This is a genomic window from Nonomuraea guangzhouensis (assembly GCF_019396345.1).
In the GTDB taxonomy this organism is placed as follows: domain Bacteria; phylum Actinomycetota; class Actinomycetes; order Streptosporangiales; family Streptosporangiaceae; genus Nonomuraea; species Nonomuraea guangzhouensis.
Window position 1 is genome coordinate 111485 of record NZ_JAHKRM010000034.1, and the last position, 44476, is coordinate 155960.

Genomic DNA, 44476 nt, shown 5'->3' on the forward strand with positions numbered 1-44476 from the left:
TCGGCAACATCTTCCTCGGCGACGACGGCTTCGGCGTCGAGGTGGCGCGGCGGCTGTCGGCCGAGCCGCTGCCTCCCGGGGTGGACGTGGTGGACTTCGGGATCCGCGGCATGGACCTGGCCTACGCCCTGCAACGCGACTACGACCTGGTGATCTTCGTGGACGCCGCGCCCCGCGGCCACGCTCCCGGCACGCTGACCGTGCTCGAACCGGCGGAGCCGGAGGCGGGCGTGCCCATGGAGACCCACGGCATGGACCCGGTACGCGTGCTCCGGCTGGCCGCCGAGCTGGGCCGGATACCGCCACGGGTGCTCGTCGTCGCCTGCGAACCGGCGACGGTGATGACCGGGGCGCCGGACGAGGATGTGCGGGTCGAACTGAGCGAGCCGGTACGCGCGGCCCTCGGCCCGGCCCTGGAGACGGTCCGGTCCCTTGTCGAGACTTGATCGAAGTAATCGACGGATCGGGGTTCCGGAAAACCGAGGAGGTGGAAACGGATGAGGAAGAGGCCTCTGGTGGGGCTGGTGGTGCTGTGCGCGGTTGCCGCCGTGATCGCCGTGCAATGGCCGGAGATCAAGCGCTACCTGAACATGACAAGGATGTAGGGCAGTTCATGCATGAGATAGGAATGTGCGAGGGACTGGTCGACCTGGTCCGTCAGCACGCGGACGGCCGGCGGGTGGCCGGCGTGCGGGTTCGGATCGGTGTCCGCCACGCCGTCGTCGGTGAGGCGTTCGACCAGGCCTTCGCGTTCGCCGCCCTGGGCAGCGCGGCCGAGGGCGCCGCCCTCGACCTGGTCGTCACGCCCGTCACCGTGGACTGCGGCACCTGCGGCCACACCTCGGAGTCCACCGACGTGCTCGCCGTCTGCCCGCGGTGCGGCGACGACGACGTGGACGTGCACGGCGGCGACGAACTGGTCCTGGAATCGGTCCAGTTCGAGGGAGAAACCTTCGAGGGGGAAGCCGATGTGCCTCGGGATCCCCGGTGAGCTCGTGGGGATCGTCGAGGAGCACACCGATCTCGCCATGGTGGACGTCAGCGGGGTCCGCCGCCGCATCAACATGGGGCTGCTCGCCGACGACGACCTCAAGCCCGGCGACTGGGTGCTGGTCCACGTGGGATTCGCCCTGTCGAAGATCTCGGAGTCCGAGGCCAAGGCCGTGATGGACATGCTGCACGGGATCGGGCAGGCGTACACCGACGAGATCGACGCGCTCAAGGAATCGGACATCTCATGAGATTCGTCGATGAGTTCCGCGACGCCGACACAGCCAGGGCGCTGGCGGCGGGGATATCGGCCCGGTGCGAGCCGGGACGCCGGTACAAGTTCATGGAGGTGTGCGGCGGACACACGCACACCATCTACAAACACGGCATCGAGGACTACCTGCCGGAGGCCGTGACGCTCGTGCACGGGCCGGGCTGTCCCGTCTGCGTCATCCCCATGGGACGGGTGGACGACGCCATCCACATCGCGCGTCAGCCCGATGTGATCATGACGTCGTTCGGCGACATGATGCGGGTGCCCGGGGGCGAGTCCACGTTCCTCGACGCCAAGGCCGAGGGTGCGGACATCCGGATGGTCTACTCGCCGCTCGACGCCCTCAAGATCGCCCGGACGAATCCGGACCGGCGGGTCGTGTTCATGGCGATCGGCTTCGAGACCACGGCGCCGTCGACGGCGGTGACCGTGCTGCGGGCGGCCGAGGAAGGCATCGAGAACTTCTCCGTCTTCTGCAACCACGTCCTGATCATCCCGGCCATCAAGGCGATACTCGACTCGCCCGACCTGCGGCTGGACGGCTTCATCGGGCCCGGCCACGTCTCGACGATCATCGGCTGCCGGCCGTACGAGTTCATCGCGCGCGACTACGGACAGCCGTTCGTGGTCGCCGGGTTCGAGCCGCTCGACATCCTCCACTCGGTCCACATGCTCCTCGGCCAGCTCGCCGAGGGCCGCGGCGAGGTGGAGAACCAGTACGCGCGGGTGGTGCCGTGGGACGGCAACCGGATCGCCATGGAGGCGATCGGGACGGTGATGCGGGTACGACCGCACTTCGAATGGCGCGGGCTCGGTTTCATCTCCCACTCGGCGCTGGGCATGGCCGAGGAGTACGCCGCCTTCGACGCGGAGCGGATCTTCGACATCCCCGGTACGCGCATCGCCGACCCCAAGGCGTGCCAGTGCGGCGAAGTGCTCAAGGGTGTGCTCAAACCGTGGGAGTGCAAGGTGTTCGGCACCGCGTGCACCCCTGAGACGCCGATCGGGACCTGCATGGTCTCGTCGGAGGGGGCGTGCGCGGCGTACTACAACTTCGGCCGGTTCAGCCGGGAACGAGTGCGGGAGGCGACCCGGGCATGACCACGGAGAAGCAGGTTCTCGACCGGATCGAGCGCATCAGGCGCCGCCGCCCGGTGGTGCGGGAGGAACGGATCACGCTGGCGCACGGCTCCGGCGGCAAGGCGACCCGGAACCTGATCGACGCGATCTTCCTGGAGGCGTTCCGCAATCCGCTGCTCGCCCCGCTGGAGGACGGGGCCACGCTGGCGCTCGGCAGTTCGCGGGCGGTGTTCACCACGGACGCGTTCGTGGTCTCGCCGCTGTTCTTCCCCGGTGGCGACATCGGTGACCTGGCGGTCAACGGCACCGTCAACGACCTCGCGGTATGCGGCGCCCGTCCGCTGTACCTGTCCGCCGGGTTCATCCTCGAAGAGGGGTTCCCGATCGGCGACCTGCGGCGGATCGTCGCCTCGATGGCCGCCGCGGCCGAGATGGCGGGCGTCTCGATCGTCACCGGCGACACCAAGGTGGTCCAGCGGGGCAAGGCCGACGGTTGTTATGTCACCACCGCGGGGGTCGGCGTCGTCGACCGTCCGGCGACGTTGTCCATCTCCGCGGCCCAGCCCGGCGACGCGGTCATCGTGTCCGGTCCGATCGGTGAGCACGGCGTGGCCATCATGCTGGCCCGCGGCGAGCTCGGCATCGAGGCGGACACGCTCTCGGACACCGCCCCGCTGAACGGCCTGGTGGCCGACCTCCTGGACACCCTTCCCACCCAGGTGCGGACGTTGCGGGACGCCACCCGCGGCGGCGTGGCCACGGTGCTGAACGAGGTGGCGACCGCCTCGGGCGTGACCGTGGTGATGGACGAGGAGTCCGTACCGGTCCGGCCGGAGGTCACCGGGGTCTGCGAGCTACTCGGGATCGACCCGCTGTACGTCGCCTGCGAGGGCCGGCTGGTCGCCGTCGTCGACGGCGAGCACGCCGAGCGGGCGGTCGACATCATGCGGAGCCATCCGGCCGGCGCCGAAGCCGCGATCATCGGCTGGGTGGGGGAGGACCCGCCCGGCCTGGTGCTGCTGAGAACCGCCTTCGGCGGCACCCGCATCGTGGACATGCTGGTCGGCGACCCGCTGCCACGCATCTGCTGAAGCTTACGCTGATGCTCGGTCCCGAGCCCCCGCCACCGCGGCCTGCCCGAGACTGATACCGCCGTCGTTGCAGGGGACCCGCCGGTGCAGCAGGACGCGCAGGCCGTGCCGGCGCAGCCCGTCGACCACGGCGCCGAGCAGGAGGGTGTTGCAGAACACCCCGCCGGACAGCGCGGCCACCTCCAGACCGGTGGCGGCCGCGACCCGGGCCGCCGCCGTCACCACCGCCGCGGCCAGCCCGTGGTGGAACCTCGCCGCGATCGCCTCCGGCGCCTCGCCCCGGCGCAGGTCGCCGACGACCGCGCGGATCAGCTCGGTGGTGCGGACGACCGTTCCGGCGACGGTGACCGGATATCCGCCGCGGACACCCGGGTCCGCCCGCTGCTCCAGCTCCACCGCCGCCTGTCCGTCGTAGGTGACGGTGTCCCTGACCCCGAGGAGCGCGGCCACCGCGTCGAACAGCCGCCCCGCGCTCGACGTCACCGGCCCTGCCGGTCCGTTCACCAGGAGGGCCGCCACCGCCGGCCACCGGTCCTGGTTGCGGCGGACCACCCCGAGATCGTCGAAGGAGCCGGGCCCGAAGGCGCGGTGCAGGAAGGCTGCGGCCATCCGCCAGGGCTGCCGGATCGCCGTGACGCCGCCGGGCATCGGCACCGGCTCCAGATACCCGGCCCGCTCGAAGCCCGCCAGGTCGGCCACGAGCAGCTCGCCGCCCCAGATGGTGCCGTCCGTGCCGTAGCCCGTGCCGTCGAGGGCGATGCCGACGACCGGGCCGCTCTCGCCGTTGTCGGCCAGGCAGGACGCGATGTGGGCGTGGTGGTGCTGCACGCCGAGCGGCTGAAGGCCATCGAGGGTGAGGGCGTACTTGGTGGACAGGTATTCCGGGTGGAGGTCGTGGACCACCACCTCCGGCTCGATGCCGAACAGCCGCCGGAAGTGGACGACCCCGCCGGCGAACGCCTGCATCGTCGCGTAGTTCTCCAGGTCGCCCAGATGCTGGGAGACGACCGCGTGGCTGCCCTTGGCCAGGCAGAACGTGCTCTTGAGCTGCGCTCCGCAGGCGAGCACCGGCCGGGGGAACGCCCAGGGCAGCGCGATCGGCGCGGGCGCGTGCCCACGGGCTCGCCGTACCGGCACCTCCGTGTCGCGGAAGATCCGGACCACCGAGTCGTCGAGCCCCGTGTGGATCGGCCGATCGTGGGTGAGGAAGGCGTCGGCGGCCAGCCGCCGCGCGTCCTCGTCGCGGTGCGCGATCGGCTCGCCGGACAGGTTTCCGCTGGTCAGTACATAAGGGCGGCCCAGCTCCCTGGCCAGTAGATGGTGCAGCGGCGTGTACGGCAACAGCACGCCGAGGTCACGGTTGCCGGGCGCCACCGAGGCGGCGATGGGACAGCCGGGGCGCCGCGGCAGCAGCACGATCGGGCGGCGCGGGCCGGTGAGGGCGGCCACCACCCCGCTCGCCGCACCGTCCAGCTCACACAGCTCTCGTACGGCGGCCAGGTCCGGCGCCATCACGGCGAACGCCTTGTCCCCGCGGTGCTTGCGGGCCCGCAGGGCCGCGACCGCCTTCTCGTCGGCGGCGTCCACCGCGAGGTGGTGACCCCCGAGCCCTTTCACCGCGAGGACGGATCCGCTGCCGAGCAGCGCCGCCGCCTCGGCCACCGGATCGCCCGCGAGCACCGTGCCGTCGGACGTGTGCAGCGTGAGCTTGGGACCGCAGCCGGGGCAGCACACCGGCTGGGCGTGGAAGCGGCGATCACCGGGATCCCGGTATTCGGCCTCGCAGGCCGTACACATGGCGAAGGCCCGCATGGTGGTGGCGGCGCGGTCGTACGGCACCGACGTGATGATCGTGAACCTGGGGCCGCAGTTGGTGCAGTTGACGAAGGGGTACCGATAGCGGCGGTCGGCCGGATCGAACAGCTCGGCCAGGCAGTCGTCGCAGGTCGCCGCGTCCGGTGACACCTGCGCGCGGCGGGAGCCGCAGGTCACGCTCTGGACGATGCGGAAGTCGCCGGCGCCGGTGGGCGACACCGGTTCCACGCTCACCCGGTCCACGACCGCCAGCTCGGGCGGGTTGCGGCGGACCGCCTCGATCAGCGCGGTCACCGCCTCCGGAGGGCCTTCGACCTCGATGAACACCCCGGATCCGTCGTTGGCGACCGTGCCCGACAGGCCGTGCCGGATGGCCACGCCGTGGACGAACGGCCGGAACCCCACGCCCTGGACGATGCCCTCGACCCGGATCCGGGAGCGTACGATCCGGTCCAACGCTCAGGCCGTCTCGTCCAGCGCCCGCCGGACCGACTCCCACAGCACATGGCACACGGTGGCCTGCGCCTCCTGAATCCGATGGACGGACGGGGACGGGATGACCAGCAGGTGGTCGACGGCACCGCACTCGGCCATTTGACCGCCGCCCGAACCGGCGAGCCCGACCGTCACCATGCCGAGGCGCTTGGCCTCCTGGAGTCCGCGCACCACGTTCAGCGAGCCGCCGCTCGTCGAGATGCCCATCGCGATGTCCGCGGCGGTGCCCAGGGCGGCGAGCTGCCGGGCGAAGACCGCCTCGAAGCCGATGTCGTTGGTGAGCGCGGTCAGCAGCGCGACGTCGGCGGTCAGCGACATGGCCGGCAGCCCGTGCCGCCTGGCTCCCGGCCTGCGCGTCAGCCCGTGTCCTGGTCCGTGTTCCGGTCCGCGTTCCGGCGCGAAGAACAGATGGGCCACCGCCTGGGCGTCGGTGCTGCTGCCGCCGTTGCCGAAGGTGAACAGGCGGCCCCCGGCGGCGAACGCCTCGGCGAGGGCCGCACCGCACGCGACGATCCGCGGCCCGAGCAGGGTGAGCACCTCACGCCGCAGCGCGACGATCTCCCGGGCCTTCTCCACCGTGGACCGGGCCACCGTGGACAGCAGCGGCTCGGCGTCGCCGCTCTCGGCTGGGGACAGGAAGGGATAGAGCGCGTCGGTCACGGCCTTCTCTCCACTACCGCGATGGCTTCTTTCGCGTGCACCAGGACCACGTCGCCCGCTCGCGCGTCGACCAGGCGCACGCTGATCTCCTCTTCGCCGCCGGGCGTGTCGGCCAGCGCGAGGTGTCCGGGCCGCAGGGCGGTGATCCGGACGGGTACGGCCGCGTCCGAGCAGGTCACGCATACCTCGTCGTCGTGGCACTCCTCCGCCAGCCGGGGGTCGTTCAGGAACACGTGCACCAACTCCCAGAGGACGTGATATGTCGTCATATGGATCTCCCGGGCGACCCGCGGATCGCCGCTGCGCGCCACGAGAAGGTGATCGACCACCGGCAGCTCGACGCCGGGCTTCGTCAGCGCGAGCGTCATCATGCCCAGGTCGCGCGCCGCCGCGAGCCCCGCCGCCACCTCGCCGCAGGCCTCGTCGATCGTGATGCCCACCGCGATGTCCCCGGCCCGCCCGAGCAGCCGCAACTGGCTCGCGAAGACTCCCGCATGGGCGAGCCCGCTCAGCGCCGACGCGTCGTTGGCCAGCGAGACAGCCGGCAGCGCCCGCTTCCCCACGATCACCGGATGAACGAACTCCACCGCGAGATGCGCCGCGTCGGCCGCCGACTGGCCGGTGCCGAAACTCAGCAGCCTGCCTCCCCGCTGGAATCGCCGGGCCACGTCCTGGCACGCGCGGGCGATTCGCTCGGCATCCTCCGCCAGCGCGAGGCCCGCCGCGTCTCGTTCCTGGAGAGACGTGCCGAGAACGAGTGTCATGGACGGTCCTTTCCGCGCTCTCGAGCGCTCTGCCCGGGCCTAAATGCTGGCAATCCCATGGGACCGTTAACGAATAGCGAAGTCCTAAGCGGAGCCGACTCGGTGGCGGAAGACCCAGTAGGTCCAGCTCTGATAGAGCACCACCAGCGGCAGGAAGATCGCCGCGACCCCGGTCATGATGCCGAGCGTCTTCGGCGTCGCGGCCGCGTTCTCGACGGTCAGGCTGTAGGCCGGGTTGATCGTCGAGGGCAGGACATTGGGGTGGAGGACCACGAACAGGCTGATCACGCTCACCCCGATGGCGACCGCCGACAGCAGGAACGCCCACCCCTGACGGCCCCTGGCGATGGCGACCAGTGCGGAGGCGAAGGCGACGACGGCGAAGACGGCCAGGATCACCGTGCCGACCGCGCCGCCGTAGAGCTGCGTCCAAGCCAGGAAGACCACCGCGAGCACGGCCGCCACCACACCCGTCCTGAGCGCCACCCCGGCCGCGCGCCGGCTGATCTCCCCACGGGTCTTCAACGCCAGGAAGACGGCTCCGTGCGCGGCGAACAGGGTCAGCGTGGTCAGCCCGCCGAGCAGCGCGTAGGGGTTGAGCAGGTCCCAGAACGTACCGGCGTACTCGTGATCGGCGTCGAGTCGCACGCCCCGCACGATGTTCGCGAACGCGATCCCCCACAGCAGCGCGGGCACGAACGAGCCGGCGACGATGCCCGCGTCCCACCGCCGCCGCCAGGCCACGGAGTCCCGTTTGCCGCGATACTCGAAACCCACGCCGCGGACGATCAGCGCCACCAGGATCAGCAGCAGCGGCAGGTAGAACCCGCTGAACAGCGAGGCGTACCACTCGGGGAACGCGGCGAACGTGGCGCCTCCGGCGGTGATCAGCCACACCTCGTTGCCGTCCCAGACGGGGCCGATCGTGTCGATCATCACCCGGCGTTCCGTCTCGTTCCGGGCCACGACCGGCAGCAGCAGGCCGACGCCGAAGTCAAACCCCTCCAGGACGAAGTACCCGACCCACAGGACGGTGATCGCCACGAACCAGACCTCGGTGAGCGCCACTTGGCGAGCCTCCTTCGCTAGTAGGCGAACGACGGCTCGCCGCCGTCATGCGGCTCGGCGTCGTCGGCGGACGGTGGGGTCGCTCTGCCGTACTTGATCATGAGGCCGACCTCCACCAGGGCCAGCCCGCCGTACAGGAGGGTGAAGACGATCAGCGAGGTGAGCACCGTACCTGCGCCGACGCTGGGCGAGACGCCCTGGGCGGTCTTCATCTGGGTGAACACGATCCACGGTTGCCGGGCCATCTCGGTGAAGATCCACCCGAAGCTGTGCGCGAGGAAGGGCAGTACGACCGACCAGACGGCGACCCGCCAGACCCAGCCCGCGCCCCGGACCTGCCGCCCACGGGTCAGCCAGAGCAGGACGAGCGCCACCAGCGCGGACAGCATGCCGAACCCGATCATCAACCGGAAACCCCAGTAGGCGACCGGGATGTAGGGGCGGTAGTCGCCCGGCCCGAACTTCCGCTCGTACGCCGCCTGGAGGTCGTTGATGCCCTCGACCTTGCCGTCGAACGAGCCTGTGGCCAGCTGTGACAGCAGGTTCGGGATCTCCAGCTGGTAGATCGGCTTGGTGCCGTCCAGCGTCCCGATGGTGAACAGGGAGAACGGCGCGGGCTGCCGCGTCTCGTAGAGCGCCTCGGCGGCGGCCATCTTCATCGGCTGGGTCTGCGTCATGATCTTGCCAAGGATGTCGCCGGAGACAAGAGTGCCCAGAGCCCCCACCAGCACCGCGGCGATACCGAGCCGCAGCGACGGACGGAACACCTCCAGATCCCGCTTTCTAGCCAGATGCCAAGCGGAAACGGCCATCAGGATCACCCCACCGGCCAGCCAGCACCCGAAGATGGTGTGCGGAAAGGTGGCCAGCACCACCTTGTTGGTCAGCACGGCTCCGAAGTCGACCAGCTCGGCCCGCCCATTGATCTTGAAACCCACGGGCCACTGCATGAACGAGTTGGCGGCCAGAATGAAGTAGGCGGACACCATCGTCCCGAACGCGACGATCCAGATGCACGCGAGATGCACCTTTTTCGGCAGCCGCCCCCAGCCGAAGAGCCACAGCCCCAGAAACGTCGACTCCAGAAAGAACGCCAGCAACGCCTCCAACGCGAGCGGCGCGCCGAAGATATCGCCGACGAACCTGGAATAGGCGCTCCAGTTCATCCCGAACTGAAACTCCTGCACGATCCCCGTCACCACACCCATGGCAAAGTTGATCAGGAAGAGCGTGCCGAAGAACTTGGTGGCGCGTAGGTAGGCGACGTTGCCGGTGCGCACCCATGCTGTGTTCAGGATCGCCACCAACAGCGACATCCCTATCGTGACCGGCACAAACAGGAAGTGGTACACCGTAGTAACCCCGAACTGCCAGCGCGCAAGATCCAAGGCGTCCACGACTCTTACTGTAAGTGTCCGAGTATGCACGCCTTGTCATAACACGCTGGGCGCTGTCAGAAGATCGCTGCGGCCACGAGGAAGGCGAGTCCCGCGATGCCCGCGACCACCCGGACGATATGGAAGGACACCCAGCGATCACGGAGTCGCTGCCAGTCGTCCGGCAGGGTGCCGACGGTCCAGGTCGCGATCTGCTTCACGATGGGGACCTCGACCGCCACGGTCACGAGCAGCGCGACGACAAGCAAGGCGAGCGCCACCAAGGCCAGATAGAAGCCCTGCTTGCCGTACGACAGGAACAGCACCGGAACGATCGAGGCCAGCGCAAGGGGCATCAGAACGGTCATGGGGGTGGCCAGGTTCCGGTTCATCCGATGGGCGATAGCCAGGAACGCCGCCGCCTCGAAAGACGCCATGGATCTGCTCAGCGCCAGCCACGGCCCCCAGAAAACCCCGACGACCAGGGTGGAAAGCAGGACACTGACGAGCTCGAACATCTTCTGCATCATGTCGCCGGCGTGGTACGCGACTGCCCGCGGCGGTAGTCGGCGGCGGTCTCCCGGTACATCTGGTGTTCCGCCTCGTGGTCAGGGAAGTCGTCCGTGGCGAAGAACCCGTCGAGTCCGCCGTTGGCGGCGACGGCGTGCTGTCCCGAGCGGGGCAGCATGATGGCCTCGTATCGGGTGAGCGCCTCGTCGAGGGTGGCCTCCTCGGCGATGGCGTGGGCGAGCTCGGCTCCGTCGAGCATGGCGAGATTGACCCCGTACCCCCCGAGGGGCGCCATCAGGTGCGCCGCGTCGCCGAGCAGCGTCGCGCCGGGCGTACGCGCCCAGGTGAGCGGGGCGGGAAGGGCATAGATCGGGCGGTTGAGGTAGCCGCCGTCGGCGTCCGTGAGGAAGGGCAGCATCTCCTCGGCCCAGCCGCTGAACTCCTTGAGCAGGAACCGTCGTACGGCGTCCGGGTCGTCCAGGTCGACGCCGGCCTCGCCATGCCAGTCGAGGCTGGTCCGCATGGCCAGGTAGGCGCGGATCTGGCCGTTGCTGTTGCGCTGGCCGATGATGGCCCGGCCGTCGCCGTCCATGGCGAACATGTGGCCGTCCCCGACGAGTTTCGCGATCTGGGGATGACGCTCTTCCACGTCCTCGAACCGGACGTCGAGGAACGAGACGCCGGTATAGTCAGGCGTGGCGTCGCTCAGAAGCGGCCGGACCCGAGACCACGCGCCATCGGCGCCGATCACCAGATCCACCTCGGCGGTGACGCCGTTGCCGAACTCGAGGCAGTGCCCGCCGTCGCCGAGCGGGGTCGCGGTGACCAGCTTGTGCCCCCACCGCACGGTGCCGGGCCGTACGTGCTCGGCGAGCATGGCGCGGAGCTGCCCGCGATCGATCTCCGGGGCGGCTGTGTCGTCCTGGTCGGGGACGAACGCGTCGAGCACGGTGCCGTGCTGGTCGAGCCGGCTCTTGGCCTGCCCTTCGAGCCGGGCGAGCTTCATGAACTCCTCGAACAGGCCGGCGTCCTCCAGGGCGATCTGTCCGGTGTCGGCGTGCAGGTCCAGGGTGCCGCCGGCGTCGCGGGCTTCGACAGAGGCGTCGGCGTCGTACACGGTGACGTCGATGCCGTGTCCTTGCAGGACGCGGGCGCACATGAGGCCGCCGGGGCCGGCGCCGACGATGGCGATACGTACGGGCATGGTTTGAGCTCCTCGCTTAACGGGCGTTCGTTCAGCTAGCTCGACAGTAGCTGAACGGGCGTTCGTTGAGCAAGTAGAATGAGGTCATGTCGACGAACACGGGAAGCGACCGGCGTACGGGCTCCGAGACCCGCGCGGAGATCCTCCGCGTCGCGCTGCGGCTGTTCACGGAGAAGGGGTACGAGGGCACCTCGACCCGCGACATCTCCAGCGCGCTCGGGATGACGAAATCCTCGCTGTACTACCACTTCAAGAACAAAGAGGAGATCGTGGCGAGCCTCGTGGAAGCGCGCCGGCACGAGCTCGACGACTTCATCGAGTGGCTCGCCGCGCAGCCGCCTGCGCCTGATCGGCTGGAGAAGGCGGCGCTGCGCTGGGTGGGGGGCACCACGCCGGAAAACCTGCAGGTCATGCGTTTCGCGCAGGCCAACCAGCCGGTCATGAGGCGGCTGGCGGAAGGCGGCGGAGACATCCGTTCGGACTTCGACCGCGTCATCGACCTGCTCGTCGGCGAAGGGGCGAGCATGGAGGACCGCCTCTTCACGCGCATGGTCTTCGACACGGCCGGCGCCGCGCTCCTGTCGGCGCGGGGCACGGAGGCCGGCCCGGACGATGTCATCGCGGCCGCCCGGCGCGCGAGCACCGCACTCGCCCGCGCAACGCAGAAGTGAGCCGTGGAACGGGCGCTCCTGCCCAGGGGCACCCGTTCCGGTGAAGTGAATCGTGGGCGGTCAGTCCCAGGTCGGGAGGTACTCCGCGGGGTAGCGGGCGCCGAAGCCACCGGCCGGGAGGATGTCGGCGATGCGCTTCAGATCGGCGTCGTCGAGGGTGAGGCCGGCGGCGCCGACGTTCTCTTCCAGGCGCTTGGGGTCGCGGGTGCCGGGGATGGGGACGATGTCGTCGCCCTGGGCGAGGAGCCAGGCCAGGGCGAGCTGGGCGACGGTGGCGTCCTTGGTGGCGGCCAGGTCGGCGAGCAGGCGGGTGGCCGCCAGGTTCTTCTCGTAGTTGCCGGGCTGGAAGCGGGCGTCCCAGGAGCGCATGTCGGTGGGGTCGTACTCGGCGCCGGGCTTGGCCTGGTCGGTGAGGAAGCCCCGGCCGAGCGGCGAGTAGGGGACGAACCCGATCCCGAGCTCGCGCAGGACGGGGAAGAGGACCTCGACCTCCCGCTCGAACAGGCTGAACTCCGTCTGCAGGACCGACACGGGGTGTACGGCGTGCGCGCGGCGGATGGTGTTCTCGCCCGCCTCGCTCAGGCCGAAGTAGCGGACCTTGCCGGCGTCGACGAACTCCTTGACCGTCCCGGCCACGTCCTCGATCGGCACGGCGGGGTCGACGCGGTGCTGGTAGAGCACGTCGATGACGTCGACGCCGAGGTAGCGCAGGCTGTTGTCGACAACCTCGCGGATGTGCTCGGGACGGCTGTCGACACCGCCCTGCCGGGTGCCGGTGAAGTCGAACCCGAACTTGGTCGCGATGACCACCTCGTCCCGTACCGGTGCGAGCGCGGCCCCGACGATCCGCTCGTTCTCCCCCTGCCCGTACAGCTCGGCCGTGTCGAAGAACGTCACGCCGAGCTCGTGCGCCCGGCGGATCGTCGCGGCGCCCTCCTGCTTGCCCGAGGGCCCGTACGCCATGGAGATGCCCATCGCGCCGTATCCCAGCGCCGACGCGGTCAGGCCCTGCTGTCCGAGATTTCGCTGCTGCATGCTGTCCGACCTGCGCTTTCTCCGAATGTTAGAGTGTACTTACATGAAGTAAGAGTACTCTAACATCGAGAAAGGGGGAGAATCGTTCGCCGTGAGCAGTCCCACGACACCGCGACGCGGCTACCATCACGGCGACCTGCGTGCCGGGTTGATCCGCGAGGGCATCGCCCTCCTGGGCGAGACGGGCGTCGCGGGTTTCTCGGTGGCCAAGGTCGCCGTCCGCGCGGGCGTGTCCTCGGCCGCCCCGTACCGCCACTTTCCCGATCGCGAGGCTCTCCTGGCCGCCTGCGCGGCCGCCATCCTCGCCGAGATCACCGACCTGCTCGCCGCGGCGGCAGAGCAGGCGGGACCCGACCCGCTCGACCGGTTCGCCGCCACCGCGGGCGCCTACACGCGCTATGTCCTGGAGCATCGCGCCGGAATCGATCTCATCTACTCGTACGACTTCAGCGGCCCCCACCACCCGACCATCCAGGAGCAGAGCCGCCACCTCACGGGCACGCTCATGGACCTGGCCTCAGCCGTCCTGCCCGCCGACACGTCCTGGGCCGACACCGCCGACTTCGTGTACGTCCACCTGTCCACCACACACGGCTACGCCACCCTGCTCATGAAGGTCACCCGCCGCCCACCCGAGGACATCGACAGCCTCGCCGCCCGCGCCGTCACCGCCGCTCGCGACCACATCACCGGCTACCTCCAGCGCCTGCTCCGATGAGTGCTCACGGCGTCCGCAGATAGGTGTCGAGCGCGGCCGCGCCCGCCAGCATCGCCAGGCCCCGCGCCGTCAGCCGGTCGCGCCACTCCCGCATCGTCGCCTGCAGCGGCTCCGGTCCGCCCGCCGCCCGCACCCGCTCCAGAACCCGCGCGATCTGCTCCAGCCCGTGCCCGCCCCGCCGCAGCTGGTGGGCCAGCAGTACGTCGCGTTCGTCGGCGGAGGTGTAGACGCGGTAGCCGGTGCGCGGGTCGCGCCGGGGCACGATCAGTCCGGCCCGCTCCCATTTGCGCAACGTCGCCGGCCGGATGCCGAGCCTGCGCGCCAGCGGCCCGATGAACGTCACACCCGCTGCCGGCTCACGCTGTGGCGCCAGGTCGCGCGGCGATGTCCGCTCGCGCGACTCCGGCCCATGTGGCGATTCCGGCTCGCGCGGTGGTGCCAGGTCGCGTAGGGCCCGTTCCACGGCCTCCAGCGTGTGCCGGTCGCCGGCCAGTTGCGCGTGGCTCTCGTCGATCAGCCGCAGCGCCTCCTCGACCGCGCCGCCGTTCACGGCCCGCATGATCGCCCCCGCGGTCGCGTGGCCGTGCGCGGGGATCAACGCCAGGAACGCCCGCAACGCCACCGCATGGCGCGGCGCGTAGGCGCGGTAGCCGTGCGGCGACCGCTCGGCAGGCGGCAGGAACCCCGCCTCCTCGTAGTTGCGTACCGCCTGCGTGGACAGTCCGTGCTCGCGCGCCAGATCTATGGGTCGCATTTTGAAGGTACATCCTCGTCAACGGCCGGAAACACCGCCAAAGCTTACACAAAAGGTTCAACGATACCGTTGAAGGTATGACGACCTCGATCCAGGACGCCGCCCATCCCTTCACCCCCCGCGCCCTCACCGCGCTCCTTTCCCCCGCCACCCGCCTGCTCGGCCTCGGCGAGCCCACCCACGGCGTCGAAGCCTTCCCCGAACTGCGCAACGAGCTCTTCCGCCACCTCGTCGAACACGAGGGCTACCGCTCGATCACCCTGGAGAGCCACTGCCTGGCGGCCCTGACCGCCGACGCGTACGTCACCGACGGCATCGGGACCCTCGAGGACGCGATGGGCAACGGCTTCAGCCACGGTCTCGGCGCCTCACCCGCCAACCGCGAGCTCCTGCGCTGGATGCGGGCCCACAACGAGCAGCGTCCCCCGTACGAGCGGCTCCGCTTCTACGGCTTCGACGGTCCCCTGGAGATCACCGGCCCCGGCAGCCCGCGCCCGGCCCTGACCGCACTGCACGACTACCTCGCCGCCCACCTCGACCTGCCCTGGAACCGCGAGACCCTCGACGAACTGCTCGGCCCCGACGAGCGCTGGACCAACCCGGCCGCCACGACGGACCCCACCCAGTCCGTCGGCCGTACCCCTGAGGCCAACGAACTGCGCCTGATCGCCGACGACGTGCGCGCACTGCTCACCGCGCACGCCCCCCACCTGACGGCCGCCACTTCCCCCGACGACTGGTGGCGCGCCGACCTGCACGCCCGTTCCGCCGCTGGGCTCCTGCGCTACCACGCCGGCATGGCCGACACCACGCCCACCCGCGTCGGCACGCTCATGTGCCTGCGCGATGCGATGATGGCCGACAACCTCGACGCCATCGTCCGCCGCGAAGCCCGTCGCGGCCCGACCCTCGCCTTCGCCCACAACCGCCACCTGCAGAAAGACAAGAGCCGCTGGCTGCTGCCGGATGGCTGGGGCCCCCTGGCGGGCCGGACGCTGGAGTGGTGGAGCGCCGGCGCCATCATCGGCACCCACCTCGGCGACCAGTACGCCTTCGCCGCCACCACCTTCGGCACCCGCGGCTCCGACATCCCCCATCCCGACACCCTCGAAGGGCTCCTGTCGACCCTCCCCGCCGCCCGCGCCGTACTCGATCCCAGCTGCCTCGACCGGAAGCTGACGCCTCGCGTCCCGGCCGACCACACCTACTTCGCCCTCGACCCGGCCACCACCGACCAGATCGACGCCATCGTCTTTTTCAAGGAAATCTGAGTGGCGACGTAGACAACGGGGGCCACGCGCCGATGATCCAGGCCGGGGCTCTTGCCCGCGAGGGCGGGTCTCCAGGGTTGCGCGTCGTGGCCCTGCGTGGGCGGGTCTCCAGGGTCGCGCGTCGTGGCCCTGCGCGGAGCATGACGAAGACGACCTCGCCGCGTAGCCAACCGGGCGCTTTGCCTGGCATCTCGTGCGGGTGGCGATCATCTTGCTGGGACAAAACTGGTCATGTGCGACACTCAGGATGGCGGCCCTCCCGAGCCGCCCCGGACGCCGCCGTGGGTGGGAGGCATCAGGGTGAATGCGCAGCGTTCGCAGCCGTACCGGCACCTGGACGCGGCACTGATCCGCGCCACCGCGCACACGATCGAACCGGATCTCCCGCCGTGGCCCGAACCGCCCGCCGAGCCCGGCGCCAACCCGGGCGGCGAGACCGACGCCGACCCGGACAGTGGCTCCGGCGCCGAACCGGCCGCCGAGTCGGGCGCCGAACCCGACAGTGCGGCCGGTGCAGAACCGGACGGCGAGGTCGGCGCCGGACCGGACGGCGAGGTCGGCGCCGAACGATGGCGCGAGTGGCTCGTCCAGGTCTGGGCACGAGATTCCGTGGCGGCGGCCGTCTCCATGGCAAGTCCGGTCCTGGCGGCCCAGATCGAGGCGGTGTGCGCGGGCCGCCGCCCCCGCGCCGCCCGCCTCCGGCGCATGGCGCTGTCACTGGCCCGGTATCTGGTACGGATGCGCGGCCGTGCCACACCTTTCGGAACATTCGCCGGCGTGGCCCCACTCCGCTTCGACACAACACCAACGGGCTGGACCGACGTCCCACCCTCTGGCGCGGCGTCGGCGGGCCGGCCCGGGGCGCTGTGCACGAGGACGACGGCGGACGGCGTGTGGCTGGCCGCGGTGATCGCCCGGCTGGAATCGGCTCCGGAGCTGCGGCGTCGTCTCCCCGTCGTGGTGAACGATCTCGCGTTCGTACGCGGGGAACGGCTGGTGGTGCCCTGGCAGCCGCACGCCGGCGACCCGGCCCGCAGCGAGCTGTCGGAGGTGTCGGTCCGGCACGGCCCGGCCGTCCGGACGGTCATGGACCTGGCCCGGGCGCCCGTTCAGATCGGCGACCTGATCGACGGGCTGGCGGCCACGTTCCCCGGCGCCAGGGTCCCGGCGATCGAGGCGATGGTCGCGGAGCTGGTCACGTGCGGGGTGCTGATCACCACTCTGCGTCCCCCCTCGACCAGCGTCGACGGGCTCGCGTACGTACTGGACCAGCTGCGAGCCGTGGCAGCGGACGCGCTCGGCGAGGTCACCCCACTGGTCCAGGAGCTGTACGCGATCCACGAGGAGCTGCGAGCAACGGACCAGGCGACCGGCGAGGCCGCCCGGCGGGCCAGGCGAGCGGTCGCCGGTCGGATGCGGGCCGCGCTGCCGGTCGAGGTCGTCCAGCCGCTCAAGGTGGACCTGCGGCTGGACGGCACCGTGGTACTGCCGCCAGAGGTGGCGGCCGAGGCGGAGGCCGCCGCCGGGGCGCTCCTGCGGCTGACGCCGCACCCGGCGGGGCACCCGGCTTGGCGGGAGTACCACGTCAGGTTCCTGGAGCGGTACGGAGCCGGCGCCGTCGTCCCGATCGAGCAGCTCGTCGACGACACGGCGGGGCTGGGCTTCCCCGCACACTACGGGGAACCACGGCAGCCGGCCGAGCCCCTGTCCCGCAGGGACCGGCGGCTACTGGCGCTGGCGCAGCAGGCGGCCCTGGACGGCGCGCGGGAGATCGTACTGGACGACGCCGCCATCGAGCGCCTGGCCGCGGACAGTACGAACGACGCCGCGATCGAGGACCTGGCGGTGGACGGTAGGGACCGTGCTCCGATCGAGCGCCAGGCCACGGACGGTAGGGGCCGCGCGCGACCGCTCCCGTACATGGAACTGGTGGCCGAGGTCTGCGCACCCACCGTCGACGCGCTGGCCGCCGACGCCTTCACCCTGACGGTGCTGGCCGTCGACGGCACGGCGGCCTGCCTGAGCGGTCGGTTCGTCGATCTGCTGCCGGACGGTGACCGGCGGCGGATGGCCGGTCTGTACGATCGGCTGCCGGTTTCGGTGGAGGGTGCCGTGCCGGCGCAGTTGTCGTTCCCGGCCCGGAACGCGCGTACCCAGGAGGTCGCCCGCACCCCGCTCCTGCTGCCGGAGCTGATCACTCTGGCCGAGCACCGGACCGGCTCACCCGGGCGGATCCCCTGGCGGGATCTGGCGGTCACCGCGGACAACGACCGGATGTACCTGCTGTCGCGGTCTCGGCGGCAGGTGGTGGAGCCGGTGCTGACCAGCGCGGTCGCCCGGCGGGCCATGCCGCCGATCGCGCGCCTGCTGTTCGAGATCCCGCGTGCTCGGGGTGCTGTGGTGTCGCCGTTCTCCTGGGGCGCGGCGGCGGGTCTGCCGTTCCTGCCGCGGGTCCGCTACGGCCGTAGCGTGCTCGCTCCCGCGCGGTGGCTCATCCCCGCCGACGCCCTGCCCGGGCCGGACACCGCGTGGCCGGATTGGGTGCGGGCCATGACAGACCTGCGTGTCCGCCTGGGGCTGCCCGCCACTGTGTCCGTGGGTACGGAGGATCGCCGCCTGCGGCTGGATCTGGACGAGCCCATGAGCCTGGCGCTGCTCCGCGCCCACCTGGACGGCGCCGGTGAGGCCGCCGTCGTGTCGGAGGCGGCGGGACCCGCCGACCACGGCTGGTTCGGCCGCCGCGCGCACGAGATCGTCATCTCGCTGGCCGCCACCACGCCGTCCGCCCGCGCACCCGCCGCCGTGACCAGGCCGGGGCCGCTGTCGCTGGTCGGGCGCGAGGACGGGATCCTGCCGGGAGCGGGGGTCCTGTTCGCCAAGCTGTACGGGCATCCCGGCGTGGTCGACACGATCCTCACCAAGCACCTGTCCGACCTGCTGGAGACGTGGGACGAGCCGCCGATGTGGTGGTTCGTGCGTTACCGCGACCCTCGCCCGCATCTACGGCTGCGCCTGCACCTCGCCGGCGATCATGACTACGGTCCGGCCTCCGCCCGCGTCGGGGCGTGGGTCGCCGATCTTCGCGGCCGGGGTCTCGTCGGGGACCTGGTCCTGGACACGTACCACCCGGAGACCGCCCGGTACGGCTCGGGACAGGTGCTGGCCGCCGCGGAGGCCGCCTTCGCGGCCGACTCCGCCGCCGTGGTCGCCCAGCTCGCGGCCCTGTCCGCGGCTCGTCAGGTACACCCGCACGCGCTCACCGCCGCGAGCCTGCTCGATCTCACGGCCGCCATGGCGAAAGACCAGGCAGCGGGGGTGCGCTGGCAGATCGAGCACCCCCCGCGCGGGCCCGTTCCCGCGAGCGACCGCGCGGTCGTTCGCCAGGCGGTCGGCTTGGCGGGCCTGAGCGAGGACCGGGCGGCGTTACGGGCCATCCCGGGCGGCTCGCGGATCGTCGCCGCATGGCAGGACCGGCGGCGAGCCGTGGCCGCCTATATGGACCGGCTCGCCGCCGACGCCCCACAGCTGAGCGAATTGGCGGTGATGGAGTCCTTCATGCACATGCACCACTTACGGGCGCTCGGAATCGACCGCGAGGCTGAACGCGGATGCCGCAAGCTGGCCCGCGCCGTCGCGCTGGCCTTCACCGCTCGTCACGACGCCGCTCGTCACGACGCCGCTCGTCACGACGCCGCACTGGGCGAAGGCGCCGCACCGGGCGACGGCGCCGCACCGGGCGACAACGCTTGACGTGTTCTGTGTGATCGCGTGGCGCGGTGGTAGGTATGGGTGGTGGCGCCTTTCTTTCGGACCAACAGCCGGGAATTCGACTTTCCGCCGTTCGCCGGGCTGCCGCCGATTCGCTACGTCCTGGCCGCGGCACCGCGCTCCGGCAGCAATATGCTCGTCCGCGCACTCTGGCACACCAGGCGGGCCGGTTTCGCCGACGGATATCTCACCGACACCCATGTCCTCGACTACTTCGAGCGCTGGGGATTCGACACCGCCGATCCGGCCGACCTGGTGAAAGGCTATATCGCTAAATTAATGACCTGCCGGACCAGTCCGAACGGAGTTTTCGGCATCAAGGTACACGGCGAGCACCTACAGGGACTCGAAGTCGACCTGGACGAACTCCTCATGTCGCCCCACTACATCTGGCTGCGGCGCAGGGACCGGCTCCGGCAGGCCATCTCGTACGTCCTGGCGAGGCAGACCGGCGTCTGGATCGTGGACGGAATCTATCTGTCCACCAGCCGGGCACTTTCCGAGCCCCAGTACGACTACGCCGAGATCCGCCGCCACCTGCAACACCTCGACGGCGAGACGAGGGTGTGGCAGCAGTATTTCGACCGCCACGACCTCGTCCCGCACGTCGTCTTCTACGAGGACATGCTGGCCGACTATCCGAAAACCGTCCTCGGCTGCCTGCGACACCTGGGCGTCGACCCGCCCGATTCCCTGCCAGAACCCGGTATCAAACGCCAGTCGGGCGAGATCACCGAACGGTGGCTGGAGATGTTCGAGCGGGACAGCGCCCGATATGGAGACGGCGCGGCGATCGTTAAGGAATCGTCGAGCTGAGCGGCCAGCGCCTTATCCGGTACGGCGTCCACCACACGAACCCGCCCACCCGATGCAGCAGGTCCGCCCGCAGGTAGCGCTCCGTCACCGCCGGCGAGAGGGCCGTCACCCGCACGCCGCGCAGCAGCGGTGCGATCGCCTCCTCGCGGTGCGGGTTGCGAATGACCAGGCGCTTGAACGAGCCCGTCCGGCGGTCGCGGATCTCGATGAAGCCGGGCCCGAGCCGATAGCCGCACTTCGCGATGTGAAAGGACTCCCGCCACGCCGCCGCGATACCGTCCCCGACCGAGCCTACGAGGCCGCCCACGGCGGACCCCACGACGCCGCCCGCGGCGGACCCCACGACGCCATCCGCGGCGGAGCCCACGACGTCGTCCTCGGTGGAGTCCGCGTACACGGCCGTCGGCGGATGGAGGTGGCTGAGCGGCCGCCAGCCCGCCGTGCCGGCCGGCATGTGGATGGTCCAGTCGACCGCAATGCCGTGGCTGGTCAGCTCACGGATGACGGTGAGCGCGGCCACCGCCGCGGCACCGTCCGCGTCCTCCAGATCGACCGTGTCCTCCAGTCGGGCGAGCTGGACGCCGTCTTCCGCCACCCGCGACACGGTCGCGACGGGATCACCGGTGGCCTCCACTCGGCCCGCGTACATGCCCGGGACCCGCATGGCCGCCGGGTCGCGGTCCTTCCACAGCGTCAGCGGGACGCACGCCGGCGGCCCGCTCATCGGGACGTCCCCACCGAAACCGCCGCCGAGACCGGAACCGCCGCCGCCGAGGCCGGCATCGCCGCGAGCGCCGGTACGAGCGGCTCGCCACGGCTGAGATTCTCGCCGTCGAGACGCATCAGGTCCTGGTTGGCGACGGCCGGCGCGACATGGACCGCCTGGCCCGCGTCGCAGAAGATCAGGCCGAGCGTGCGCCAGCGGGCGAGCAACTCGTCGATCACGCCCTCGGTCACACCGTCGTGCCGGGCCGCGGCCTTGCGCGTGAGCCCCGCCGGGCTGTGCGGCGTGTCGAGCAGGCGGAACACCGTCACCTCCAGCGGTTCGGTGAGGTCGAGCAGGTGCCAGGAGAAGCCGGGCCGGGTGTCCACAAGGACGATGTGGTCGCCCAGATCGCAGTGGGTCAGGCGGCTGCGCGAGTAGGCGTCCTTCCAGTCGGCGACGGCCTCGCGCAGGCGGTCGAGGCAGCCCGCGTCAATGCCGCGGCGCGGTGAGTCGAAGACGTAGACGAGGTCGGCGAGCTCGGATTCGGGCAGATCGTAGATGTGCCGGTACTGCGCGGCCGGACGGAGCTCACCGAAACCCAGCTCGGGCCGGTCGAAGTACGGGCTGAAGCGCTCGACCTTCAGCCGGGTGGCGTTCGACGGCGGCATGAGGTGATGCAGGGCGGGCACCTGGTCGATCACGCTGTCGTAGTCGGCCTCGGACTCGCCCGGGAAGCCGTAGAGGTAGTTCCAGTTCAGGTTGATGCCGACGGTCTCCGAGTCGCGCAGCAGCCGGACGTTCAGGCAGCCGCTCACGCCCTTGTCCATCAGGGTGAGCACCCGGCTGCTGAGGTTCTCCACCCCTGGCTGCACGTAGTCGATCCCGGCCGCGCGCAGGGTCTCCAACTGGTCCCGGCGCAGGTTCGACTTGATCTCGTAGCCGATCCGCAGGTCGTAGCCGGATTCCTGGAGGCGCGGGGCCATCGAGGACAGGTAGGTCATGTCGAGGATGTTGTCGGTCACCCACACGTCGAGGACCCGGTGCCGTTCGACGAGGGTGAGGATCTCGTCGACGAACCGGCCGGGGTCCTTGCTGCGGAACTGCATGAGCGAGCCGTTCAGCCCGCAGAACGTACAGTGGTGCTTCTCGCCCCACCAGCAGCCGCGCGACCCCTCCACGGTGAGCCGCGGTTCCACCCAGGTGCCCGCGACGGACCTCGCGTGCTGCTCGAAGTAGTCACCGAAGTCGGGCGGGACCAGTGCCTCCGGCGGCAGCGGCCGGGCTTCCACCCGGTTCGTGACGGACTCGCCGTCCGGCCCGCGCCAGCACAGACCGGCGATCCCACTGACATCGCCCGCAGCCCCGGTGCCGGTGCCCGTGCCGGCCCTGGCGCGGATCGCGGTGAGCAACTGCGGGAAGACCAGCTCGCCCTCGCCACGCACGATGAAGTCGACGTACGGGAAGTTCCGGTGCATCGCCGCGCCCTGCGGTCCTTCGCAGTTCGGCCCGCCGAACACCGTGACGGAGTCCGGCGCCCGTTTCTTGACCTCCCGCGCCGCCGCGAGGGCCGCGGCGTTCTGGGCGAAGGTGGCGGTGAACCCGACCACGTCCGGCTTCATGGCCGCGATCCGATCGGCGGTCTCCTCGATGAACAGCGGCGCGAGCTCGTGGAGTTCCGTCGCCTTGGCGAGCATCCGCTCCGGCACGCTGCCGCCGAGGAACTCGGCGTACTCCGCCACCTTCCACCGGGGCCGCTCGTTCAGCGCCGCCGAGAAGATCCACTCGCTGTGGCCGGAGAAGTAGGAGCTCACGAAGGTGTCGTACTCCTCGAACGTGAACCCGACGTGGGCGTGCACCCAGTCGATGTAGTCGAGGTTGGCGTGTATGACATCGACCTCGTCATCGGGGAACACGTCGAGGACCCGGCGCTTCAGCACGCCGAGCGAGAGCGACGGTGCGTCGATCGACGACCACGGCATGTCCACCAACACGATGTGCATGGGTCTTGCCCCTCATCTCCAGGTCGTACCGGGTCACCACAGGCCACGCCGGGACAGCGCGCGCCGCGCCGCGTCGCTCTCGGCAGTCGGGGTGGCCGCGAACGCCGCGGCCACACGCTCGGAGACCACGCCGCGGGTGACCCCGGCGGGCGTGGCGAAGTACGCGTACGGCACGGCGCCGTCGCCCGCCCCGGCCTCGTCCCAGGAAGCGAGGGCGGCCGGCGCGTACCGGCGGAGGGCGGCGTGACCGCGATCCGTCTCGACGATCCCCTCGCTCTCGATGACGAACGACAGCGGCTGCTCGCAGGCCAGCGCCGTGAACAGGGCGATCATCAGCTCGTGGTCGATGGTCTCCCGCAGGATCGCGGCGTCGGGCCGCGTCTCGCCCAAGCCGCGCAGGTACGCCGCGAACGCCTCCTCCACCGACACCCCAGGCCCCGCGTACGGAATCAGCCGGAACCTGGCGAAACTCGGCGACAAGAGGAAGCCGTCGAGCAACTCCGCCTCACCGACGCCGGCCGCCGCGAACAGCGCCACGCTGCGCGGGAACGTGGCCGCGAGGCTGCCCCCGGTGCCGAGCCGCCAGATGTTCGAGCGGAACCGGCGCGCGGCGGCGTCGAGCTCGTCCAGGTCGATCGTCTCCAGGCACTCCAGCTCACCGGCGTCCGCGGCCACACCCGCGGCGCCTTCGGCGGCGAGCCGCTCCCGCAGCCGGCCGTCGAGCAGCAACCGCATGATCAGCTCGGCGAGCCGCTCACCGTCGAGAGACCGCACACCCGGGGTGCTCACGGCGCCGTCCTGTCCTGCTGCGGCGCCCCGTCCCGCCACGCACCGACCAGCCTCTTCAGGCGGCCGTAGTTCCGCCGTGACTTCTCGACGAGCCGGCCGTCGTCGCGGAACATCGGGTCCTCGTAGGTCACGCCGAGCAGGTTCGGGCAGCGCGGCAGCAGGTACTCGGTGAGTTCGAGCTGCTCGTCCAGCAGCACTCCGTGGTGCAGGTCGCGGAACTTGCCCTTCACGATCTGGCAGCCGGACAGATGCAGCTCGCGGCAGCGCCCGAGCGGCAGCGCCTCGATGTCGTCGACCATGTGGCGGCCGGTACGCCCGCGCAGCCACTGATAACTGAGCAGGTGACCCACATCGAGCGTCACCTGCACGTCGGCGTCATCGGCAAGCCGGGTGAAGTACGCGAACGCGTCGAGGTGCCCCAGGACGAACGACCCGCCCTCGGTGAAGCCGGGGAACTCGACGTGCAGCGGCAGGTCCAGGAGGCCGGCGGTCTCGGCCACGTTCCGCGTGGCGATCTCCAGGCCCGGTTCGGTCAGCGGCGGCGGCAGCGGGTACGGCAGCGGGTAGCCGCGCAGGTTCCAGATGCCGAGGTCCTCGACCACCCAGCGGAATCCGTAGCGGGCGGCGAGCTCGTTGGTGTACTCGGCCGCGGGCCGCCGGTCGTAACGCTCGGGTGTGCCCATGTTGAACTCGGTCTGGTGGAAGGCCCGGTCGAGCCCGGCGGGCAGCGCCTCGAAGAAGCGGTCGTAGGCGCGTACGTAGTCGGCCACCCGGGGGGTCGCGCGTGAGCGTGGCTGGTAGGCGAAGGCCGCGTACGCGAAGTCGGCGCCGTGGCGCTGGGCGAAGGCGCGTACCCGTGGGGTGATGTCCCCGCCGTCGTCCGCCTCCACGAACCCGACGCCTCGCCGCCCCAGCGCCCCTCCGCCCCACGGCATGTCCATGAGGAGACCGAACCCCAGCCTGCCCGTCGCGACCGCCTGCCTGGTCCCTGTCGTGATGTCGGTCGTCATATCGGCCTCCTGACGGCTTCCCCACCTGCGACGGTGGGCGCCTCCCAACGCACCGCACCCGACCGGCCCGCGCCCGCCTGGTCCGCGCCCGTCTGGTCTGTGCCCGCCGTCACCTCGACCAGGCCGGCCAGCAGCCGGCGCCCGTGGGCGGTGCGCGCCCCGAGCAGGCCGTCGGCCCGCTGCTCGACGTCACGCCGAGGCAGCGCGTAGAACCGCTCCCAGACCAGGTCGGCAACCACGATCCGACCGTCCCGGTCCCCGCTCGCGTCCGGAACCCCGGCCACGTCGACGCCCGCCGGCACGATCCGTACCCACGGATACGGCCTGACGGCCGCGACGCCCGCGCGGACGACAGCCGCCCGAGACGCGGCGCCGGACGCGGGCCGCCGCGGCAGGATCGCGCTCGCCTTACCCGGCCGGACCGTGTGAAAGACCCGTACCAGACGGTCGAGCGCCTCAGCCCGGGTCGGGCCGTCGAGCACGGTCAGCGGATGACCGACCCGCCCGGAAAGATAACTGAGCTCGGGATTCCCGGCCAAAGCACCAGAGGTGTCCAGCGAGAGGCCGAAGCCGTCCGGGTCCCGCGCGAGCCTGCTGCCGGGCTCGGACACCATGAGTTCCAGCGCGTCGATGCCGATCCGCTCCTGGTTCGCCGCGAGGAACCGCAAGGACTCCTCGAACTCGGCGTCCGTCTCGTCGAAGACGTAGCCCATCACGGAGAACCGCAGGACGATGCCCGCCGACGCGACGTTCTCCACGATCCGCTGGTAGTCGGCCGCCCGCACGCCCCGGTCCATCAGGTCGAGCAGCCGCTGGGAGGTCCCCTCGTAGCCCACCGACATCAGCTCGCAGCCGACCTCGGCGAGGCTCCGGCAGAACGCCGGATCGGCCAGGGTCGCGTCCAGCCTGCTGCGTACGCCGAACCCCACCTTGACGCCGCGCTCGCGTACCTCGCGCATCGCCTTCACGATCAGCCGCAGGTTGGTGTTCTCATCGGAGATCGACACGAACTCCGCGCCCGTGTCGCGGACCACCGTCTGTACGGCGTCGGCGATCTGGCGCACCGTCCCCTGCTGGTAGGCGCCCGGCGCGAGAGACCGGTTGCCGTACGAGCAGAACGCGCACCGGCCCCAGTAGCAGCCGACGCACGAGATGAGCGCGACCTCCATGGTCTCGTTGAGGTAGGACCGGACCGGCAGCCCGGCGAAGTCGGGCGGCCCGAGGTCGTGGAAGCGCAGCGTCACCGGCTGCTCGGACCGGCGGGCGGGCGCGGCGCGGGGCAGCCAGATCATGCCGGGGACCGCGTCCTGCGGGGCATCGCCGTCCAGCGTGTCCAGCCAGCGTTCGAGCGGCTGCTCGCCGGCGGTCCAGCACAGCGCGTCCACCGCGGCCCGGACGCCGGGCAGCGGCGCGAGCTCCTCGTGCCGGATCATCACCTGCTGGCCGCCGAGGCAGATCTTGGCGTCCGGCCGCAGCCGCCTGACCCAGGCGGCGATGAGCAGCGCGGGCGCGAGCTGGCTGAAGAACGCCACGGACAGGCCGACCACGCGCGGGCTATGCCGGGTCAGCAGCGCCTCGACCATGTCGTACAGCCGCTCGATCGGCAGCCCCGACGCGGCGGGCGGCAGCAGTGCGGCCTGCCGTGCCGCACCGTCGAGCTGGGCCAGATCCCGCCATGTCCGGACGAGGAAGGTGTCGCGCACGAGCAGCTCGATCGCGTGGTGGGCGAGGCGGACCGCACGGGCCGGGCCCAGTGCGCCTGGCGGTTCCTTCCGCAGGACGTGGGCCCGGAGCTCGTCGATGTGTCCGGCGACGACGTCGGCCATCGCCCGTCGGTACCAGGTGCCCGCGCCGGTGTCCGGCTGGTCGCGCACCACGTCGCCCAGCAGCTCCGGATGCCGTAGCAGGTCGTGCAGCAGGGCGATGTTCAGGTCGGCTTGGTGGACGCGCCGCCCTCGCCGCCGTAGATGACCGCTGAGGTAGGGCAGGCTCAGATAGGGAAAGAACCTGGCCTCGGTCTGCGGCGGAAAAATGAGCAGGACGTCGACACCCTCGCCGCCTGCCTCCTGCCCAGACGGCACGATCTGCCCGGACGGGAGTCTCGTCAGGCCCTGGCAGGCAGGTCGCCGGTGTCCTCGGCCGCCTTGTAGGTGTAGGAGTGGTACGACCCGCTGAGCTTGAGTTCGCTTGATTCGATCACCTCGAGCTGGTCCAGCTCGGTGAATTCGTCGTCGATGAGCATTTCGGGTTTCACCGCGGCCACGGTTCCTCCTCGTGGGAATCTGCCGACAGTCATGGGCTTAACCCGTTCAACGATAGTCAAGCGATTCTTCGCGTCAATAGCCGCCGAATCTGAAAGGGCGCCGGAATGGCGTAATAAGGACCGTTATAAATCAAATTGACTGCTCAAAGGCAGCCACAGCGGTCGGCAGCGTGGGAAACAGGTGCTCAGGACCGATGGCGGCAGTAAGCCCGTAGGCATCGAGTGAGGTACGCAGATCCTGCTTGACCCGGGCCATCGCGAACACGATGCCCCGGCGGACCAGTTCGGCGCGCAGCGCCTCGACCGCGTCCAAGGCGGTGATATCCACCTCGACGTTGGCCTCGACGTTGAGAACGAACCAGGAGACCGCGCCCTCATGCTGGTCGACGGCGGCCAGAGCGCGACGCCTGAAGTCCTGGGCGTTGGCGAAGAAGAGCGGGGAATCGTAGCGGTAAACGATCAGGCCGGGCACCGTACGCGCCTCGGGATAATCGTCGACGTCGTGCATTCCGGCCAGCCCCGGCACGAGGCCCAGGATCGCGTCGTGGGGACGGGCCACGCGGGCCAGCATTTCGGCCACGGACAAGGCGACCGCGAGCAGCACCCCGTACAGGATGTCGAAGACCAGCACCCCGGCGAACGCGCCGAGAGCGAGCAGCAGCTCGCTGCGTCTGAAGGTGGCCAGCCTGCGGAACTCCGCCAGGTCGATCAGCCGGAAAGCCGCGTAGACGACGATGGCGCCGAGCGCGGCGGCCGGGAAGTGGGTCAGCAACGGCCCGGCGAACAACAGCACCGCGACCACTCCCGCCAGGGCCACCAGGGAGTACAGCTGGGTGCGGCTGCCCGCCGCGTCGCCAAGTGCGGTACGGCTGCCGCTGCTGCTGACCGGGAAGCCGCGCAGCACCCCGGCGCCCACGTTGGCCACGCCGAAGGCGAGCAGCTCCTGGTTGGCGTTGATCTCCTGGTTGTGCCGGGCGGAGAAGGAGCGCGCGGTCAGCATGTTGTCGCTGTAGCCCACCAGGAGCACGCCGAGAGCGGGCAGCACCAGCTCGCTGAACTCGCCGAGAGCGGGCATGGCCGGCGTCGGCAACCCGGAGGGGATCGTGCCGACCACCTTGATCCCGTAGCGCTCCAGCCCGAAGACCGTGACGCAGCCGGTGGCCAGCAGCACGGCGAGGAGCGGCGCGGGTGCCCGTGGCCAGCGCCACTGCAACAGGAACAGGAAGGCCAGGACGGTCGCGGCCAGCAGCAGGGTCCACGGATGCAGGTTCGGCAACCCGCCGGCGAAGGAGACCAGCTGGTCGCGGAAGGTGTCGCCGGACACCGAGGTCCTGGTGAGCTTGCCCAGCTGGCTGACGATCATGATGACCGCCACGCCGGCCAGGTAGCCGACCAGGATGGGCTTGGACAGCAGGTCGGCGACGAACCCGAGCCGCAGCAACCAGCAGACCAGCGCGAGCAGCCCGACGACGACGGCCAGACCGGCCGCGAGCGATGCGTACGTGCCAGGATCGCCCGCGGCCAGTGGGCCGATGGCGGCGGCCGTCATGAGCGCGGTCGTCGACTCGGGGCCGATCGACAGCTGCCGGGAGGAGCCGAGGAACGCGTACAGCGCCAGCGGGGCCAGGGCGGCCCACAGCCCGGCCACGGGAGGCAGCCCGGCGACCGTGGCGTACGCCATGACCTGGGGGACCAGGTAGGCGGCCACGGTGAGCCCGGCCAGCAGATCACCGCGCAGCCATGCGCGCTGATACCCGGTCAGAAACGAGGTCACATTCTGCTTTGTATCGCACACCGACGCCTTGAGGCTCAGGGTGGTCGGGCGGAGAGCACCTGATGTTAAGGGCGGCCCAGCGGCGGATGATGCGTGCAGCAATGCCACCCGTTTCGCTCCTCCGAACAGGAAAGGCATGCCCATGCACCCACCACGCCGGTTATGGCGGAGCCCCGTGTTACGGCGGCTGGGCCTGATCGGGCTCGTGGCCACACTCGCCACGACCATGCTGAGCACCGTTCCGGCCAACGCGGGTCCGCCGACCTTCCAGCCGACCACGCAGCCGACCGTGCCGACGCTCACGCCGGTCCCTCCGCCCACCGTCCTGCCGACCGTGCCGCCGACGCCGGTGCCGCTCATCTGGGCGGGGTTCGGTGACAGTTACACGAGCGGTGAAGGCGCGAGCCGGAACCACGTCTACAAGCGGAAGCAGAACGGCGACGAGGACTGGCGGCACCAGAGCGGGCTCGCGCCGTTCCTTCTGGCGTTCAACTACCTGGAGGCGAACCGCTACCAGCTCGGCGGCTACACGGTCTCCCCCACGGAGATCCCCACCGCGTGGGGCAACGACCAGATGATCTTCAACGCGTCGTCGGGGGCCGAGACCAAACACCTCACCCAGCCGCAGACCGAGTGCAAGAAGTGCACCGCCATCAGGAACGCGCCCCAGCTCCAGGGCGTCCCCTCGAACACCAACCTCGTCTACTTCGGGCTCGGCGGCAACGACGCCGGCTTCGGATCGCTGATGTCGACCGCGTTCGAGGTGTACTTCTGGCGATGGACCAGGGCGAACTGGGTTTCCCGGCAGATCCGCGCCGTTCAGATGGAGGTCAACCGGCTGATCGGGCAGATGCCACAGGTCTCGGCGAACGTCGAACAGGGCCTGGTGGACGTGAACAAGGCCGCCGACAAGGCGGACATCATCGTCGCGCTCTATCCGTTGGCCGTCAAACAGTCCGGCAACTCTGACATCAAGCAGATCTCCGGCGCGGCGCTGGACCTGATGTATCCGTTCGCCGTCGCGGTGAACCAGGCGATCAAGGACGCGGTCGACCGGTTCCGTGCCAGGTTCCCGAACGTCAAGGTGCACGTGTTCGACCCGAACACGGCGGGGCCGAACGGCACCAGTCTGGTGGCCGGTCACGAGCTCGGCCAGCCGGACTCGTACTTCAACGGGGTGCGCTACCGGGGCAACATCTTCGGGCAGGGCCGGTTCTTCAAGGCGTACCAGGAGAGCTTCCACCCCAACGAGCCGGGCGCGGTGGCGCTCGGACAGGGGCTGGCGACCTGGATGGCCCAGGAGTTCCCCGCCTGGTTCCCGAACGGGCCCGACTTCAACCGCGTCCACGTGGACGCGCAGGCCGCCGCCGAGGATCCGGACGCCGACCAGCAGTTCGAGGAATGGGCGATGGCTCACCCGGATGAGGTCTGCGAGGAGACCGACATCGACAGCATCTGCCACTTCATCAACACCGACGGTGAGATAGCGATCCCGATCGAAGTGGTCCACAATCCGATCCCGCTCCAGCCGATCCCCGGAGCACCCATAGTCGGTGGCCCAGGGGGCGGTAGCCCCGGCGGCCCGTCACCGTCGACCTGGATCCCGGCCACCTACAGCAGCGCGCCGTCCGGCCTGCCGCCGGGCGGCATCCCGTTCGACAACACACCCACGTCGGACCCCTGCGAGATCAAGACCGCGGAGCCCGGGTTACAGGTGACGGTCACGACCTCCAGGCTGAGCGGCGGTGGCCTGAGGGAGCCCATGGATCTCACCTGGGTCCAGTTCATGCGGACCGTGAAATCCGACCCCTGCCAGAAGAAGGAGAAGATCGACCCGGCCGACATCCAGCAGATGATCGACGACTGGCTGTCCTCGGGCGACAGCGACTGACCTCCCAATCGCCTTAAAGCCCCGCCTGCTCGGCCTGTTCGGCGAGCAGGCGGTGGCGGTTGGCCCGGTTGACCTTCTGCCGGCGCGGATCCGGGATGGGCGCCGCGAGCAGGAGGCGCTGGGTGTACGGATGCTCGGGGTTCGAGGTCACGACATCCCCGTCCCCGTCCTCGACCAGCTCCCCTCGATACATCACCGCCACCCGATGGCTGATGTAACGCACGACGCCCAGGTCGTGCGACACGAACAGGTAGGCCACACCCAGCGACTCCTGCAGCTCGATCAGCAGGTCGAGCACGGTCGCCTGGGTCGACAGGTCGAGTGCCGACACCGGCTCGTCACAGACGACGAGCTTCGGTCGCAGCGCCAGTGCCCGGGCGATGGCGACCCGCTGGCGCTGGCCGCCGCTGAACTCCCGCGCATAGCGGTCCACGGCGTCTTTCGGCAGTCGCACCTTGTCGAGGAGTTCGCGTACCTGCGCCTGGGCGGCATGACGCTTGACGCCCGTGATCGAGAGTGGCTCGGTGAGGATGTCGCCGACCGTCATGCTCGGGTTGAGCGAGGTGTAGGGATCCTGGAAGACCACCTGCAGCTCACGCGCGAGCCCGCGACGCTCACGGCGCGAGGCGTGCCCGATCTCCCGGCCCCCGAACCGGATCGAGCCGCCGGTCACCGGGGCGAGGCCGAGAATGGCGCGCCCGAGCGTGGTCTTGCCCGAGCCCGACTCGCCGACCAGACCGACGGTCTCGCCGGGCCGTACGTTGATCGAGACTCCGTGAAGGGCACGGAACGGCGGCGACCGGAAACCCTTGGCCGGGTACTCGACAACGAGATCTTGAACCTCAAGCACGACCGTCCCCCGTAACCTTCACCCGGGCGAGCCGCGCGGGCCGCCCGTCGAGCATCGAGCCGAGCAGCGACCGCGTGTAGTCGTGCCGCGGCGTGTCGAAGATCGCCTGAGCGGGCCCGTTCTCGACGATCTCGCCCTGCCTCATGACGAGGACGCGATCGCAGATGTCGGCCACGACACCGAAGTCGTGCGTCACGAACAGCACGCCGAGCCCCTTCTCCTGCTGCAGGTCACGGAGCAGGTCGAGGATGTCGGCCTGCACCGTGACGTCGAGTGCCGTGGTCGGCTCGTCGGCGATGAGCAGCTCGGGGTCGCAGGACACGGCACCGGCGATGAGGACTCGTTGCGCCATACCGCCGGAGATCTCGTGCGGGAAGGCGCGGTACGTACGCGCCGGGTCAGGTATGCCCACCCGGGCGAGCAGGTCGAGCACACGGTCCCGAGCAGCCGCGCGGGAAAGGCCGAGGTGCACGCGGACGACCTCGCTCAGCTGGTTGCCGATCCGGAACGACGGGTCGAGGTTGCTCAACGGCTCCTGCGGGATGTAGCCGATCCGGCGCCCGCGTACGGTACGCAGGAAGGATGCCGAGCGGCCGAGCAGCCGCTCGCCGGCCAGCGCGACCGCCCCGGAGGTGACCTCACCCCCGGTCGGCAGCAGGCCGAGCACCGAGAGCGCGACCTGGGTCTTGCCCGATCCGGACTCGCCGACCAGACCGACGACCTCGCCGTGCGCGACATCGAGCGAGACCCCGTGTACGACCTCGACGGAGCCGCCGCTGTAGGCGACCCGCAGATCGCGGACCGAGAGCAGCGCGTCCGACGGTGCCGCCCCGTCCCCGGCCGGAGCGACTTTGACGCTGCCGCGGCGGCGGACCGGCTTCACGGCGCCGGCCTGCAGGGCGTCTCGCAGACTGCTCGCGACCAGCGCGAGGGCGGCCGAGGTCAGGAAGAGGGCGAGACCGGGCCAGAACAGCATCTGCGGAGCCTGGAAGATGTTGAGGAAGCCCTCGTTGAGCATGGAGCCCCAGCTGGCGGTCTGAGGGTCGCCGAAGCCGAGGAACTCCAGTCCGGCCTGGATGTTGATGCAGATCGCCAGCACCATCGCGCTGTGCATGATGAGCGGCCCGCGTACGACGCGGAGCATGTGCCGGGCGATGATCCGGGTATCACTCAGGCCGGAAACCAGGGCGGCGTCGATGTAGAGCTCGTTGCGTACCCCGCTCACCGTGGCGCGCACCAGGCGGAAGGCGCCGGGCGAGAGGATGACGCCGAAGATGACCATCGACGTCCAGATGGAGGGGCCGAACACCGTGCGCAGCGCCAGCAGGACGATGATCGCGGGCAGCGCCTGGAGCAGGTTGGAGGTCCACGAGCTGACCGAGTCGAAGGTCCGGCCGTAGTAGCCCGCGATGAGCCCCGCGGGCAGGCCGATGACGAGCGAGGTGAGCAGGGCGATGGTCGCGCCGAGCAGGCTGACCTGGGCGCCGTACAGGAGCCGGGAGAGCAGGTCGCGCCCGGCGCTGTCGCCGCCGAGCGGATGCGCGGCGGAGATCGGGGCGAAGATGTCGTCGAGCGACGACCGGGCCGGGTCCTGCGGGGCGAGCACGGCCGCCAGCACGGTGGCGAGCAGGATGAGCACCAGGACCACCAGCGAGATGACCCCGAGCGGGTCGTGCAGCACCTTGCTGATGACGCCACGCCGGGCCGGCACCGCTGTGGGGGCGGGGATCGAGACCAGCTGACTCATGAAAGACGCACCTTCGGGTTGAGCAGGCCGATGGCGAGGTCGACCACGAGGTTGACCAGCACGACGATGGTGGTCATCACCAGGACCACGCCCATGATGACCGGGACGTCGCCGTTGACCGCCGCGTTCGTGGCGGCGAGGCCGAGTCCGGGGAGCGCGAAGATGCGCTCGACGAAGACGGCGCCGCTGAGCGTGCCGATGAAGGTGAGCGCGACGACCGTCAGCGCCGGCGCGCTCGCGTTGCGCAGGACGTGCGCGACGACCCGCCAGGACGGCAGGCCGCGCGCACGGAGCGTCCGTACGTAGTCCTGTTCGAGGACGTCGATCACGGACCCGCGCACCTGCTGCGCCACACCGGCGACCGCGCCGACCATGAGCGCGACGACGGGCAGTGTGATCGAGGCCAGCCACTGGCTGGGCGAGGCGGTGAAGGCGACGAATCCCGTCGCGGGAAAGAGCCGCAGTTGCAGCGCGAGGTTCGACACCAGCAGCAGCGCGAGCCAGAAACCCGGCACCGCGAAGCCGACGATGGCGAGCACCTGAAGCGCGATGTCGAGGGCACCCCGGCGGAGCGCGGCGGCGATGCCCAGGGCGAAGGCCAGCAGCGTCGAGACCAGGATCGAGCCGATCACGACGGTGAGGGTGACGGTGGCCCGGCTGGTGACCAGGGAGCCGATGGGCTCCGCCGTGAACCAGGAGCGGCCGAGGTCCCCCACGAAGAGATGCTCGACATAGTCGAAGAACTGGACGTACAGCGGCCTGTTCACACCGAGCTCGGCCGACTTGGCGGCGACCTGCTCGGGCGTCGCGGTCTCACCCAGGATCTGCCGCGCGGCGTTCGCCGCGTTGCCGAACATGAGCAGGAACGTGAGGGAGGGGACCACCAGCAGCACTGACAGACCCGCGCCGATTCTCTTCGTGAGGAACGCCAACACCTTGACTGCCTGCTTCCTACTTGCCGGCGGGCGCGTAGTTGTAGATCGACGGGATGTTCTGGCTCTTCTGCAGCGTCACGTTGACGGGGCCGGCCACGAAGTACTGCTCCTCGATGAACAGCCACGGATCGAACCAGACGTTGTCGACGAGGAACTTGTTGATCTCGCCGATGATCTTGGCGTGGTCCTTCTCGGCCGCGGCCGGGTAGGACTCGATCAGCTTGGACAACGTGGGGTCGGTCGTGTGCAGGGGGTTCCAGGTGGCCTTCTCGACGAGATAGTTGTTGATCACGATCCAGTCGGTCGGGCCCGCGCCGAAGATCGCGGGGGACATCGCGTACTTGCCGCTCTGCAGGCCCGCGAAGTACTGCGGGATCGTGCCGAGGTTCTCGAATTTGACCCGGATGCCGAGGGCGCCGAGGCTGTTCTTGTAGTTCTCGATCGCGGCGGGCGTGGTGTTCGCGTTGATCGGCAGGGTCAGGTCGAAGCCGTTGGCGTAGCCCGCCTCCGCCATGAGCTTCTTGGCGCCGGCGACGTCGTAGGCGTACGCGTTGTTGAGCGATTCGTCGTATCCGGGGGAGGACTGCCGGAAGACCTGCGTGTTCGGCACACCGGTGTCCGCCATCAGGGCCTTGCGGATCTGCGGCACGTTGAACGACATCGCTATCGCGCGGCGGACCCTCTTGTCCCCGAGGGCCGGGACGATCTTGCCGGTGCGGTCGAAGAAGATCGTGCCCATCCACGAGATGCTGTCGTCCGGCGTCAGGTGTTTGATGCCCGCGGCCGTGGCGGCCTTGCGGTTGTCGGCGCCGGTGAGGTTGGCGGCGTCCACCTGACGGCCCTGGAGCGCGTTCACCAGCGACACCTCGTCGGGGAAGATCTTGAACACGACCTTGGCGAACTTCTGCAGCTCGGGGTTCCAGTACCCCTTACGCGCGGTGAAGGTGTAGGTCGAGCCCTGAACCGTCGCGGCGGTGTTGAGCACATAGGGGCCGGAGCCGACCGGGGTCGTGGCCAGGCTCTTCGGGTTCTTGAGCGCGGCCGGGCTGGCCATGCGGCCGGCCGCGTCCGAGAGGTTGTAGAGGATGTCGGGATCGGGCTTGGTGTAGGTCAGCGTGACCGTGTCCGGGTCGACGACCTTGACCGAATCGAGGGAGGCGAGCTCACGCGAGAGCGGGCCGGTGCCGTCGTGGAAGTGTTCGAGGCTCGCCTTCGCCGCCTCGGCGTCGAAGGGAGTGCCGTCACTGAAGGTGACCTTGGGGCGCAGGTTGAGCGTGATCGACTTGTTGTCCTCGGAGAGCTTCCAGTCGGTCGCCAGCATGGGGGCGAAGGTGCCGTCCGGCTTGCGCAGGATCAGAGAGTCGTAGGCGGCCTGGGCATAGGGGACGAAGTTGGCGTCGCCGGCCCCGGCGGGATCGAACGTCTGCGGGGCGATGGTGCTGCCGAGGGTCAGCGTGCTGGTGGCGGCGCCGCCGGCGTTCTGCGGCTGGGTGCCGGAGCAGGCGCCGACACCCACGGTGACGCCGACAGCGAGGGCGGCTGCGACGACGGTGCGGATTTGCATGAATACTCCCTTGTATGCCACTTCAGGCCGTGGCGCGGCGGCGACGGCGTGGCGGGTCTTGCTAAGCACCTGAGCGATCAGGCGTGGAGGATGGTCGACCGCATTGCCTGGGCGATGCGGAGCGCCCGGGCGTCACAGCCGCCGGGCGGTGGCATCCGGCGGACGACGTACCCGAAGCTGATGCCGGTCTCCGGATCATGGAAGCCGAGCGCGCCGCCCATGCCGTCGTGGCCGAAAGCCCGGAACCCGCCGAAGAGGAGCCCCGGGACGGGCTTCTGGAAGACGACGCCGTAGCGCCGCTCGATCCCGATCACCTCGTCGATGCCGGCCACCTGGGGTTGGGCCAGCTGTGCGATGGTGTCGGCGGAGAGCAGGGGCGCGCTGGTGAGGCCCACAGTGCTCTCCGCGAACAGGGCCGCGATGCCGCGCGCGGACGTGGTCGCGCCGGCGGCCGGCATGCCGATGGCGCGGTCGCGCCGGGCCTGACGACGACGCTCGTCCTCATCCATGGGGGGCGCGCCGCCCGCCATCACGTACCCGCCGAGTTGGCCGGGCGTGCGGGCAAAGGGCGGGGCGGCGGAGCCGCTGACCGGGCGCATCGGCAGCAGGTCGACGGCGCGCGGTTCGAGCTCCTCGGGAAGTCCCAGATAGAACTCGAGGCCACGCGGCCCGCGGATCTCCTGCTCGTAGAACTCGGCGAGGGTCCGCCCGGTGATGCGGCGTACGATCTCGGAGCCGAGGATGCCGATGGTCACGGCGTGGTAGCCGAAGGCCGAGCCGGGATGCCAGAGCGGCCGCTGCGCGGCGAGCAGTTCGGCACCGCGTACGGTGTCGGCGAGCTCGTCACGGGTCATCAGCCTGGGCGCGGTCTGCGGCAGGCCGGCCTGGTGGGACAGCAGTTGGCGGACGGTGATCGCGGCTTTGCCGGCGGCGGCGAACTCGGGCCAGTAGTGCGCCACCGGGACGTCGAGGTCGAGCAGGCCGCGTTCGAGGAGGAGGCCGATGCTCACGGCGATCGTGTTCTTCGACACGGAGTAGGGGATGAGCAGGCTCTCCCGGGTGATCTCGGGGCCGATCGCGATGTCCAGCACCAGCTCCGTGCCCGCGTAGGCGGCGATCTGGATGTCGTCGTCGCGGAACTCCCCTCGCTCGGCGATCCCGTCGATGAGCGGGCGGAACGGGGCGGCGACATATCCGTCGAAGCTCGTCGTGGGGGTGGTCATGCGATGGCTCCCTACGTTGTCACAGTGGCGTGTGAACAACAGTTATGGAAGATTAAACACTGACCGGTGGTAGGTATGTCAATGATGCTGATACGCCGGACCTGCGCTTTGATCAAGGAAGCTGGAGTCGCACATGCCACCCACCTCGCCGGCGGCCGCCGCTGACACGCTGACCGCGCGGAACGGCACGCGCTTCAGGGATCTGAACGGCAACGGCACGATGGAGCCGTACGAGGACCCGCGACTCTCCACCGCCGAGCGGGTCGCTGACCTCATGACCCGCCTCTCGCTCGCCGAGAAGGCCGGGCTCATGTTCCACACCCAGGTGGTCGCGACCGCTGACGGCAAGGTGTCGAACGCGCCGATTCGACCGGGCCGCGTGGGCGCCGCCGATCTCGTCGGCGGCAAGCTCATCACGCACCTCAACGTCACCGAAATGCCCGGACCGCGGGAGATGGCGCGCTGGCAGAACGCGGTGCAGGAGCTCGCCGCACGGAGCCCGCACGGCATCCCGGTCACTCTTTCGACCGACCCGCGACACGGTTTCGGGCACAACGCGGCCGCCTCCTTCGCGGCGCGCGACCTCTCCGCCTGGCCCGACCAGATCGGCCTGGCCGCGATCGGCGACCCCGATCTGGTCCGCCGGTTCGGCGACGTCGCACGGCGCGAGTACCTCGCCCTTGGCATCCGGGCGGCGCTGCACCCCTCCGTCGACCTCGCGACCGAGCCGCGCTGGGCCCGCCAGTACACGACCTTCGGCCAGGACGGCGAGCTCGCCGGCCGCCTCGTCGTCGCGTACCTGGAGGGTTTTCAGGGTGCGCGCCTCGGTCCCGGTAGCGTCGCCTGCATCACCAAGCACTTTCCCGGCGGCGGGCCGCAGCTCGACGGCGAGGACCCGCACTTTCCTTACGGGCGCGAGCAGATATACCCGGGCGGCCGCTTCGATGAGCACCTCGCGCCCTTCCGCGCCGCGATCGCCGCCGGCACCGCCGGCCTCATGCCGTACTACGGGATACCGATGGCCCTTGAGCTGGAAGGTGAGCCGATCGAGGAGATCGGCTTCGGCTTCAACAGGCAGATCATCACCGGCCTCCTGCGCGAGCGGCTCGGCTACGACGGCGTGGTGTGCAGTGACTGGGGACCCGTCACCGACGCGCTGTCGCCCGACGGGAGCCGCGGCCTGCCCGCGCGGGCCTGGGGCGCCGAAGAGCTCACACGGCACGAGCGGGTACGCCGCATCGTGGAGGCGGGCTGTGACCAGCTCGGCGGCGAGGAGTGCGTCGAAATCCTCATCGACCTCGTCGAAAGCGGCGACATTCCGGAGTCGCGGATCGACGAGTCCGCGCGCCGGCTGCTCGCGGTGAAGTTCGATCTCGGACTGTTCGACGATCCGTTCGTCTCCGAGGACGAGGCCGTCGCCGTCGTCGGCGCGCCCCGGTTCGTCGCCGAAGGGCTGGCCGCCCAGGTCCGCGCGATGGTCGCGCTCACCCCGCTCGACGCGTTGCCGGTACGGCCCGCGCGGCTCCACCTCGACGGACTCGACCCGGCGGCGGTGGCCGGGGCCGCCGAGATCGTCGACGACCCGGGCGACGCCGACCTGATCGTGGTCCGGATCGCGGCGCCGTGGGAAGCCCGTGACACGTACATGCTGGAGAGCGGCTTCCACGCGGGCAGCCTCGACTTCGCCGAAGCCGACGTCGCCCGGATCCTCGGCCTCGTGGCGGTGGCGCCGACCGCTCTCGTGGTGGGCCTGGATCGGCCCGCGATCCTCACCCCGTTCCTCGACAGCGGGATCACCCTGCTGGCCGAGTTCGGCGCCTCCGACCGCGCGGTGCTCGACGTCGTCCTCGGCGGGGCGGAGCCGGAGGGACGGTTGCCGTTCGACCTGCCACGCTCGATGGCCGCGGTCGAGACGAGCTTTTCCGACGTACCCGGGGACACCGCCGACGCGTTGTTCCGTGCCGGATACGCTGCCAAGAACCTGAGATGAAGGGAACACCGTTGCCCGACAGGGAATCCCCCACACCCTCGCGTCCCGGCCCTTATGACAGCCCGGGCCCTTATGAGAAGGGACGGGCGAAGCGCCGGGAGATCCTCGACGCCGCACTCGAACTGATCGCCGCGAAGGGCTACGGCAACATGAGCCTGCAGCAGATCGCCGACGCCGTGAACATCACCAAGGCAGGGCTGCTCCACCACTTCGGCTCGAAGGAGAACCTCCTGACCGAGGTACTCCGCCGCCGCGACGAACGCGACACCGCCTCCTTCAGCGACAGCGACGCCGCCGGACCGCGCATCACCCGCATCGTCCGGCACAACAGCGAGGTGCCCGGCCTCGTGGAGCTGTACTCGGCGCTGATCCAGGAAGGAGTCGACGCGGAGCACCCCGCGCACGACTACTTCAGGGAGCGCTTCCGCCGGGTCGCCGGGAACGTGGTCGCCGACATCAGACACGCCGCTGACACGGGCGAGCTGCGGCCCGGCCTCGACGCCGAGATGCTGTCCCGCGTCCTGATCGCGGTCGCGGACGGTCTCCAGCAGCAGTGGCAGTACGACCGCTCGCTCGACATGGCAGCGCATCTCGACTACCTGTGGTCGTTGCTCGGTACGGCACCGGCTCGGGACCTGTCTGAGGACCCGAGCGTTCCCCCGGGCGGCACGGCATGAGCGACCGTGGATTCGGGCCGCACAGCCTGCTCGCCGACATCCTGGACCACCCCGAGGCCCGCGGCATCATCCGGCGTTCGCTGCCCGGGGTCGTGAACTCGCCGCTGCTGGTACAGCTGCGCCGACGCGCCGTCGGCGACCTCACGGCCGCCGGTCCGTACGCCCGGCTCACCCCCGCGCAGCTCGATGACCTGTGGCGCGAGCTTGCCCTACTCGATGCCGGCGACCCGGGCGTGCGCTCTGATCCGCCGGCGATCACGCCGGATGCCCAGTACGAGCAGGCCGGCACGCCTCGCGGCTCGGCCGAGGTGGTCTCCGCACCCGCCACGGGCGAAGTATGGGCGACCTGGGAGCTCGTACTCGCCGGGCCGAGCCATGGCAATCCGTTCGTCGACGTCGAGTTGTCCGCGCGCGCGACCGCCCCCGACGGTTCGACCCGCCGGCTCGGCGGCTTCTACGACGGCGACGGGATCTGGCGCGTCCGGCTGCTGCCCGACCAGGCCGGACGCTGGGTCGTCACGACGGAAGCGAGCACACCCTCCCTCGACGGCGTCACCGTCGAGCTCACCGCGGCGTCCGGCGCCGGTCGAGGGCCGGTGCGGGTGGCGGACCAGTATCACTTCTCGTACGCGGACGGCACCCGTCATCTGCCGCTCGGCACGACCGCGTACGCCTGGACCCACCAGAGCGAAGCGCTGCAGGAACAGACCCTGCGTACACTCGCCGGCTCGCCCTTCACCAAGATCCGGATGGGGGCCTTCCCCAAGTCGTATCTCTTCAATGCCAACGAGCCGCCGCTCTATCCGTTCGAGCGGGACAGCGACGGTGGGTGGGACTTCACCCGCTTCGACCCCGCCTACTTCCGCGTTTTCGAGCGCCGGATCACGGAGCTCGCCGCGATCGGCGTCGAAGCCGATGTCATCCTGTTCCACGCCTACGACCGCTGGGGCTTCTCGGACATGGGCACCGCCGCGGACGACCGCTACGTTCGGTATCTGGTCCGGCGGCTGTCGGCGTTGCCGAATGTCTGGTGGTCGCTCGCGAACGAGTACGACCTGTTGTTCTCGAAGACCGTCGACGACTGGGAGCGGCTGGCCGCGATCGTGGTCGAGGAGGACCCGGTCGGGCATCTGCTCTCGATCCACAACTGCTTCGGCTTCTACGACTACGGCCGGCCGTGGATCACCCACGCGAGTGTGCAGCGCATCGACGTGTACCGCACCGCCGAGAACACCGACCAGTGGCGTGAGCAGTGGGGCAAACCCATCGTCATCGACGAGTGCGCCTACGAAGGCGACATCGACCAAGGGTGGGGCAACATCACAGGTGAGGAGATGACCCGGCGGTTCTGGGAAGGCGCGGTGCGCGGCGGCTATGTGGGGCATGGGGAGACCTACCTCAACGATCGCGAAGAGCTGTGGTGGTCGAAAGGCGGCGAGCTCATCGGCTCGAGCCCGGATCGGATCGCCTTCCTCAGACAGATCACCGGGGAATCACCGACCGGTGTGCTCGACCCGCTGCCCAGTGACTGGGACACCCCCTGGGGCGGCGTGGCAGGGCGTTATCTGATCGCCTACTTCGGCTTCAACCGGCCGTCATATCGCGACCTCACGCTGGAGCCCGGCACGGTCTGGACGGTCGACGTGATCGACACGTGGAACATGGCCGTCGAACGGCTGCCCGGCACATACTCGGGCAGCTTCCGGATTCCGCTGCCGGCGCGCCAGTACATGGCGATCCGGCTCGTCGCAACCAACTACGGTCCGTAGTAGCCGGTCACTTACACGTCAGACGTGGCTCGGCTGCGTAGACGGTGCGGAACTTCTGCTTGCGCTGCACCTTGCCGTCCTGCTTGAAGATGCGCCAGACGTCGATGGTGAAGCCCTCCGCCCCGCCCATCGCGATGCACTCAGGGCCGGATTCGGTGAGGGTGGTGATGGGCTTGACGTCATAGCGGGCAGAGCTCTGCGAGTCGATGTCGAAGCGCTTGGTGCTCCAGAACTGGACGGTGATCGAGGTGCTGGTGTAGGAGGCCTTGATCAGTACGCCGTAGGGGGAGTCGTTGCGCCATCTGAAGTCCGGTTGCGGGAAGGAGACCGTGGATTCCCGGCCGGCCGGATAGCGGGAGATGTAGTACTGGTGCGCCATGTGCTGCACGTCCTCGAAACCACCGAAGAACACGGCGTTGAACATGGTGGTGGCGAACTGTGACACCCCGCCGCCGACGTCGTTGACGAACCGGTTGTTCAGGATCATCGGCGCCTCGACGAATCCGCGTGCCTTGTCCCGCTTGCCGACGATGCCGTTGAGGGAGAACGTCTCGCCGGGCCTGACGACGTAGCCGTCCACGATGTCGGCGATGCGGTGGATGTTGGTCACCCTGGGCGCGCAGCAGGGGTGGCGAGTGGTGAAGGAGCTGACCTTCTCCTTGATGCCGAGCTTCTTGGCCTGGGCGGTGCTCACCCGGGGCTGCGTCTCGGTCACCGGCACGCGCACGCTGCGCTGACCGGCCGCGAGCGCGGCGGAGACGGCCTTGTTGAGCGCCTTGGCGTCGATGCCGCGGCCCACGCGCGCCGACGTGACCTGAGGCTTGCCGTTCACGATCTTGAACGAGGCGTCCTTCGGACGCTGACCGGCGGCGACGAGCTTGTCGTCCAGGCCGGCCAGGACGCCCCTCGCGTCGAACAAGGGTGTCATCCGCCCTTGGCCGTCGGCGACGAAGCGCAGCCCCGTGGCCAGTCCCGCCGTGGGCAGCTCCGCTTTCTTGCTGCCGTTGACCAGCGTCAACGGTGCGGCCACAGCGGTACGGGCCAGGGCGTCGGCGACCCGCTTCACCTCGGACGCCGAGCCCGCGGGCGGGCTCGTACGGACCTTCAGCGCCACCGACCCGCGATCATTCAGATACGCCTCGCGTACGGCTCCCGCCGCGCCGGCGCGATCGAGGGCGCGGCCTGGCTTGGGCAGGATCACCTGCGGTTCGAGCCCGCGGTAGCGAATGCTCCCCTCGCGGGGCTTGGCGTCGACGCGCCGGGCCAGGTCGGCGAGCTTGGCGGTAAGGCGACGCTCATCGACCGCGACCTGTGGCCGCAGGTCACGGGTGCCGCCGAACAGCGAGCGCGCGATTGCCGACGGCGTGCTCGCGCCGTTGAGCGCGGCCTCGACCGTCGCCTGGGTATCGAAGGTCAGTCCCAGGTCGGACGGCGCCAGCCGGACCGTCTTACCTGCCACCGACAGTGCCAGCGGGCGTGCGGCCCGTTGACTCAGCCCTCGCTCCAGCTTGGCGCGTGCGTCGGCCACCGGCAGACCGCCGATGTCGACGCCATCGACGCGCGTGCCGCGCGGCACGTCACCGGCAAGGGCGATCGCGGGCACGGCATAGGCCAGCACCGGGACGGCGACCACGGCCGCCACAATGCCGGCGACCCGGCCCCGCCGAGAGGCCATGGTGCGCCGCCGGCCGCTCGTTACCGGCGGGGCGGTCTTTTCGTGATCGTTTCGTGATTTCATCATTCGTGGCACATCGTACGGCCGGGCGGAAGGCCGCGGTGCCGTTCTGGTGGAATCCGACCGCCACTACTAATGACCATCGTAGAGCGGCTGTGACGCGCACCGCCAGCCGCGAACGTTCGTCCTGGGGCCCGGACAGTGCAACCGGTTGTAGTACCGCGAAAATTTTAGCTGGGTGCCAGGTTGGTCTGATGGGCATGTGAGCTGCTGAAACATAGATCACGATATATCGGTAACGTCTATGTAACGCCTGCAAAGGGTTGACGAAACTTTTGGTGCACCTATAGGAAAGCGCTATCCGATCCCGCCGTGCCCGGGCGGCCTGGAATGAGGGATACATGCGCCCATGACCGATTCAATCCCGGTACCCCGCGTCAACCTGTCGGGACGGAGGCATGCCAAGCGGATGAACGCCCACAGACGGCGTGAGGCGCGTACGGCTTACGTCTTCCTCGCGCCCTGGTTCATCGGTCTGTTCGTGATCACGATTGGTCCGATCCTGGCGTCGCTGTATCTGTCGTTCACCGATTACAACCTGCTGGAAGCGGCCAAGTGGGTCGGGTGGGACAACTACACGAAGTTGTTCACCGTCGACACGCGGTTCCTGGCCTCGTTGAAGGTGACCACGATCTATGTGGTGGTGTCGGTGCCGTTGCAGCTGGCGTTCGCGCTGGTGCTGGCGTTGGCGCTGGATCGGGGTCTGCGCGGGTTGTCGTTCTACCGGTCGATCTACTATCTGCCGTCGCTGCTCGGCGGCAGTGTGGCGGTCGCGATCTTGTGGCGGAAGATCTTCGGCTCCGACGGCCTGGTCAACGCGGTGCTGGAGGTGTTCGGTATCCAGGGCGCCGGCTGGGTGTCGGATCCGGACACGGCGCTGGGCACGCTGATCTTGCTGCACGTGTGGACGTTTGGCGCGCCCATGGTGATCTTCCTGGCCGGGTTGCGGCAGATCCCGCAGAGCTACTACGAGGCGGCCCAGGTGGACGGGGCGGGCAGGCTGCGGCAGTTCCGCTCGATCACGCTGCCGCTGCTGACGCCGATCATCTTCTTCAATCTCGTGCTCGAGGTGATCAAGTCGTTCCAGTCGTTCACCCAGTCGTTCATCGTCAGCAGCGGCACGGGTGGCCCGGTCGACTCGACGCTGTTCTACACGCTTTATCTGTATCTGAAGGGCTTCAAGAGTTACGAGA

General features: G+C 69.8%; 38 protein-coding genes (1 of these 38 only partly in view). 16 read left to right on the forward strand and 22 right to left on the reverse strand.

The window, feature by feature from the left end; translation table 11 throughout:
- The 6 genes in view from KME78_RS49980 to hypE are tightly spaced (at most 51 nt apart) and all read left to right on the forward strand, a layout consistent with a single transcriptional unit that may run on beyond the window.
- A protein-coding gene (locus tag KME78_RS49980; RefSeq protein ID WP_246653784.1) for a hydrogenase maturation protease crosses the window boundary here: on the forward strand, positions 1-446 show its 3' portion. 337 nt of this gene lie to the left of the window's left edge; the window shows 446 of its 783 coding nt (coding positions 338-783); the start codon falls outside the window, past its left edge; its stop codon occupies positions 444-446.
- A 51-nt stretch (positions 447-497) separates the two neighbouring features.
- A complete protein-coding gene (locus tag KME78_RS68270; protein WP_372455114.1) occupies positions 498-605 on the forward strand; it encodes a DUF6893 family small protein in 108 nt (35 codons plus the stop codon).
- Between the two features lie 8 nt (positions 606-613).
- The gene (locus KME78_RS49985; RefSeq protein WP_219537052.1) at positions 614-991 is read left to right on the forward strand and encodes a hydrogenase maturation nickel metallochaperone HypA; all 378 of its coding nucleotides are present in this window, start codon (positions 614-616) and stop codon (positions 989-991) included.
- Positions 969-1241 (forward strand): HypC/HybG/HupF family hydrogenase formation chaperone, encoded by a 273-nt coding sequence (locus KME78_RS49990; RefSeq protein ID WP_219537053.1) that lies wholly within the window; start codon positions 969-971, stop codon positions 1239-1241. Before KME78_RS49985 ends, KME78_RS49990 begins: the two co-directional genes overlap by 23 nt.
- Positions 1238-2365 carry a hydrogenase formation protein HypD gene (hypD, locus tag KME78_RS49995; RefSeq protein WP_219537054.1) on the forward strand — a complete coding sequence of 376 codons (1128 nt, stop codon included), beginning with the start codon at positions 1238-1240 and terminating at the stop codon, positions 2363-2365. The genes KME78_RS49990 and hypD overlap by 4 nt, the downstream gene beginning before the upstream one ends.
- On the forward strand, positions 2362-3435 hold the full coding sequence (gene hypE, locus KME78_RS50000) for a hydrogenase expression/formation protein HypE (protein ID WP_219537055.1): 1074 nt from the start codon (positions 2362-2364) through the stop codon (positions 3433-3435). The genes hypD and hypE overlap by 4 nt, the downstream gene beginning before the upstream one ends.
- A gap of 3 nt (positions 3436-3438) precedes the next feature.
- Here the strand turns inward: hypE and hypF are convergent, their stop codons facing one another.
- The 7 genes from hypF to KME78_RS50035 all read right to left on the reverse strand — a co-directional run bounded on the left by hypF (position 3439) and on the right by KME78_RS50035 (position 11327).
- Complete coding sequence (gene hypF / locus KME78_RS50005; protein ID WP_219537056.1) at positions 3439-5706, reverse strand: carbamoyltransferase HypF; 2268 nt, start codon at positions 5704-5706, stop codon at positions 3439-3441.
- Between the two features lie 3 nt (positions 5707-5709).
- Complete coding sequence (locus KME78_RS50010) at positions 5710-6405, reverse strand: D-sedoheptulose-7-phosphate isomerase (RefSeq protein WP_219537057.1); 696 nt, start codon at positions 6403-6405, stop codon at positions 5710-5712.
- Positions 6402-7169 (reverse strand): SIS domain-containing protein, encoded by a 768-nt coding sequence (locus tag KME78_RS50015; protein ID WP_246653788.1) that lies wholly within the window; start codon positions 7167-7169, stop codon positions 6402-6404. Before KME78_RS50015 ends, KME78_RS50010 begins: the two co-directional genes overlap by 4 nt.
- 84 nt (positions 7170-7253) lie before the next feature.
- Positions 7254-8237 carry a cytochrome d ubiquinol oxidase subunit II gene (cydB, locus tag KME78_RS50020; RefSeq protein WP_219537058.1) on the reverse strand — a complete coding sequence of 328 codons (984 nt, stop codon included), beginning with the start codon at positions 8235-8237 and terminating at the stop codon, positions 7254-7256.
- A gap of 17 nt (positions 8238-8254) precedes the next feature.
- Positions 8255-9634 (reverse strand): cytochrome ubiquinol oxidase subunit I, encoded by a 1380-nt coding sequence (locus KME78_RS50025; protein WP_219537059.1) that lies wholly within the window; start codon positions 9632-9634, stop codon positions 8255-8257.
- 56 nt (positions 9635-9690) lie between these two features.
- Positions 9691-10131, reverse strand: a complete 441-nt coding sequence (locus tag KME78_RS50030; protein ID WP_219537060.1) for an anthrone oxygenase family protein — start codon at positions 10129-10131, stop codon at positions 9691-9693.
- Positions 10132-10139: 8 nt separating this feature from the next.
- The gene (locus tag KME78_RS50035) at positions 10140-11327 is read right to left on the reverse strand and encodes an FAD-dependent oxidoreductase (protein ID WP_219537061.1); all 1188 of its coding nucleotides are present in this window, start codon (positions 11325-11327) and stop codon (positions 10140-10142) included.
- Positions 11328-11413: 86 nt separating this feature from the next.
- On the opposite strand from KME78_RS50035, the gene KME78_RS50040 reads away from it, so the two are divergent.
- On the forward strand, positions 11414-11998 hold the full coding sequence (locus KME78_RS50040) for a TetR/AcrR family transcriptional regulator (protein WP_219537062.1): 585 nt from the start codon (positions 11414-11416) through the stop codon (positions 11996-11998).
- 60 nt (positions 11999-12058) lie between these two features.
- On the opposite strand, the gene KME78_RS50045 is transcribed toward KME78_RS50040, so the two are convergent.
- A complete protein-coding gene (locus tag KME78_RS50045; protein ID WP_219537063.1) occupies positions 12059-13033 on the reverse strand; it encodes an aldo/keto reductase in 975 nt (324 codons plus the stop codon).
- A gap of 91 nt (positions 13034-13124) precedes the next feature.
- Between KME78_RS50045 and KME78_RS50050 the strand changes: the two genes are divergently transcribed.
- Positions 13125-13751, forward strand: a complete 627-nt coding sequence (locus KME78_RS50050) for a TetR/AcrR family transcriptional regulator (RefSeq protein ID WP_219537064.1) — start codon at positions 13125-13127, stop codon at positions 13749-13751.
- 4 nt (positions 13752-13755) lie between these two features.
- Here the strand turns inward: KME78_RS50050 and KME78_RS50055 are convergent, their stop codons facing one another.
- Positions 13756-14505, reverse strand: a complete 750-nt coding sequence (locus KME78_RS50055; RefSeq protein ID WP_219537065.1) for a MerR family DNA-binding transcriptional regulator — start codon at positions 14503-14505, stop codon at positions 13756-13758.
- A 77-nt stretch (positions 14506-14582) separates the two neighbouring features.
- Between KME78_RS50055 and KME78_RS50060 the strand changes: the two genes are divergently transcribed.
- From KME78_RS50060 to KME78_RS50070, 3 genes are all read left to right on the forward strand, one after another.
- A complete protein-coding gene (locus tag KME78_RS50060) occupies positions 14583-15776 on the forward strand; it encodes an erythromycin esterase family protein (protein WP_219537066.1) in 1194 nt (397 codons plus the stop codon).
- A gap of 300 nt (positions 15777-16076) precedes the next feature.
- Complete coding sequence (locus KME78_RS50065; protein WP_219537067.1) at positions 16077-19526, forward strand: lantibiotic dehydratase; 3450 nt, start codon at positions 16077-16079, stop codon at positions 19524-19526.
- A gap of 42 nt (positions 19527-19568) precedes the next feature.
- On the forward strand, positions 19569-20360 hold the full coding sequence (locus KME78_RS50070) for a Stf0 family sulfotransferase (protein ID WP_219537068.1): 792 nt from the start codon (positions 19569-19571) through the stop codon (positions 20358-20360).
- Here the strand turns inward: KME78_RS50070 and KME78_RS50075 are convergent.
- The 7 genes from KME78_RS50075 to KME78_RS50105 all read right to left on the reverse strand — a co-directional run bounded on the left by KME78_RS50075 (position 20341) and on the right by KME78_RS50105 (position 28902).
- Complete coding sequence (locus KME78_RS50075) at positions 20341-21084, reverse strand: DUF5825 family protein (RefSeq protein ID WP_219537069.1); 744 nt, start codon at positions 21082-21084, stop codon at positions 20341-20343. The two genes, KME78_RS50070 and KME78_RS50075, sit on opposite strands and share 20 nt — an antisense overlap.
- Positions 21081-23066 carry a RiPP maturation radical SAM C-methyltransferase gene (locus KME78_RS50080; RefSeq protein ID WP_219537070.1) on the reverse strand — a complete coding sequence of 662 codons (1986 nt, stop codon included), beginning with the start codon at positions 23064-23066 and terminating at the stop codon, positions 21081-21083. Before KME78_RS50080 ends, KME78_RS50075 begins: the two co-directional genes overlap by 4 nt.
- Before the next feature lie 33 nt (positions 23067-23099).
- Positions 23100-23855, reverse strand: a complete 756-nt coding sequence (locus tag KME78_RS50085; RefSeq protein WP_219537071.1) for a hypothetical protein — start codon at positions 23853-23855, stop codon at positions 23100-23102.
- Positions 23852-24865: a multinuclear nonheme iron-dependent oxidase gene (locus tag KME78_RS50090; RefSeq protein WP_219537072.1), complete on the reverse strand. Its 1014-nt coding sequence runs from the start codon at positions 24863-24865 to the stop codon at positions 23852-23854. The genes KME78_RS50085 and KME78_RS50090 overlap by 4 nt, the downstream gene beginning before the upstream one ends.
- Positions 24862-26946 carry a B12-binding domain-containing radical SAM protein gene (locus KME78_RS67645; RefSeq protein WP_219537073.1) on the reverse strand — a complete coding sequence of 695 codons (2085 nt, stop codon included), beginning with the start codon at positions 26944-26946 and terminating at the stop codon, positions 24862-24864. Before KME78_RS67645 ends, KME78_RS50090 begins: the two co-directional genes overlap by 4 nt.
- A gap of 23 nt (positions 26947-26969) precedes the next feature.
- Complete coding sequence (locus tag KME78_RS50100; RefSeq protein WP_214635454.1) at positions 26970-27128, reverse strand: hypothetical protein; 159 nt, start codon at positions 27126-27128, stop codon at positions 26970-26972.
- Positions 27129-27258: 130 nt separating this feature from the next.
- Entirely contained in the window at positions 27259-28902 is a 1644-nt protein-coding gene (locus tag KME78_RS50105) for a SulP family inorganic anion transporter (protein ID WP_219537074.1), read from the reverse strand.
- Positions 28903-29077: 175 nt separating this feature from the next.
- On the opposite strand from KME78_RS50105, the gene KME78_RS50110 reads away from it, so the two are divergent.
- Positions 29078-30793: an SGNH/GDSL hydrolase family protein gene (locus KME78_RS50110; RefSeq protein WP_219537075.1), complete on the forward strand. Its 1716-nt coding sequence runs from the start codon at positions 29078-29080 to the stop codon at positions 30791-30793.
- Between the two features lie 13 nt (positions 30794-30806).
- On the opposite strand, the gene KME78_RS50115 is transcribed toward KME78_RS50110, so the two are convergent.
- From KME78_RS50115 to KME78_RS50135, 5 genes are all read right to left on the reverse strand, one after another.
- Positions 30807-31643, reverse strand: a complete 837-nt coding sequence (locus KME78_RS50115; protein WP_219537076.1) for an ATP-binding cassette domain-containing protein — start codon at positions 31641-31643, stop codon at positions 30807-30809.
- A complete protein-coding gene (locus KME78_RS50120; protein WP_219537077.1) occupies positions 31636-33390 on the reverse strand; it encodes a dipeptide/oligopeptide/nickel ABC transporter permease/ATP-binding protein in 1755 nt (584 codons plus the stop codon). Before KME78_RS50120 ends, KME78_RS50115 begins: the two co-directional genes overlap by 8 nt.
- Positions 33387-34325, reverse strand: coding sequence for an ABC transporter permease (locus tag KME78_RS50125; protein WP_308127430.1), 939 nt, complete (start codon positions 34323-34325; stop codon positions 33387-33389). Before KME78_RS50125 ends, KME78_RS50120 begins: the two co-directional genes overlap by 4 nt.
- 16 nt (positions 34326-34341) lie before the next feature.
- Positions 34342-35889, reverse strand: coding sequence for an ABC transporter substrate-binding protein (locus KME78_RS50130; protein ID WP_219537078.1), 1548 nt, complete (start codon positions 35887-35889; stop codon positions 34342-34344).
- A gap of 77 nt (positions 35890-35966) precedes the next feature.
- On the reverse strand, positions 35967-37112 hold the full coding sequence (locus tag KME78_RS50135; protein WP_219537079.1) for a serine hydrolase domain-containing protein: 1146 nt from the start codon (positions 37110-37112) through the stop codon (positions 35967-35969).
- A 133-nt stretch (positions 37113-37245) separates the two neighbouring features.
- Between KME78_RS50135 and KME78_RS50140 the strand changes: the two genes are divergently transcribed.
- From KME78_RS50140 to KME78_RS50150, 3 genes are read left to right on the forward strand one after another with little or no spacing between them, the layout of a single operon-like run.
- The gene (locus KME78_RS50140) at positions 37246-39102 is read left to right on the forward strand and encodes a glycoside hydrolase family 3 protein (protein ID WP_219537080.1); all 1857 of its coding nucleotides are present in this window, start codon (positions 37246-37248) and stop codon (positions 39100-39102) included.
- Positions 39099-39779, forward strand: a complete 681-nt coding sequence (locus KME78_RS50145) for a TetR/AcrR family transcriptional regulator (RefSeq protein ID WP_219537081.1) — start codon at positions 39099-39101, stop codon at positions 39777-39779. Before KME78_RS50140 ends, KME78_RS50145 begins: the two co-directional genes overlap by 4 nt.
- A complete protein-coding gene (locus KME78_RS50150; RefSeq protein WP_219537082.1) occupies positions 39776-41548 on the forward strand; it encodes a DUF5605 domain-containing protein in 1773 nt (590 codons plus the stop codon). Before KME78_RS50145 ends, KME78_RS50150 begins: the two co-directional genes overlap by 4 nt.
- Positions 41549-41555: 7 nt before the next feature.
- Here KME78_RS50150 and KME78_RS50155 read toward each other — a convergent pair whose 3' ends face one another.
- Positions 41556-43223, reverse strand: coding sequence for a VanW family protein (locus KME78_RS50155; RefSeq protein WP_219537083.1), 1668 nt, complete (start codon positions 43221-43223; stop codon positions 41556-41558).
- A gap of 409 nt (positions 43224-43632) precedes the next feature.
- Here KME78_RS50155 and KME78_RS50160 point away from each other — a divergent pair.
- Positions 43633-44476 (forward strand): carbohydrate ABC transporter permease (locus tag KME78_RS50160; protein WP_219537084.1); only part of this gene is annotated, 844 nt, incomplete at its 3' end.

Coding starts and splice junctions, on each gene's coding strand:
- KME78_RS50120 (WP_219537077.1), bottom strand. CDS start 33,390: ATGAGTCAGCTGGTCTCGATCCCCGCCCCCACAGCGGTGCCGGCCCGG.
- hypE (WP_219537055.1), top strand. CDS start 2,362: ATGACCACGGAGAAGCAGGTTCTCGACCGGATCGAGCGCATCAGGCGC.
- KME78_RS50075 (WP_219537069.1), bottom strand. CDS start 21,084: ATGAGCGGGCCGCCGGCGTGCGTCCCGCTGACGCTGTGGAAGGACCGC.
- KME78_RS50155 (WP_219537083.1), bottom strand. CDS start 43,223: ATGGCCTCTCGGCGGGGCCGGGTCGCCGGCATTGTGGCGGCCGTGGTC.
- KME78_RS50060 (WP_219537066.1), top strand. CDS start 14,583: ATGACGACCTCGATCCAGGACGCCGCCCATCCCTTCACCCCCCGCGCC.
- KME78_RS50040 (WP_219537062.1), top strand. CDS start 11,414: ATGTCGACGAACACGGGAAGCGACCGGCGTACGGGCTCCGAGACCCGC.
- KME78_RS50045 (WP_219537063.1), bottom strand. CDS start 13,033: ATGCAGCAGCGAAATCTCGGACAGCAGGGCCTGACCGCGTCGGCGCTG.
- KME78_RS50135 (WP_219537079.1), bottom strand. CDS start 37,112: ATGACCACCCCCACGACGAGCTTCGACGGATATGTCGCCGCCCCGTTC.
- KME78_RS50130 (WP_219537078.1), bottom strand. CDS start 35,889: ATGCAAATCCGCACCGTCGTCGCAGCCGCCCTCGCTGTCGGCGTCACC.
- KME78_RS49990 (WP_219537053.1), top strand. CDS start 969: ATGTGCCTCGGGATCCCCGGTGAGCTCGTGGGGATCGTCGAGGAGCAC.
- KME78_RS50035 (WP_219537061.1), bottom strand. CDS start 11,327: ATGCCCGTACGTATCGCCATCGTCGGCGCCGGCCCCGGCGGCCTCATG.
- KME78_RS50145 (WP_219537081.1), top strand. CDS start 39,099: ATGAAGGGAACACCGTTGCCCGACAGGGAATCCCCCACACCCTCGCGT.
- KME78_RS49985 (WP_219537052.1), top strand. CDS start 614: ATGCATGAGATAGGAATGTGCGAGGGACTGGTCGACCTGGTCCGTCAG.
- KME78_RS50055 (WP_219537065.1), bottom strand. CDS start 14,505: ATGCGACCCATAGATCTGGCGCGCGAGCACGGACTGTCCACGCAGGCG.
- KME78_RS68270 (WP_372455114.1), top strand. CDS start 498: ATGAGGAAGAGGCCTCTGGTGGGGCTGGTGGTGCTGTGCGCGGTTGCC.
- KME78_RS50015 (WP_246653788.1), bottom strand. CDS start 7,169: ATGACACTCGTTCTCGGCACGTCTCTCCAGGAACGAGACGCGGCGGGC.
- KME78_RS50150 (WP_219537082.1), top strand. CDS start 39,776: ATGAGCGACCGTGGATTCGGGCCGCACAGCCTGCTCGCCGACATCCTG.
- hypD (WP_219537054.1), top strand. CDS start 1,238: ATGAGATTCGTCGATGAGTTCCGCGACGCCGACACAGCCAGGGCGCTG.
- KME78_RS50090 (WP_219537072.1), bottom strand. CDS start 24,865: ATGACGACCGACATCACGACAGGGACCAGGCAGGCGGTCGCGACGGGC.
- KME78_RS50140 (WP_219537080.1), top strand. CDS start 37,246: ATGCCACCCACCTCGCCGGCGGCCGCCGCTGACACGCTGACCGCGCGG.
- KME78_RS50080 (WP_219537070.1), bottom strand. CDS start 23,066: ATGCACATCGTGTTGGTGGACATGCCGTGGTCGTCGATCGACGCACCG.
- KME78_RS50030 (WP_219537060.1), bottom strand. CDS start 10,131: ATGTTCGAGCTCGTCAGTGTCCTGCTTTCCACCCTGGTCGTCGGGGTT.